Source organism: Bacillus marasmi (genome assembly GCF_902168435.1).
GTDB lineage: Bacteria > Bacillota > Bacilli > Bacillales > Cytobacillaceae > Bacillus_BU > Bacillus_BU marasmi.
The window spans coordinates 346,029-403,699 of record NZ_LR656165.1 but is presented as its reverse complement, the minus strand read 5'-3'; the positions used below and the strand labels follow the sequence as shown (position 1 = coordinate 403,699).

The window sequence follows — 57,671 nt, the reverse complement described above, 5'->3', positions numbered from 1 at the left end:
AAAAACGGGCATTTCTCACCCCGACTAGACCAGCTATCATATTTGAAAATGAAACACTAACTTTTCATGATACATACATAAAAGCAGTGAAAATGACACATAAATTAACCTCGATCTCGATTAAGCAGGGGGATTATGTAGGCGTATTGCTAAAAAATCACCCAGATACTGTCATTATTTTTCACGCATTGCAAATGCTCGGAGCAACAGCTGTTATCCTTAACAACAGACTCACTGTTGAGGAATTAGCTTGGCAGCTTGAGGATTCCCGCTGCACAAGCTTAATTAGTGAAGAGGGATTCACAAATGCTCTTGAAATGCTTCAAGCCAAGCAACCGTCCTATACAATTTGGACGAAGCAGCAGCTACATGAATTAGAAGCATCCCAAAATAACGATTCCACCACAATTCGCGAAGAATACAATCTAGACGAGGTATGCTCAATCATGTACACCTCTGGCACGACTGGTTTTCCGAAGGGTGTTATGCAAACATATGGCAATCATTGGTGGAGTGCGATTGGGTCGGTTTTAAATTTAGGTTTAACTGAAAAGGATGTATGGCTCTGTAATGTTCCTCTTTTTCACATTAGTGGCTATTCAATCCTAATTCGTAGCGTTATATATGGGATGCCGATTGTGCTTCATGACGGTTTTAACGAAAGCAAGGTAATAGAGGACATTAGGACTCATCGGGTCACGATTATGTCCGTTGTTGCGGCGGTACTCACTAGAATTATTAAGGAACTTGGTAATGTGAAGCTTTCGGATCAATTTCGCTGCATGCTTCTAGGTGGTGGTCCTGCGTCGCTATCACTGTTGAATAGTTGTGCGAGCATCGGTATTCCCGTTTTCCAAACATATGGTATGACGGAAACGGCTTCGCAAATTGTAACGCTTTCACCAGAAGACAGTATGCGTAAGCTTGGTTCAGCAGGAAAGCCGTTGTTTCCGGCACAAATCAAAATACTCAACAGAGACGGACAGGACCAACCGCCTCATACTGAAGGGGAAATTGTGGTCAAAGGGCCAAATGTTACGAAGGGCTATTTGTATCGTGAGAGGGAAAATACGGAAAAAATTCAAGCTGGCTGGCTTCATACCGGCGATATCGGATATTTAGATGAAGAGGGATTTCTATATGTGCTTGACCGGCGCGCGGATTTAATTATTTCCGGTGGTGAAAATATATACCCCGCTGAAATTGAAGGGGTGTTGCTTTCCAATGAGAAGGTTGCAGAAGCGGGCGTAGTTGGTATTGATGATGAACGATGGGGCCAAGTTCCGGTTGCCTTTGTTGTCATTGAGCCTGGAAAAGCAATAGAGGAAGCTGAACTGCTGGAATTTTGTCAGCAAAGACTGGCTAAATATAAAGTGCCCAAGAAAATCTATTTTACAGATTCATTGCCGCGTAACGCTTCAAATAAGTTATTGAGACGAAATCTCCGCGATGAGCTAGAACGAGGAGGGGAGAGTAAGCATAATGAACATTCATAGCATATCGCTGTACGTCATCTCCAAATCACTCAAATTCCCCTTTGCGACGCATTTGGAGACGGTGGTTAACCGTGAATCGATTATCGTTGAGCTGACTGACAGTGACGGTTTGCAGGGCTATGGTGAAGTGGTTGCCTTTTCCTCCCCTTGGTACACCGAGGAAACGGTAAAGACCGCTTACCATATGCTGAAGGACTTTTTCATTCCTCTTTTAAAAAATAACCCAGTACAGCATCCTGAACAGGTGACGCCGCTTCTAAACAAATACAGACGAAACGAAATGGCTAAAGCTGGGTTAGAGACGGCATATTGGGATTTATATGCTAAAAGAAAACAAGTGTCGTTGTCCTCGTTGTTAGGGGGCACAAAAACAGAAATCCCTTCGGGAGTGGTCGTTGCGACGAGTTCGCTTGCGGAAGCGTATCGCCAAATTGAAGGATATTTAGAGGATGGCTACAAAAGGATAAAGATAAAAATTAGCCCCGGCTCTGATGTCGAAATGATAGAGCCAATCAGGAAACGCTATCCGAGCTTAGCAATCATGGCAGATGCCAATTCTGCTTATACGCTCGAGGATGTATCGCGTTTACAAGCGCTAGATTCGTTTGGTCTGCTGATGATTGAACAGCCGTTAGCACATGATGATATTATTCAGCACGCCAAGCTCCAGCAACAAATCAAGACGCCGATATGCTTGGATGAAAGCATTGTTACGTATGAGGATGCGCGAAATGCGATTGAACTTGGGAGCTGCAAGGTACTCAACTTAAAGATTGGCCGGGTAGGTGGTTTGCGAACTGCTAAAGCAATCCATGACTTGGCGGTGGACAAGGGAATTCAAGTTTGGGTTGGTGGTATGGTGGAATATGGAGTTTCTAGGGCACATAATATTGCTTTAGCTTCACTGCCGGGCTTTACAATTCCAGGAGATATTTCTGCTTCAAGTCGTTATTGGGAAGAGGATATAACGCTGCCAGAGGTTGTTGTTGAAAATGGTCACATCAAAGTGCCAACAGGTGCTGGTATTGGTTTTACAATAAATGAAAAAAGCCTTACGGAGTCGACTCTTTATAGGGAAACAATCTTTTTTTAACAAGGACCAGGCATTAAACCTGGTCCTATTTAAGTCAAGCTTCGGTGGCTTTACGCATGGGGAAAGGCGAGCCACCTTTGCTCTACGTTTGTACCAAAAGCACAGAGGATCAACGTTTATTATATCGAAAGTTCGTCATTCGGAATAAACGTTTTACAATTGGTGCCTGAGCTATTGGCAGCCATTTCACTGCCCTCGTTCACAACATAAATCTGCTCAGCAGCGCATCTATTTCCTTCTTTCCAGAATTGACAGTTGCTTACATCGCATAATACGTCTTGAGCCATCCAATATCACTCCTTGTCTTAAGGGTACAACACTATAATTTGAAAAAACGCTCAGTCCTATCCATGTAAAAATGAGGCCAACTTACCAAAAAATTTAACACAGTAAAGCGATGGGGGACTGTCCCCCATCGCTTTACTGTAGTGCAGTTTTGAGTGTTTTGATGTTTTGTTCCATGATGGTGATGTAGTTGTCTTTGTTGTCGATGTTTTCTTGTGTTAAGGTTGATAGGTTGTGCAAGGTAAGCGGCTTTGCGCCTACTTCCTTTTCAACAACATCCGCTAATTTAGAGGAAACGTTTTGTTCAAACAGCATGTACTTGATATTATGTTCTTTCGCTTTTTCAATAATTTCTTCGAGCTTTTTCTGTGATGGTTCATTTGTAGTTGATAATCCAGAAATGCTGATTTGTTCGATGCCATATCGTTTTTCCCAGTATCCATAAGCAGAATGGGATACGAGAATTTCTTTACGTTTTGCAGATGAAACTGTATCAGCCATTTTTTGATCGATTTTATCTAATTCGTCAGCAAGCTCTTGATAATTTTTCTCGAAAGTATCCTTTTGGTCTGGCATTTTCTCCACTAAATGATCCTTAATCGTTTTGGCTAGTTCTTTTGAATAAATTGGATCAATCCAAACATGTGGATCAACTGAATGACTATGACCATTTTCTTTCTCATCCTCATGAGCATCCTCTTCCTCACGTGCTTCCTCATCATTGTGCTCTTCGGACTCTTCAAGCTCAAGGCTCTCGGCTGTTGCAACCATTTCAACATCCTCATTTTTTAATGTATCCTTGGCTTTCTCAACAAATCCCTCTAAGCCTAAACCAATGAAAAAGAATAAATCTGCATCAACGAGCTTCATCATGTCCTTTTGTGTTGGTTCAAATGTATGTTCATCAGCACCTGGCGGATAAATGGTATTAACGTCTACGTATTCTCCGCCAATTTGCTCAGTGAAAAATTGCAATGGATAGACAGTTGTGAAAACGGTAAGCTTGTCAGAAGCACCGTTGGAAGCCTCTTCCTGTTTTTTTCCGCATCCAACTAAAAATAAACTAATGGATAATAAAACTGACATCATTACTAATAAAGATTTTTTCAATTGTAAATCATCCTTCCCCAGACAAGGAGACCATTATTCATAAAGAATTTGGTTAGCTTGCCAATAGCTCTTTAAATTGCTAGATTACTATGAATTATCTGTTGTAATTCGTAACCGTTACGATTTGTCTTTTTGTATCTTACAAAATTTATGCAAAAATTGCAACATTAAAATTTGTCCTATTGTTAAAAAGTGAGTATTCTATTATTATGGACAAAATACGACAAATATTAGGGGAGAAATAAAGGAATGAAATTACTAGATGAAATTTTAAACTATAATGAGGAATTTGTTACAGAAAAGAAGTATGAAGCGTACATTACAACAAAATTCCCTAATAAGCATATGGTGATTTTGACATGTATGGACACAAGACTTCTGGAATTACTTCCAAAAGCATTAAACCTAGGTAATGGTGATGTAAAAATTGTTAAAGACGCAGGCGCGCTCCTAACACACCCATTTGGAAGCGTAATGCGTAGTATTTTAGTGGCAATATATGAATTGCAAGCTGAGGAAGTTTTAGTAATTGGTCACTATGATTGCGGGATGGCAGGCTTAAAAGCTGACCCAATCATCGAGAAAATGAAGGCCCGCGGCGTTAAAGAGGAAACGATTAATACTTTGTCCTATTCTGGAATAGATGTTAAAAATTGGCTAAAAGGCTTTGATAATGTTCGCGATAGTGTTACTCATAGCGTGAATGTAATTCGAAACCATCCGCTTCTACCAAAAGAAGTTTCAGTTCATGGTCTTGTCATTGATCCAACAACTGGTAAGCTTGATTTGATTGAAAACGGTTATGAGGTTTCTGAAACAGAATAATAACAATTAATGATGGTGTTTTTTATGCTTTGAGGGCCATTCCTCAGGTACAAAATCCAGGCCGCCCGGGTGCAACGGGTGGCATTTTAATATCCGCTTAATCGTTAACCATCCTCCACGAATTGCGCCAAACCGTTTTATAGCCTCTAAACCATAATGTGAGCATGTCGGGTAAAAGCGACAAGTAGGTGGTTTGATGGGTGATATGACTATTTGGTAAAAACGAATTATTTTCATAAAAATTTTCGCAAACATTTTGGGCATCCTTTCAAATAACATTAATTTAAATAAACGGTAGCATAATTTTCCTGATTCGTCTAAAATTGTGATTGCGGGATGCAATCAATCAAATATGAAGGAGTGTTAACATGCCATCAGTAGAAAGCTTTGATTTAGACCATAATGCTGTTGTTGCGCCATACGTAAGACACTGCGGTGTTCATAAAGTGGGTAGCGACGGTGTTGTAAATAAATTTGATATTCGTTTTTGTCAGCCGAACAAACAAGCAATGAAGCCAGATGCGATTCATACATTGGAGCACTTACTTGCTTTTAATATCCGAAAGCACTCAGAGAAATATGATCATTTCGATATTATCGATATTTCACCAATGGGTTGTCAAACTGGGTATTACTTAGTTGTAAGTGGAGAACCAACTGTTGAGGAAATTATCGACCTGCTTGAGGATACGATGAAGGAAGCGGTAGAAATTACTGAAATTCCTGCAGCTAACGAAAAACAATGCGGTCAGGCTAAGCTTCATGATTTAGAAGGAGCAAAGAAATTAATGCGTTTCTGGCTCGATCACGATAAAAACAATTTAAAAGAAATATTCGCATAAAAAAGCAGAAGCGCCTAGGTGCTGAAACAAAAAGAGGGACTGCCGTTATAGGTCAGTCCCTGCTTTTTTGGAATCATCGTTATTTTCATCTATTTGTGGAAGTTCATCAATTGTATGTTTATAGTTATATGCTTTCCCCGTCGTTAACACTGCTAATAATAATACAACAACTACAATAATAACCGAAATAATCATTACTACTGTCAAAATTATTCCCCCCTTACTCTTCATTATTTTATCATAAAATTATCACTTTTGAGATAGTTTATATATTTAAAAAGTCATGAGTTATTTCACATACCACCGGGCATAATAGTCTCGGGAGGTTGATAACATGTCAACAGACGTAATTCAGGCGGTGAATAAGCAAATTGCCAATTGGACTGTACTTTACGTGAAGCTCCATAATTATCATTGGTATGTAAAGGGACAGAACTTCTTTACGCTACATGAAAAGTTTGAGGAATTTTATGATGAAGCAGCAGGTTATATTGATGAATTAGCAGAGAGAATTTTAGCCGTTGGTGGGAGTCCGATTGGTTCGATTAAACAATGCTTGGAACTCGCATCAATTCAAGAGTCAGAGGGTGGAGAAGATGCATCGACGATGGTGAAAAACATTCACACCGACTTTGGCACAATAATGAATGAAAACAAGCAAGTTATCGAGCTAGCTGAGAAAGCGGATGATCAAGGAACCGCAGATGTTTTCCTTGATATGCAAACTAATCTCCGCAAAACAATGTGGATGCTTCAAGCCTTTTTAGGTTAGCAAAGAAAGTCCAGAATAAAATAAAGAAGCTGGCAGCTACTGCCAGCTTTATGTATTGGTTAATGAATATTTCGCGAAACGATTGTTTGTGGACGGTGTTGGCCGTATTCCTGTTGCGCAAATTTTTCACGCAGACTTTCAATCAAATAAACGCCAATCACGTTATGTAGCTCTTGGGTTGATAATTCCTGAATAAGGTGTAACAGGTCATCACGACTCATTTCCTCTAAAATAGCAAAGGCAAGCATATCAATATCTTCATCGTCTCCAGAAAGCTTGTCACGGTATAATTCAAACAGTTCATCCACTAATTTCATTTCTACACCTCCATTTCTTTTATGGTAGTAATCATTTTATGTTGGCCTTACTTATTAAATCCCACTTAAGGTAGGATTTATTCGTCCCTGAATATTTTATATTTTCAGTTTACCCCAAAACTACACCGAAGTGTTAGTTAAGTAACTTAAAAATATGAAAGATTATCCTTTTTATAGAAAAATCAGTACTTTAGAACGAATAAATAAAGCGTTTCTGTGGGAAACGATAAAGAGCAGAGTAAAAGGGGATGACAAGATGGATCAAACAAAAAAGCCCTACTATATCACCATTTCTACTGGACAAATTATGAAAACGGCGACGGATTCGCCGTGGGACTTTAAAATTGAAGCCAATGATGATGAAATTACAAAGCTGCGAGAGTACTTTGACCAAAACTATTCAACTGATTGGCAAAGTTTTGCTAGGGCTCATGTACCTTATGTGCAATATCATTACGATCGTGAAAACGATGCCTATGACGACACACTGCAGCAGATTTATAAAATGATATATGAGCTTGGTGACGATGTAGCGAAACAGCATATCCGTTCAATTGGCATACTACCTGATTTGCAGTAAAGTAATCAAATTTCCCCGTAGCGCTGACCTATTGTAAAATAGGAGGAGATAGACAAGAGCGGGGGGACCGGATGTGGAACAATTTTTAGATGAGCATGGCTGTACGGTACAGCTGGCCTTCAAGCAACACTCTTTCGAACAAAGTAGCGGACATGTCATTGTGATTTGCTCTTATAGTGATAAATGGTTACTAACTTCCCATAAGGAGCGGGGCTGGGAATTTCCCGGTGGTAAAATTGAAAAAGGGGAGACACCCGAGCAAGCTGCGGTACGTGAGGTATTTGAGGAAACTGGCGGGGTGCTAGAAAACTTTTTCCCACTCGGTGAATACCAAGTAAGCAACGGAAATAGCAAATTTGTAAAAACTATTTTTTATGGAAAAATAAAGAAATTGGTCAAAAAAGATGATTACTTAGAGACCAATGGGCCTGTGTTTGAAATGGGAAATATACTTGAAGAACGGTTTCAAGCAAAATATAGCTTTATTATGAAGGATGATGTGATTAAAAAAAGTCTCGAGTATCTAGAGACTTTGAAATCCGAAATGCATTCTTCTCGTTAAGGCAATATGAAAAGAGGCAGGGACATAAGTATTTCAGCTAAACATAAAACCGAACTATCATGTGAAATTCTAACTTAGAATTTCCTAATAGTTCGATTTTTTAATTCTTTTTCTATAGAGCTACCCTGAAATAAATGTGGATTGGATCACACATTAAGTGCAGTTTTTTTGCTTGAGGGTTTGTTAACCCGAATGTTGATTTCCTTGTGTTTGAAAATAAGCGGAAGAATTACGCTTATTTTGGAAAAGACCCATATTTCCCTTATAATAACGGGAGTTTTTCCGCTTATTTCATAAAAATCAATTGATTTTGTCGTTTGGGGAGTCGTTAAGCGGAAAATCTACCCTTATTTCAGCTCATTTAGCCCCCCTTACATACAATAAGGGGAAATTCTACTCTTATTTAGATTCTCATACCTACATGAAAATCAACACTGAACTTTAATATATTCCTCCATAAAAATCATTCGGTTTTAATAGCGAACGATTTAGTTCCGTCCTAGTTTCTTTCAGTTATTTAAAAGCATAGAATTAATTCTCACCATCTTTAATAATTTTCTTCTCAAGTAGAGCGACGAGTTGATACATAATGGTGGCAAATACAGCAATGACGAGTAAGGACAGGAGGACAAGCGTAAAATTAAACACTTGAAAACCGTAAATTATCATGTAGCCGAGTCCTCTTGAGGAAACAAGAAATTCTCCGACGATAACCCCGACCCACGATAGCCCAACATTTACCTTTAAGGTTGAAATAATCGTTGGAAAGGAAGCAGGGAGGATGGCTTCCTTAAAGCTTTGAAATCTAGATGCCCCTAACGTATGCAGTACTTTCAAATAGTTTGGATCGACTTCCTTGAAGGAGGTATAAACCACTATTGTCGTAATTATAACTGAGATAATCGTTCCCATGGCAATAATCGAACCGAGTCCGGGTCCAAGGGCGACGATTAAAATCGGACCAAGAGCTACCTTTGGCATCGCGTTGAGTATAACTAAGTACGGATCAAGTATTCTTGAAAGAATCGGTGACCACCATAGGAGAGAGGCAAGTAAAGTGCCGAGCAAAGTTCCGAGAATAAAGCCAAGTACGGTTTCAGTTAAGGTAACACCTAAATGAGTCAGCAACGAACCATCGACGATTTTTTCAATAAATAAACGATAGACCTTCGTTGGTGAACTGAAGATTAGTGGATCAATCCAGTTTTGGCGACTGGCGATTTCCCATAATGCAAAAAAAGCTAGGAAAATTAATGACTGGAATAAACGAACCCATTGCTTTTCACGCTTCAAGGTATGGAGATAGCTTTCATGGAGGAGATGAATATCAGGCTTTTGTTGATTCAAGGGACTCCAACTCCTTCCATATAGTTTGAAACAGCTCAGAGAAGGATGGATGATTTCTTACTTGGAAGGGGTCGAGATTTCGGAATTCTTCTGGAACGAAGAAGGCCTTATGGACTCTTCCTGGTCGGGCGGAAAATAAATAAATACAATCGCTCATCGCGATGGCTTCACCAATATCATGGGTAACGAGGATTGCTGTTTTATTAAAGCTGGTTAACGCCAGTGATACGAGGTTTTCAAGTTTCAGTTTTGTCTGATAATCTAGGGCTGAAAATGGCTCATCAAGCATTAATAGCTTTGGTTCAGTTGCCAAAGTTCTAACTAAAGCGACGCGCTGCCTCATTCCACCAGAAAGCTGCTTCGGTAGTTGATTTTCTAAACCGATTAGGCCCATTTGTTCAAGGAGATCAAAGGCATAAAGCTTGGTTTCTATATTTAGGCGCTTGGTCAGCTTTAAGCCAAGTAAAATATTTTCTTCAATTGTCTTCCAAGGAAATAAATAGTCTTGTTGGAGCATATAGCCTATTTGGCTTCCATCCGTTTTAATTGGTTTATCCTCAATCGTGACCACTCCGCTTGTAGGCTTAATTAATCCTGCGATGATGGATAGCAATGTTGTTTTCCCACAACCGCTTGGGCCAAGGAAGGAGACAAAATCTCCCTCCTTAACTTCTAGCGATACATCGGAGAGGGCGTTTGTGCTTGAGGTTTTTGTGAAATAGGTGTGATGAATATTTTTAATTTTTAAAAATGACATATTCAAGCCCTCCAGAAGATAAGGTTATTCCTTCGTGACACTTTCGGCAATTTCCGTGTTAACCAATGTATCATGATCGACTTCTTTTGGTAGTTCACCAGCTTCATCCATAATGTTTTGCAGGTTATTCCATTCCTTTTCATCCAAAATCGGGTCGGTTGCAAATGAGCCTTGCTTTTGATAACGTTCCACGGCCGTTTCCAGGATATCGAGGTCAATGTCCGGGAAGAACGTTTGGATTGATTGAGCAATTTCCTCGGCAGAGTGAGTGTCAACCCACTGCTGTGCCTTATAAATAGCACGGGTGAATTTTTCAACCGTTTCCTTGTTCTCTGATATATAACTTTCCTTGGCCATGAAGGTCGTATAAGGCACGTGACCGGATTCTTCACCAAATGAAGCAACAATATAACCCTTGCCTTCTTTTTCAAAAAGGCTTGCAGTAGGTTCAAACAATTGCACGAAATCGCCTGTACCGGAGGCGAAAGCATTAGCTATATTTGCGAAGTCGACATTTTGAATTAAGTTCAGGTCATTGAATGGGTCAATACCAAACTTTTTAAGGACAAATTCACCGACCATTTGCGGCATACCGCCTTTGCGCTGACCTAAAAATGTCGTGCCAATCAGCATATCCCATGTAAAGTTTTCGATGTTTGCTCTGGCAACAAGGAAGGTACCGTCTGTCTGGGTGAGTTGCGCAAAATTTATGACCGGGTCGTTTGAGCCTTGCGCATAGACGTAAATACTCGTTTCTGAGCCAACTAGAGCAATATCGGCTCCGTCAGACAATAGGGTTGTCATCGTTTTATCGCCACCGGCAGTTGTCGTTAATTCAACCTTAAGCCCTTCTTCTTCAAAGAAGCCCTCGGTAATTGCTACATATTGCGGAGCGTAGAATAAGGAGCGGGTAACTTCGGCGACTCTAACCTTCACCAGCTCATCGCCCTTGTTTTGATTGGTGCAGGCTATGACTGGTATCATAAGAATAGCAATGAGAAAGATAGCGAAACCTATTTTAAATTTGCTTTTCATCACGTGACCCTCCTAAGCTTGTAAAATTTGACTATGGTAAGGACATTATTGATTTTGCACCTTGTTAATTAGAGCGGAAGGCACGAAGACTTCTACGGGAGTACGTGGCAGGGGAGACCCCATAGGCGAAAAGCGCCAAGGAGGCTTACCGCTACCGCCCGTGGAAAGCGAAGTGCCTGGAGCGGAAATTAACATTCCTGTTTTGTGAGTGCAAAATCTAAATGGTGAATAACTTTAGGATAGTTTATGAAAAATAAAAAAATGTGTGTTTGCCTATATTGTTTTGGTTTTGTATCATGAAGCGCGTGAGTGGGTCGTAGTTTTGGCGGACACAATGGACCTTATTTAAGAGAAATTCGCCAATTATTTGATTTAATCGGACACAGGATGCGTTATTTCCATAAAAAGCAATGAATCATGCCTATTTTTAACCGATTAAGGGCTCTGGTGTCCGTTCGGTAAATAAAATCAATCCATATTGTTAAAATAGCGGCCCTGATGTCCGCAAAAATCTATTAGAGGGCACGGCACTGATTGATGTCCGCAAAAATGATCTATAAGGGGGCAGAGAATGAAACATGAAGGAAGACCGTAAAATAGTCTCAAGATGGAGATATCCATCTCCAAATCCACAAGTATCACTAACGCTAATTACATACATATCTCAAGGCTTAACCGTAAAAGGTTTACTAGCGGAGCCTAATGGAAGGGAAGCTTTAGACGGCTTTTTATATTTACGAGGGGGAATCAAAAACGTCGGGAAAGTTAGACCAGCGCGCATTGCCCAATTTGCTGCTGAAGGCTTTATCGTATTTGCACCGTTTTATCGCGGAAATCAGGGCGGTGAAGGCAACGAGGATTTTGGTGGAGAGGATCGCAATGATGCGTTTGCTGGTTTTTCACTGCTCCAGAGCCATCCGCGCGTCAAGCAAGTCCATATTTTTGGTTTTTCACGCGGGGGTATTATGGCCTTGCAAAGTGCTATTCAATTTCCGAGTGCTGCATCCCTTGTGACTTGGGGTGGGGTGAGTGATATGGAACTAACCTACCGGGAACGGGAGGATTTGCGAAAGATGCTAAAGCGGGTGATTGGCGGGACACCAGATAAATATCCTGAGCGTTATCGCGATAGAACGCCATTGTATGAACTCCAGCACATTGAAGCACCAGTATTAATCATTCATGGCTGGAACGATTCAAATGTCTCAGTCGAGCATGCGAAGCGATTAGAACGTGGATTAAACGCTCTAAATAAGAAGGTGGAAGCGTGGTATTTCAAAGAGTTTACCCATTACTTTCCGCCAGCAGTAAACCGGCAGGTCGTAAAAGATTTGTGTAATTGGATGAAAGCGCAGCGTTAATCATGATAAAATAAGGTAATAAGATGCAAAGGAGAGATTGTATGGGAATGCCGCTAGAATTAAATACTTTGATTGTGACAAAGGGACGAGAGCATCGATTAGATGAAAACAATTTCTCATTAGTAAAAGAAGGCTATAGACTCTATCCAATTGATATTCCAGTAGAAGTGAAAAAGACATTGGATAGTGAGATAAACGGTACAGCCTTAATTAAAAAGGTTGAATGGGAAAATAGCCAAACAAAGATAACGTATGAACTTGTCGCATTACATACGACAAACTAAAAGTGGAAGCAGCATGTGTCTTTTGGCACATAGATGCTTTCGCAACAATAAATAAAGGCTGCTTAGGTTTATCCTAAGCAGCCTTTCGTATTAATTCCCCTTTAGTTCCGTTCATTTCCCCATAAAAATTGCATTCCATCCCCATGGGCATGCAATAAGCATAGCTTAGCGTGCAACCGGTGCACCTTTTACGCTGATTTCTTGAGAAACAGTTCCGAACTTCTTGAAGTTCTCATGGAACTTACCTGCTAATTCAGTCGCTTTTGCAACATAAGCAGCTTTGTCAGCCCAAGTTTTGCTTGGTTGAAGAACTTCATCAGGTACACCTGGTACATGAGAAGGAATATCTAAACCAAAGATTTCATCTTTTTCAGTTTCGATGTGGTTTAATTCACCGTTAAGTGCAGCTTGAACCATAGCACGAGTATAAGAAAGCTTCATACGTGAACCAACTCCGTACTCTCCGCCAGTCCAACCAGTATTCACTAGGAATACATTTGCATTGTGCTCATCGATTTTTTCTCCTAACATTTCCGCATAACGAGTAGCTGGAAGTGGAAGGAATGGTGAACCAAAGCATGTTGAGAATGTTGCTTCAGGGCTAGTAACGCCTCTTTCAGTACCAGCAAGCTTAGAAGTATAACCACTTAAGAAATGGTACATAGCTTGTTCTTTAGTAAGCTTAGAGATTGGAGGTAATACCCCAAACGCATCAGCAGTTAAGAAAATAATTGTGTTAGGATGACCGGCAACACTTGGATCCACGATATTAGAAATTGCTTGTAATGGATAAGCTGCACGAGTATTTTCAGTTAAAGATGTATCACAGTAATCTGCAATGCGGCTTTCTTCGTCAAGGATGACGTTTTCAAGCACAGCTCCGAAACGGATTGCATCGAAAATTTGTGGTTCTTTTTCACGAGTTAAGTCAGCGCATTTTGCATAGCAGCCGCCTTCGATGTTGAATACACCGTTTGCTGACCAGCCATGTTCATCGTCACCGATTAATTTACGGTTTGGATCTGCTGATAAAGTTGTTTTACCAGTACCAGATAAACCGAAGAATAATGCTACATCACCTTCAGCACCAACGTTTGAAGAGCAGTGCATTGGCATAATTTCAGCTTCAGGAAGCATGTAGTTCATTACGGAGAAGATAGACTTTTTGATTTCTCCGGCATACTCAGTTCCACCGATTAGCACAGTTCTGCGCTCGAATGAAATGATGATGAAAGTTTCTGATTTAGTGCCATCAACAGCTGGATCAGCTTTGAAGTTTGGTGCACAAATAACAGAGAATGGATTTTCATGATCTGCAAGCTCGCCTTCTTGAGGACGAATGAATAATTGATGTGAGAAAAGATTGTGCCAAGCATATTCATTGATAACTTGGATTGGTAAACGATGTTTTTTGTCAGCGCCAGCATAGCCGCGGAATACAAATACGTCGTCTTGTTGTTGTAAAAATTTGATTACCTTATTGTAAAGATTTGAAAATGCTTCTTCAGAGATCGGTTGGTTTACTGGACCCCAATCGATTTTTTCTTTTGATGATGCTTCTTCAACGATATACTTGTCTTTAGGAGAACGACCGGTATATTTTCCAGTTGTAGCGCGAACAGCTCCAGTTGAGGAAATAATTCCTTCTTTGCGCTCTAATACTTTTTCTACTAATTGTGGTACAGAAAGTTGATTGCGGATGTTTCCGCCTTTTAACAATTCATTAAGTTCATTGGAAATACTTACAGAGTTCATCTGATAAATACCATCCTTTATCAAATATTTTTGAGTGTATAAATAGTATAACACAATTGAATGATTAATCTATACTATTATGAATATTTTTATTAATTAAAATTAAAGTTACAACGTTTAAGGATATAATTATGGTAGAAAAATAAGTTAAATTGTCAATAAGGATAACCTAAATAGGAAGTAGTGGTTTTAATTGAAAATACAGTAAATTGCAGGAGTTCATTGATTTATCGGTTATTGGTTAATAATTGGTGAACAATTCTAAAACATTATTGACATCATTTAAGACGTTCGGTATGATTCTACCTTGAACGGATACTCTCTTATCCCGAGCTGGTGGAGGGACAGGCCCTATGAAACCCAGCAACCTGCTAAGAAAAAAATCGGCTAAAAAAATTTAGCTTTATGATTTTTTTCTAGAAAAGGTGCTAACCTGACGCAAGGTTCAACCTTGAACGATAAGAGTGAAAGGCGCAAATTGATTCTCAAACCTTTCCTCAATTAGTAGGGAAGGTTTTTTTATTTGTACCTTTTGAAAAAAGCGAGTGTCGTTTTTATACCTATTCAGGATAAAAACCCCATGTTTATTTCATACTACTTAGGGAATGAGTACCGTATCAACACTGAGGTTAATAATAGGACACGATACATAATTCTAGACTAACCTCGCTTTATTTCTATATATAAGGAGGAAATCAGATGTCAACAAAACGTCGTTTGTTTACTTCTGAATCGGTAACAGAAGGTCATCCAGATAAGATTTGCGACCAAATTTCTGATGCGATTTTAGACGCTATTTTAGCAAAGGATGCCAATGCACGTGTTGCAGCAGAGACTTCAGTTACGACTGGATTAGTACTTGTTGCAGGGGAGATTACAACTTCTACTTATGTAGACATTCCTAAACTTGTACGTCAAACCATTAAAAACATTGGGTATACTCGGGCAAAGTATGGATTTGATTCGGAAACTTGTGCCGTGTTAACTTCTATTGATGAACAGTCACCGGATATTGCAATGGGTGTTGATCAGGCTCTTGAAGCAAGAGAAGGTCAGATGACTGATGATGAAATTGAAGCAATCGGTGCTGGTGACCAAGGCTTGATGTTCGGGTTTGCATGTAATGAAACGAAAGAACTTATGCCTCTACCAATCTCATTAGCACATAAACTCGCACGTCGTCTAACTGAGGTTCGCAAGGAGGATGTTCTTCCATATCTTCGTCCAGACGGAAAAACACAGGTGACTGTTGAATATGATGAAAATGACAAACCAGTACGCATTGATACGATTGTTATTTCCACTCAACATCATCCTGAAATTACGTTGGAGCAAATTCAACGCAATATTAGAGAACATGTTATTAATCCAGTGGTTCCTAAGGAACTTATTGATGAAAATACAAAATATTTCATTAACCCAACTGGCCGTTTTGTTATTGGCGGTCCACAGGGTGATGCAGGCTTAACAGGTCGTAAGATTATTGTTGATACCTACGGTGGCTACGCTCGTCACGGCGGTGGTGCATTCTCTGGTAAGGATCCGACTAAAGTTGACCGTTCTGCTGCTTATGCTGCTCGTTATGTAGCGAAAAACCTTGTCGCTGCTGGACTTGCAGAAAAAGTTGAGGTTCAGCTAGCATATGCAATCGGGGTAGCGCAGCCGGTATCAATCGCGGTTGATACATTCGGTACGGGGAAAGTGGATGAGGACTTATTAGTAGAACTTGTTCGCAAAAACTTTGACCTCCGTCCAGCAGGAATTATCAAAATGCTTGATTTACGTCGTCCTATCTACAAGCAAACGGCTGCATACGGTCACTTCGGCCGTACAGACATCGAGCTTCCATGGGAACGCACTGATAAAGCAGAAACATTAAAAGAGCAAGCTAATCAATAATAAAACCAAAAAAGGATGTCCACTAATTAGTATTTGCTAATTACTGGATATCCTTTTTGATTTTTCAATTTAAGAAATAAAGATTGATGCCAAAAAAATTGAAACCGTGGAAAAATGGGAATCAAAGAGCAACATTGATGCCCAAAAATCTGAAACCACGAAAAAATGGGAATCAAAGAGCAACATTGATGCCCAAAAATTTGAAACCACAAAAAAATGGGAATCAAAGCGCAACATTGAAGCCCAAAAATCTGTGGCCGCGAAAAAATGGGAATCAAAGCGCCTAATTGATGCCTAAAAATCTAAAGCTATGAAAAAATGGGAATCAAAGCGCAACATTGATGCCCAAAAATCTGTGGCCGCGAAAAAATGGGAATCAAAGCGCCTAATTGATGCCTAAAAATCTGAAGCCACAAAAAAATGGGAATCAAAGCGCCTGATTGATGCCCAAAAATTTGAAACCACAAAAAAATGGGAATCAAAGCGCAAGATTGATGCCCAAAAATCTGAAACAACGAAAAAATGGGAATCAAAGCGTGTGATTGATGCCCAAAAATCTGAAACCGCGAAAAAATGGGAATCAAAGAGCAAGATTGATGCCCGAAAATCTGAAACCACGAAAAAATGGGAATCAAAGCGCCTAATTGATGCCCAAAAATCTAAAGCCACGAAAAAATGGGAATCAAAGCGCCTAATTGATGCCCAAAAATTTGAAACCGCGAAAAAATGGGAATCAAAGCGCAAGATTGATGCCCATCCCTGAAAAGAAGTTAATAAAATCGTCAAATAGAGGCCTAATCATTTCCCGTTTTTGAGATGAACGTATAGTCCTGTTTTTTATTTGGTTCGAATATGGTAAGATAAAACGTATGAATTTGGCAATAAGTGATTCATAACTATAATAATGAGTTCCCAACTAGGGATGCGATTAGAACGGAGAAGGTGAACGTACATAATGTGTGGTTTTATTGGTTGTGTACACGAAAAAACACAAGAATATCGGGATGACCAAAAGCAGCTATTTCAAAACATGAATAACATCATCACGCATCGTGGCCCCGATGATGACGGCTATTTCTATGACGAACATATTCAATTCGGTTTCCGCCGCTTAAGCATTATTGATATCGAATGCGGTCATCAGCCGCTTACTTATGAAAATGAACGTTACTGGATTATCTTTAACGGAGAAGTATATAACTATGTTGAGCTTCGCGAAGAGCTGATTAAAGCAGGGCTTGAGTTTGCTACACATTCAGATACAGAAGTTATCATTGCTCTTTATAGTCATTTAAAAGAAAAAGCAGTTGAACGTCTTCGCGGTATGTTTGCGTTTGTCATTTGGGACAAGCAGGAGCAAACGCTTTATGGCGCAAGAGACCCATTTGGAATTAAGCCTTTCTTCTATCACGAAACAAAAGAACAAACTTATTTTGCTTCGGAAAAGAAAAGCATATTATTAGCGCTTGAAAAAGAAACATTAAACCATGAAAGCATTCAGCAATACTTAACATATCAATTTGTTCCAGAACCATATACGATGACTGAAGGTATTTATAAACTCGAGCCTGGTCATTATTTTACAAAAAAAATTGGCGAACCTATGAAAATTTCGCGTTATTGGCGTGCGGCTTTCAAACCAGTTCATAAATCTGAAGCAGATTTTGTTAAAGAAATCCGCGATGTGATGTATGATTCGGTTAAAATCCATATGCGCAGTGACGTGCCAGTAGGTTCTTTCCTATCAGGTGGGATTGATTCCTCCATTATTGCTTCGATTGCAAAAGAGTTCCATCCAGGAATTAAAACTTTCTCGGTGGGATTTGAGCATAACGGTTTTAGTGAAATCGATGTTGCAAAGGAAACGGCTGAAAAGCTTGGTGTTGAGAACATCAGCTATATTATTACACCTGAAGAGTATATTAATGAGCTTCCGAAAATTATGTGGCATACAGATGATCCGCTTGCGGACCCAGCTTGCGTTCCGCTTTATTTCGTTGCCCGAGAAGCGCGCAAGCATGTAACGGTTGTTCTATCTGGTGAAGGTGCGGATGAACTTTTCGGTGGCTATAATATTTATCGTGAACCTCAGGACTTGGAAGTGTTTAATAAAATCCCGGCTATTGGTAAATCGCTACTTAAAGGAATTGCGCACATCATGCCTGAAGGAATGAAGGGTAAAAGCTTTATCGAGCGTGGTATTACGCCGATGGAGGAACGCTATATCGGTAATGCGAAGATGTTCACTGAAGAGGAAAAACGTCAAATTCTTCATGTATTTAATGATTCAGTTGATTACCGCGATATCACGAAGCCGCTTTATCAGGAAAGTAGAGGCTATGATCCGGTTGATCAAATGCAATTTATCGATATCCATACTTGGATGCGCGGCGATATATTATTAAAGGCTGATAAAATGACGATGGCACATTCGTTGGAGCTACGGGTGCCATTCCTTGATAAGGCAGTGTTTGATGTCGCTTCGAAAATTCCAACTAGCCTAAAGACAGCGAACGGGACAACGAAATATATTTTACGTAAGGCGGTTGAAGGGGTTGTACCGGATCACGTTTTAACACGTAAGAAGCTTGGCTTCCCTGTTCCGATTCGTCATTGGTTAAAAGCTGAAATGAACGATTGGGCTAAAAAGACGATTAAAGAAAGTAACACCGATCATATCATCAATAAATCGTATGTATTAAACCTATTAGAAGATCATTGTCAAGGAAAGGCCGACAACAGCCGGAAAATTTGGACGGTACTGATGTTTATGGTTTGGCATGATGTCTATATTGAAAAAAAGTACAATTTTGAGCAAGACTTATTAAAGCAAACGGCATTACAAAGATAAACAAATACGAAGAGGCTGACTTTTGCGGATTGGAAAATTCTCCGCGAGTCAGCCTCTTTTCTTTAAATAACTTGGTATAGACAATTAACTAAAGCTATAATAAGAAGTAAAATCAATATGGGAATAACTCGATTTAGTGTAGGGGAACCTATATACACTACTATTATTTCTGGTGATTATCCTGAACGGATTTGTAATACTGGGCTTTTTCAGCATATTCTCGGGAGATTCTTTCCTTGTCGGCGATATCGTCATCGTTTAGTTCGCGAATGACTTTAGCGGGTCTTCCGAAAGCAAGTGTATTTGGCGGGATTTTTTTTCCTTGTGGTACGAGACTACCAGCGCCAATAAATGCACCTTCGCCGATTTCAGCATTATCAAGAACGATAGAGCCCATGCCGATTAGCGCTTTTTTTCGAATCACACAGCTATGCAGGATGACTTGATGTCCAACGGTTACTTCATCCTCAAGGATAAGTGGGTTATTTGGACTTTGATGAAGCACAGAGTTGTCCTGAATATTGACTTTTTTACCAATAATCGTTGGAGCGACATCGCCGCGGATCACGGTATTGTACCATACGCTAGATTCTTCGCCGATTTCAACATCGCCTGTAATGGTTACATAGTCCGCAATAAAGGCGGAATCGGCAATTTTAGGGTGAATTCCCTTAAATGGATAAATCATAAATTACTCTCCTTTTTCGACTGTTTATATTAAATTTAGCCAAATCATTGGGCAGTTTGTCAAAGGTTTTTACTTGAATATTCAAAAAAATGTCGATTGACATAGAGGGTAAAGGGTATTTTTTGTTAAAACGGAGGATATATATATGTGGAAATGGGAAGCAGAGGGAGAAGCAAAGGCAGTCATCGTGATGATTCACGGAGCTATGGAGCATCACCGTCGCTACGGGTGGCTCATTCAAATGTGGCGTTCTTCTGGATTTCATGTCATCATGGGAGACCTGCCTGGACAGGGGATGACGACCAGGTCAAGAAGAGGTCATATTGAATTGTTTGACGATTATATAATAGAGGTAAAGGATTGGATTCAAGCCGCCTATCAATTTGAGCTACCGGTATTTATACTTGGACACAGTATGGGAGGCTTGATTGCCGTGCGCTTGCTTCAGGAGGAACACTTGAAGGTTGCTGGGGTGATTCTTTCCTCGCCTTGCTTCGGACTGGTGAACTATCCTCCAAAATGGTTAAATGCTCTGGGGGTTGCCATGAACGTCATCTATCCCGAACTGAGGATGAATTCAGGTATCACAGTTGAACTCGCCACAAGAAATCAGGATGTTCGCGACGCGGATTTAAACGATACCTTATACGTCACAAAGGTGTCAGTCCGTTGGTATCGGGAGCTCGTCGAGGCGATGAAGCTCGCATATACGAATATCAAAAAATTGCCCGATGTCCCAATGCTGGTGATGCAGGGGGGCGATGATAAAATTGTTAACAAGCAAAGTGTACGTGAATGGTTTAATCAGGTGCCGCTTTCAGAAAAGCGGTTTAAGGAATGGAATCAATGCTATCATGAAATCTTTAACGAGCCTGAGCGTGAGGATGTTTTTGAATATGCGAAGGATTTTGTTAATAGTCAGTTAAAAGTGATTGGCTATTATATAAAGGAGGACATTGATGAGGTCAATGAAGATTCCAACACAGCCAATCAGCTTGATGTCTAAAGTCTACTGGAGAGTTTTTCCGATGGTTCAGCAGCAATTGAATTATTGGAAAAAACGAGCCGAGGAAATTCCGAATCCAGAGCTTCGTAAGCAAGCATTGGCCAGCATTGAATCCAAAACATTTCATTGCCAAGGTGGAGCGATTTTTTCACTGCTAGCGTCACGTAATCGCGATAAAGCCATTCGTTTTATCGTCGCATACCAAACAATTAGTGATTATTTAGATAATCTTTGTGATCGAAGTACATCGCTTGACCCGTTGGATTTTGCTGCGTTACATGAATCAATGAAGGATGCACTTATGTTAAATCCGGAGCCTAGAAACTATTATCGTTATCGAAGCGACCAAGATGATGGCGGTTATTTGGAAGAATTAGCTGCTGTGTGTCGAAGTATTTTACAGGAATTAGCTCATTATGAAAAAATCAAAAATTATTTACTGGAGCTATGTGAGTACTATTGTGATTTGCAAATTCATAAGCATGTTGAGGTCGCAGAACGAATTCCGCGCCTTAAGAATTGGTTTCAGCGCTATCAAAACTATGTTCCGAATATGGAATGGTATGAATTTTCTGCTTGTACCGGCTCAACGCTAGGAATTTTTTGTTTAATTTCCTACGGACTGCGCGATGATTTTGAATCATCTCATGCGGAAAAAATTCGCAATGGCTATTTTCCATACATTCAAGGCCTGCATATTTTGCTCGATTATTTTATTGACCAAGAAGAAGATCGCGAAGGTGGCGATTTAAATTTTTGTTTTTACTATGAAAATAATCAAAGCTTGTTTAATCGATTAAAGCATTTCTTGCTGGAAGCTGACAGGCACACTGTAAAGCTTCCGAATCAACGGTTTCATCAGTTAATTAATCGCGGCTTGCTCGGCATGTATTTATCTGATGAAAAGGTTTCAAAGCAAAAAGGGGTTCAAAAGTTGGCGAAAGAGATTATCCGAGCCGGTGGGGGAGTAAGTTATTTCTTCTACGTTAATGGCTTGATTTTTCGAAGGGTTGAAAAATGGAAACCAACAGCAATACTAAGGTCCTTTATGTGAAAAAGGCTTATGCGTGGGTGTATCCCATTAGCATAAGCCTATTTTATTGTCTAGCTCAGGCGCCTTGCGCTTTTCTTATCTTTTTTCAATGGCAATAATAAACGGAGGATTGTTCACTTGGTTAATGAATTGGTATTGCAACACGTGGGCTTGCTGTTGATCAATCCCTTTCACGTATTGAAGCAATTCATCCCGTTCTAGCGCACCTTCTTCGTGCCCTTGATATATCACAAGGACGATAATCCCTTCAGGAGCCATGATGTCAAGCAGCTGTTCAACGGCAGCAATTGTTGTAGCCGCGGTCGTCACTATCGATTTATCTCCACCAGGTAAATAGCCAAGATTAAAAATCGCCCCACGAACCTGGCCGTGATAATGTGGTGGAATAGATTGAAGAGTTTCTTCGTGACCTTTATGAAACAGCATCACTCGTTCATGGAGGTTACTCTCTTGTAATCGAGCGGTGGTAGCCTCAAGCGCTTCCTTTTGGATATCGAATCCAAACACCATTCCTGTATCACCGACGAGCTCAGCTAAAAATTTTGTGTCATGTCCGTTGCCAAGCGTTCCATCGACGGCGATGTCACCGTGACCAACTGCTTGTTCCAATAGATGACGGGCAAAGGGTAATATCCGTTCAAGCTTCATTTCGTTACTCTCCCTTAATTCTTTCCTTATCGGTAAAGAAAGTAAGTAATTCTGAATTAAGATTATTGTCTAGCGCAAGCGGCCTAGGGGCTCGGGGTCACAAGTTTGTCTAGTGAAAGTGGCTAGGAGCTGAGTACATAAGCCAAATCCCTCCAGAGATTATCATCTCTTGCGTGATTCGTCTTACGCACGTCGCTCCTGAACGAGCCACTTTCACTTTTCCTACAATCCCTTCCGGAAATCAGGATTTCCTGCAGGGCGGACCTTTCCTGTCGCCCCTGAGCAAGGCGCTTCCGCTTTTATTGATAAAATTTACCTTGCCAGCTGTTGCGGCGTAGCAATTCGGTATCAATGGCATTTAATACTTCCCACTTATTGACGCTCCACATTGGTCCAATCATTAAATCAATCGGTCCATCTCCAGTAATGCGGTGGATGATCATTTCTGGGGGTAAAATTTCTAATTGATCACATACTAATTTCACATAATCATCGAATGTTAGAAATTCAAGCATCCCTTTTTCGTATTGCTTGACCATCGGTGTTCCTTTTAGTAAATGGAGCAGGTGAATTTTAATTCCTTGCACATCTAGATTAGCTACAGCTTGTGCCGTTTCCATCATCATTTGTGGTGTTTCAAGTGGCAGACCATTAATGATGTGGCTGCAAACACGAATCCCGTGCTTTCGGAGTTTATTTACCCCTTCAACATATGTCTGGAAATCATGGGCTCGATTGATGAGTAGTGCTGTTCGTTCATGAACAGTTTGCAACCCGATTTCAACCCATAAGTACGTTCTTTTATTCAAATCAGCCAAATATTCCACAACATCGTCAGGTAAGCAATCAGGTCTTGTAGCAATTGAAAGCCCGACAACACCTTCCTGTTGTAAAACCTTTTCGAATTTTTCCTTCAATACCTCAACCGGAGCATGGGTGTTTGTAAAGGCTTGAAAATAGGCCATGTATTTGCCGTCTTTCCACTTTTCGTGCATTTTTGTTTTAATTTTTGCAAATTGAACATCGAGGTCTTCGGCACGATTGCCGGCATAATCACCTGAGCCCGCCGCGCTACAGAAGGTGCAGCCGCCATGGGCTACAGTGCCATCCCGATTAGGACAATCGAAGCCACCATCAAGGGCGATTTTAAAAACCTTATGTCCGAAGGTTTGCCGTAAATGGTAATTCCATGTATGGTAACGTTTAGCGTCCGTTGCATATGGAAAGGGGTTTGTCTGAATCATTTCAGATTCCTCCTTTATTAAACTTGCTTTGTTCGAATTGATTCAAAAAAGATTGTATCACGAAGAACGAGAGTTATCCAAGCCGTTGTTTGAATTGGAAGGAATTGAACGCTTTCTTTCGTGTTAGGATATCGATTTGTGAACAAAATAATTAAAGAAGCAATTGCTTCGTGAGGATAATAAAAGGGGGAAAGCCAATGGCTACTCGTCAATCAATGGATGAATTTATTCATAAATGTGAAGAAGTCATTAAATATGCAGAGGACCAATACAGTGTAGCAAGCAAGCAAAATCATTATCATAACGACAGCTATACTGATGCCATGCAAAGACTAGAGGGAGCTTATAATGAATTGGCTGATATGGCAAGAAGCGCCAATGGGCAGCAACGTGACGAGCTCCATCGGATGAGGCTGCAAATTCAACAGCTTCAAAATTCAATGACCTTACTCGATCATTTTGGGGAGTGAAAAAAGAATGAAAAAGCGTTCTAAACAAAATAACCCAGAACAAAAAACACGAAATGGTATAAATAATCAGGATCTAGAGCTTGGAACTGACTACGACCCCGTTAAGGAATCAAAGAAAAAATACGAAAAATCCGGTGGGCAACCCGTAAAATCAAAATTCCACCCCGAACCGAAGCAATCACGATAGGAACTGTTAACGGCCTCATCTAAATGGTGAGGCTTTTATTGTGGAATGGGCCATATCTATTTCAATCATGAGTTCAAAACGGACCAAGGAATTTGAAGAAATGACCTCATGAGCCATCCATGAGTTCAAAACATGCCGAGAAAATTGAAGAAATGACCCCATGAGCCTTTCATGAGTTCAAAACGTGCCGAGAAATTTGAAGAAATGACCTCATGAGCCTTTCATGAGTTCAAAACGTGCCGAGAAATTTGAAAAAATGACCTCATGAGCCTTTCATGAGTTCAAAACGGACCAAGAAATTTGAAGAAATGAACTCATGAGCCTTTCATGAGTTCAAAACGGACCAAGAAATTTGAAGAAATGACCTCATGAGCCTTCCATGAGTTCAAAATACAGCAATTAAAATTGATAAGTGAATTGGATGAGTGAATAGATATGAGCCCAACGAAACGACAACTCAGAAAACACTACAACAACAGTGTTAATTCGTGTTCACAAAGTAGTAACGAACTTGAAAAAAATGTGTGAAGTACGTCACAGATGGAGAACTTGAAAAATCGTTAAATAAGGTAGAACTAAAAAACAGTTCACTGTTTGAACCAAGTAAAAATAATGATGGACAAGAACATAATCATTAAATAAATGACCGACAACGTCTGTTCAGAAAGGAAGACAACGATGCGAAAACAAAAGGTTGCTTTATTAGTTATAACCTGTTTAATGCTCATTCTCCCAAACATTGCTTTTGCCAATACAAACGAACCAGTACTAAAAATGGAAGAGCTCTCGATTCAAGTGATGCCAGAGTATTCCTTCCATCCAGAAGATAAAAAGATGGATCAATCGCCGCTATTAGTAGGATTACATGGAACATTGATCAATAACAGCGACAAGCCACAAAAAGGACAAATTGAAATTCCGCTACCACTAAAAGCGAAGGATTTCAAAATTGGTTATGTAGCGGATTATAACCGTGATCAAACCAATATGTATGAAATTGAATACGAAATTGATAAAAACAAAGGCACAATTGCCTGGACAACAACTGAAGAGGTTCAACCAGGTGAGCTATATAAATTTGTAATCGAGTATTACACAAACGACATTAAGGTTAACAAAGACAATCATACGTTGAGCTACAAATTTGAAAGCTTTGCTGACATTGGAATGGTTCGCGTTTTATTCTTAGAGCCATTAAAGACGGAGAGCTTTAGCCTAACTCCAGCTGCGGAATCTCATCAAGAAAATGGTTATGGAATGAACATGTTTATGTACCAGTACCAGGGAATGAAGCCTGGTGATGTGAAGGAATACACCTTAAAGTATGATCGCACTGAAACGAAAACGACTATGGATATTATGAACGAAATGGGTAACCAGACGGCAGCTAAAGGTGTTGCGAAGGATAATGAAACACTTCCGATTGGGATTATTATCGGCGTGATTAGTGGCGTTTGCATCGTGATTGCCGCTGCGATCATCATTATCCTCAAAAAAAGAGGGAACCAAACCAAAAAAGATGCAAAAAACAAAAAGCAAAAACAAACTGTTGATGTAGGACAAGCTGACCTTGATAAAAAGAAAAAGCGTCTTAGAAGTATGCTTCTCGAAGGCAGCATTACAGAAGAAGAATATCAAGAACTGCTGCAAAAGCTGGCGAAATAGTAGCCAATACTCATTGCAAGCATTACTTGGAGCATCCCGAATCTGTCCAGTCCACTTCATAACTCAGTTAGATTTACTCTAAAACGACAGGCAGGTGCCAAGTATGTATATATTAGGAAATCTTTCATTATATCTTGGAATGATCATCTCCTTATATGCTTTAATCGCCAATTTTATTGGAATAAAAAAGCAGAGTCCAAAATGGTTAGATAGTGCCAAGGCAGGAGTATTGTCGGTTACCTTTGTAGCGAGTATCGCAGCATTCCTGCTCCTTTATCTACTCGGAACAAGCCAGTTTCAATATAAATATGTTGCAGCCTACACAAATCTTGAACTACCAATGATTTATAAGCTAACGGCGTTTTGGGCTGGTAATGCAGGATCATTATTACTGTGGGTTTTCCTTCTCGCAGTCTATGCCGGAATGGTTGTATTAACAAAGAAAAAGAACGATATGATCCCATATGTATCAAGCATCTTAATGCTAAACATTCTTTTCTTCTTTATCGTCTTGATCTTCAGTGTGAATCCGTTTGAGATGACCGATAAAATTCCACCAGATGGCAAGGGGTTAAACCCAATGCTGCAAAATCCAGGCATGGTTCTTCATCCGGTGACGCTTTACTTAGGTTATGTTGGGCTTGCCGTACCATTTGCATACGGAATTGCTGCCTTAATCATGAAGCGAATGGATGCCGAGTGGATTAAATTAACGAGACGCTGGACCTTAACAGCATGGTTATTCCTAACGCTTGGTAATATCATCGGTGGCTGGTGGGCTTACTTAGAGCTTGGCTGGGGTGGATATTGGGCCTGGGATCCGGTTGAAAATGCCTCCTTCTTACCATGGCTAACAGCCTCGGCGTTCTTGCACTCAGTTATGATACAAGAGCGAAAAAACATGCTGCGTACATGGAACATCAGCTTGATTGTCATTTCGTACTTATTAACTCTGTTTGGAACCTTCTTAGTACGAAGCGGAATTTTAACCAGTGTGCATGCCTTTAGTGATACAAACCTTGGAACATACTTTATCATCTTCTTATCGTTTATGACCTTGCTATCTCTGTATATCGTCATGAGCCGATACCAGTTGATAAAAAGGGAAAGCAGCCCGTTCCAGTCTTATTTTTCAAAGGAAAGCAGCTTTTTGCTGAATAACTTAATTCTGATAGTTGCAGCCTTTGCGGTGTTATGGGGCACGATGTACCCGCTTATTTCAGAAGCGGTAACAGGTACAAAGGTCAACGTTGGCGCTCCTTATTTTAATAAGGTGATGGCTCCGATATTATTGGGTCTAATCATTCTGATGGCGATTTGTCCACTTATCGCTTGGCAAAAAGCAGCATTAGACCGATTCCTAAAAAATATGCTTGCACCACTTGTTGCATCTGTACTATTTGCGTTAGGACTTGTCGTTTACGGGATAAGTGGAGCGTTCGCGATTATCGGCCTATCCTCTTGCGTGTTTATGATTCTCACACATATTCAGGAATTTTACCGAGGCGTTCGGGCACGGAAAAAGGCAACAAAAGAAGGACTTTTCACAGCAATCATTCGCTTGACGTTTAAGAATCAACGGCGCTATGGCGGCTATTTAGTCCACATCGGAATTGCGATTTTAGCAGTTGGAGTCATTTCCTCACATGCATACTCCGATGAAGTGTTGAAAACTATTAATAAAGGAGAAAGCTTCAAAATCGGTGAATATGAGCTTCTTTTCAACGGTCTATCCGAGAATTCCGATAGGGGTAATGATATTGTTCATGCCGATTTATCAGTGAAATATCAAGGGAAATCGATCGGAAAAATCAAACCTGAAAAGATTTTCTTTGCCAACTGGGAAGAACCATCAACAGAGGTAGAAATCAAAACGAATTGGAAAGAGGATTTATACCTCGTATTAAGTTCCTGGGAAAGCCGTGACAAAGCAACATTTTTAGTAAAAGTAAATCCATTTGTCAGCTGGATTTGGGCTGGCGGAATCATCATGGTATTTGGAATCGCGGTGGCCTTAATCGGAGGAAAAACAACCCTCCATCGCTTAAACCTCAAGCCAGTAAAGCAGGCGGAAGGGGCGTGATGACTTGAAGCAAAAAATCTTAATCGTAACTTTACTCATGTTCATAAGTATACCGACGCTCGTGTTTGCAGCATACAGTGTTAATTCTGATGAATTTCACTGGGTAATCGATCAATTGGACATGCAAGGTCATGCTGACCATGAGCTTTCAACCTGCAGTGTGAAAAAGGTTTATTACGAAGAAGTAGTCGATATGCTGAATGACGGTCAATCACAAGAGGCGATCATTCAATCCTATGTCGATGAATATGGGCAAGCAGCCTTAAGGACACCCGGAAGTGATTTAACAGGGCTATTAGCATGGCTCATGCCAGCAATAGGATTGGTTGTAGGGGTAACCATAATCGTCATCTGGGTCCGAAAGCTAACTTTGAAAACAACGAAAAAGCCTGACGAACAATTGATATGGCAAAGCGATACTGATCGGGAAATCTTTGAGCGAACAATGGATGAAGAACGACGCAAATTCTTTTAGTGGAAAGCTTTACACATCCGATATGAATTCAAAGCCCGATGATCGCGAAGGAGGGACATCATGACAGACTACGTATATTTGATTGTTGGTTCCATGGTTGCGATGATTTGCTTTTATTTTATGGCTGCTCCCTTCTTTAAGCGGGAGGTAGCGATTAGCCAGTCATTAATTGATCAGGAACAGGAAATGTCAATTGAATTAATCTATGCAGCTGTAAACGAATTGGAAATGGACTATTTAATGAAAAAAATTACCCAAGCTGACTTTCAGGAAATGAAACAGCGCTATCAAATCATGGCTGCTGAATATTTAAGCATGGAAGAAAAGCAGGTTCGTAATGAATTAGTCGAAGCCCCTTATCTTGATGAGGATATCATACTTGAGCTTCAAGAAATTCGGAAAAAGAAAGGCAGGCATGCCGGATGACACAATTACCTCCATTTCATCCAGAGTGGTTGATTAGATTTTGGTTTAATACACCAGGCTTGCAACTGTTGAATCCGCATTGGGTGCTCATCATATTAGCACTTGTCGGCATTGCTCTGTTCTTTATAAAACGCAGTAAGACTGCTGATATCGCTCCAGTGAGGAATCAGGAGGAAGAGCAGTTTCAGCATTTGTTAACAAGAAAACAAATCATCGAAAGAAAGATTGCAGAACTAGAAAATCAAAAGCTAGTTGGCGAGTTGACTGCTGAAAAGTATGAAATAAAGCTGGGTGAATATAAAAAGCATTTGGATAAGGTGAATCTTGATTTAGCTTATTACACCTAAAAGGTGGTGTTGGTTTTGAAAAAGAAATTGATGCAATTGATGGTAGTGCTCATTGCGGCAATCTTCATTGGTTTGCTTTTAAAAGGTTTAAATGGAAAGGCATCCACAGCAGAAGTTGGCAATATAGCTCCAGATTTTACCTTGAAGGATACATCTGGTAATGAAGTCAAACTGTCTGATTTTAAAGGCGAAATGGTTGTTCTGAATTACTTTACAACCTGGTGTGATCCGTGCATTGAGGAAGCACCTGAGTTAGAAGCATTTGGTACTGAATATCACGATGCCAAATTATTGATTTTAGCAAAAGGCGAAACTAGTAAACGCGTAAACAAATATATTAACGAAAATGGTTCGAAGCTAACATACTTGCTTGATACGAAAGAGGAAGCCGCAAAGTCCTACAATGTGGTTGGTCAGCCAGAAACGATTATTATCGATGAAAAAGGAATCATACGCGAGCGGTTCTCTGGACCGACGACGAAAAAGAAATTAATAGAGATGATAGAAAAGCTTCAATAACTTTGGTTAGAGCACCTTTTAAGTGTTTTAATAGATATTTTTTAAATTTCTGGGGAGGTGAAAAACATGTTGAAAAAGTTGCTGGCAATTGATAAACGCTTGCTGCTGGTTATTGGTTTGTTTGTTGGGATTATCGCGTCGGTGGTCACTGCGAAAACATTAGCGTATACAGATTCTGCGGAGTTTTGTAAGAGCTGTCATATCATGAACAATGTTTATGATTCATTCGTAGATTCTACTCATGCTGAATTAGCGTGTGCTGATTGCCACTTACCACACGATTCCTTAGTTAGTAAATATACATTCAAAGCTAAATCAGGGATTGGACACGTTTACTTTAATAGTTTAGGGGAATCAAAAATCCCAGAGGTCCTACATCCAACTCAAGGTTCAGAGGAAGCGATCAATTCAAACTGCGTGAGTTGCCATTCAAGCACTTTAGATAATGTTTCTCATGATGTAAAAGAAAGCTGTATTAAGTGTCATCAATCAGTACCGCATGGAAAAGGCTTTAAAACAGAAGATTTCTACAAAGCACCAAAACCGGGAGAGTTATTAGAAGATAAGGGAGGTTCTATAAACAATGGCTAGGAAACTACATTGGGTCTATATCAGCCTAGTCGCTGTCATTATGCTAATTGCTGGCTGCTCAGGGGCTGAAAATACAAAGAATGCTGAAGAGTTAAAAACTGGCTTAGCAAAAGATGAAATTAGTAATGAGGCGTTTAAGGATTTATTCCCGCTTCAATATGACAGCTACAAAAAGAACGAAAAAATGGAAGATACAAAATTCGGTGGTTCTGAAAAACGAAGCAAGTATGAAGAAGATAAAGAGCCATTACTACCAGTCCTATTTAATGGATATGGATTTGCGACTGAATATAATGAAGAGCGTGGCCATATTTATGCAAACGAAGATATTCGTGCGATCGCTCGTATTAATGATAAATCAGTAGGTTCATGTTTAACATGTAAATCTACAGCAGTTCCACATATGATTGAAGAAATGGGCGATGATTACTGGGGAGGAAACTTCAACAGTGAAATTTGGCCTAAAGCAGAAAGCATGGGTCACTCACCAATCGGATGTTCTGACTGCCATGACCCTGAAACAATGGATTTACGTGTAACACGTCCTAGCTTTACAAAAGCTATGGAATCAGCAGGCTATGATCTATCAAACCCTACAAAGAATGACATGCGTAACTATGTATGTGGTCAGTGTCACGTAGAGTACTACTTCGACGCTACAAATAGTGAAGTAACATATCCTTGGGATAATGGATTTAAACCTGAAGACATGTATGAATACTATGAAACTACTGCTAAAGCAGAAGGCTTTGAAAAAGACTGGATTCACAACGTTTCTGGTACACCAACATTAAAATCTCAGCATCCAGAGTTTGAAACACATATGTCAGGTCCACACGGTAAAGCTGGCGTAACTTGCGCAGACTGTCATATGCCTTACGAGCGTGCAGACGGCAAGAAGAAAATTAGCTCTCACTATTGGACTTCACCACTTAAGACAATGGATACTTCTTGCGGAACATGTCATACAAACCGCGATCTTGAAGAATTAAAAGCAACAGTTGAAGAAATTCAAGAAACAAACGTTTCTGCTTTACATGAAGCACAAGACATTTCAACAGAAGCACACTACTATGTAAATAAAATGATTATTTCTGGAGTAAGTGCAGATAAGATTAAAGAAGCACAAAATCATGTTCGTAAAGGTCAATGGTTCTGGGATATTATTGCGGCGGAAAACTCTGCTGGATTCCACAATCCACAAGGATCTATGGATTCTTTAAAGACATCAATCACTGAATCAAATAAAGCAATCAAGATTGCAACAGAAGAGTTAGTGAAAAAAGGTGTTAGCCTTGAAGAATTAGATGGAGAAATTGAAAAAGCAAAACAGGCTGTCTTTGGCGAAACTGATCATAAGAAAAAGAAAGATCATGCAATTAATTCTTACTTCCCAGGTCAACAGCCTGCTGCAGCACCAGCTGCAAAAAAATAATATCGTTATCGAAAACACTAGGTAATGGCGGTTACCTGGTGTTTTCTTATGAGAAAAGCAGAAGCTCCTTGGAGCTTGTGCTAGACACTTCATATGCAGTAATTGTGACAAATTCATGACGTTTCGTCAATGGAAAAAGTCACTGATTAACTGAAGATTATGACGGTAAGAAAAGCTATTGCCAAGCACAATGAAAAGGAATAATATTATTTTAATATAAAAACATTGACGTTCAGCGTAAGCATTTTTGTGCTTGCGCTTTTCATATGAAGGGGAAATAGTTATGCCACGCGCAGTTTGGTTGTTAGTAATCGGGATGGCGGTTAATGTCACGGGTGCTTCATTTTTATGGCCGTTAAACTCGATATATATTCATGAACATTTAGATAAGTCCTTAACAGTGGCAGGCATTGTTTTAATGTTAAATTCGGGAGCAAGTGTCATCGGTAATTTGCTCGGTGGTCGACTATTCGATCGCCTCGGCGGGTACCGCTCGATTTTATCAGGAATTGTGTTAACTTTAATAGCTCTTATCGGTTTGACCTTTTGGAATACCTGGCCTCATTATGTTATTTTTCTAACGATTATCGGTTTTGGCACAGGGATGATTTTTCCTTCGATGTACGCGATGGCGGGATCTGTCTGGAAGGAAGGTGGCAGAAGGGCTTTTAACGCGATTTACGTGGCTTCAAATTTAGGAGTCGCTGTTGGTTCTGCTTTTGGTGGAATGGTGGCGGCCATTTCATTTCAGTGGATTTTCATTGCCAACGCTGTCTTGTATGTAGTGTTTCTAGTAATAGCCGTGTTTGGCTATAAAGGGATGGATCGTCCGCAAGCTGTTTCTGAAGTGAAAGAGGCTCGTACAACCTCAATTCGCAATGTTAATCCGAAGTTAACGGCATTACTCATTCTATGCTTCGGATACCTGCTCTGCTGGATTGGTTACAGTCAATGGCAAGCAACTGTTGCTCCATATACTCAAGAAATGGGAATCAGCTTAAGACAATATAGCTATTTATGGACGATTAATGGGGCGTTAATTGTATTAGGTCAACCATTATTGAACAGACTGGTGATAGTGTTTGCGAAAACAGTAAAGTCACAAATCGTGATTGGCACGATTATTTTTGCCTTAGCCTTTTGGATTGCATCCGAAGCAAGCAACTTTTCGGGATTTGCCATCGCAATGGTAATCATGACAATTGGAGAAATGCTCGTATGGCCAGCCGTGCCGACGATTGCAGACAAATTGGCACCTCCTGGTAGGGAAGGATTTTTTCAGGGAATCGCCAATAGTGCTGCAACAGGTGGAAGAATGCTTGGTCCTATTATCGGTGGAATGCTAGTTGATTTTTATGATATGCATACACTTTTTATTGTGATGATGGGGTTATTTTTACTTTCATTAATTAGTACTTTTGTTTTTGATAGAAAAATTATTAAGAATACCGAAATCTCCGTGAAAGCATCTTAATAATCATTATTTTTCTGGAAAAATAAAGACTGTGTGGCGCACGTATCCTGGTGCCCAGCATACAATATGTAGTACCTTTTTAGATGCTAGCTTGACAAGACTTGCATGTGAAAGGGAAATTTTATACAATAGCGTTATAGTTTGATTAAAGACATGGACAAGGAGTAGTAATGCTAGTAAGCCTGCTTTAGAGAGTTGACGTTTGGTGCAAGTCAATCAGGCCCTTCATGAACTCGCCTTCGAGTCGCAGGTGTGAAAGATTAGTAGTACTTGCCGTTCTCCGCGTTAAGGATGTATGAAGTGAGTGTGTATACACTAATGTGGGTGGTACCGCGGGAGATATAATCAGACCTCTCGTCCCTATTTTGGGATGAGGGGTTTTTTTGTAATTTGATATAGTATTTGTTGACTATTTGAGTTACAAGAGGTTGATTGGTGTGAAGCGCCTGGAGAGGAAATCAACCGGCAAATTAAAACAGCAAAAATAAAAAAACTATACATATAGAAAATAGGAGGAAAAAACCTATGAGTTTCAATCATCAGGAGATTGAAAAAAAATGGCAAACGTATTGGGAAGAAAATAAAACGTTTAAAACAAGCGAAGAAAAGGGAAAACGCAAATTCTATGCGTTAGACATGTTCCCATATCCTTCAGGAGCAGGCTTACATGTTGGACACCCAGAAGGCTATACCGCAACAGACATTCTTTCAAGACTAAAACGCATGCAAGGCTATAACGTATTGCACCCAATGGGCTGGGATGCGTTTGGTCTACCTGCCGAGCAATATGCACTTGACACAGGCAATGACCCTGCTGAATTTACAAAGCAAAATATTGATAATTTCCGTCGCCAAATCAAGGCACTAGGATTTTCCTATGATTGGGACCGTGAAGTCAACACAACTGATCCAAACTATTATAAATGGACACAATGGATCTTCTTACAATTGTATAAGCGCGGCTTAGCCTATATTGATGAAGTTGCTGTAAACTGGTGCCCAGCACTTGGAACTGTTTTAGCAAATGAAGAAGTTATTGATGGAAAAAGCGAACGTGGTGGTCATCCAGTTGAACGCCGTCCGATGAAGCAGTGGATGCTTCGCATTACCGCTTATGCAGATCGTTTGTTAGAGGATCTTGAAGAGGTTGATTGGCCTGAAAGCATTAAAGAAATGCAACGCAATTGGATTGGCCGTTCAGAAGGAGCCGAAGTAACATTTGGAATCGATGGACACAGTGAATCCTTCACCGTGTTCACAACTCGTCCAGATACTCTGTTTGGTGCAACATACTGTGTGCTTGCTCCAGAGCATCCATTAGTAAGTGAAATTACGACTGCAGAACAACGCGACGCGGTTGCAGCCTATTTAGATAAAATTAAGAGCAAGAGTGACTTAGAACGAACTGATCTAGCAAAAGAAAAAACAGGTGTGTTCACAGGAGCTTATGCAGTGAATCCAGTCAATGACGCGAAAATGCCAATCTGGATTGCTGATTATGTCTTGATGAGCTATGGCAGCGGTGCGATTATGGCCGTTCCAGCTCATGACGAACGAGATTATGAGTTTGCTAAAGTGTTCGAGCTGCCAATTATCGAAGTTTTAGCTGGTGGCGATGTAACGGAAGAGGCCTTTACTGGCGATGGTCCACATGTTAATTCTGGATTCTTAGATGGAATGAACAAGACTGACGGTATTGCTGCCATGATCGCTTGGTTAGAGGAAAAAGGTATCGGTACAAAGAAGGTAACTTACCGCTTGCGCGACTGGTTATTCAGCCGTCAGCGTTATTGGGGCGAACCAATTCCTATCATCCATTGGGAAGATGGCACCATGTCAGCTGTTCCAGAGGAAGAGCTACCATTAGTGCTACCTAAAACAACTGAAATCAAGCCATCCGGAACAGGCGAATCACCACTTGCGATTATCTCTGATTGGGTGAACGTTGTCGACCCTGAAACAGGGAAAAAAGGTCGTCGTGAAACGAACACGATGCCACAATGGGCTGGTAGCTGTTGGTACTATTTGCGCTATATCGATCCAAACAATCAAGATGCGTTAGCCTCGGCTGAAAAATTAAACGAATGGCTGCCTGTTGATATTTATATCGGTGGAGCGGAGCATGCCGTGCTTCACTTATTGTATGCTCGTTTCTGGCACAAATTCCTATATGATATCGGTGTGGTACCTACAAAGGAACCATTCCAAAAGCTATTTAACCAAGGAATGATTCTTGGTGAAAATAACGAAAAAATGAGTAAATCAAAAGGTAATGTCGTCAATCCAGACGATATCGTCACAAGCCACGGTGCGGATACATTACGTTTATACGAAATGTTCATGGGTCCACTTGATGCTTCCATTGCTTGGTCGACAAATGGCCTAGACGGTTCTCGTCGTTTCTTAGATCGAATTTGGCGCTTGTTTATTGAGGACAATGGTGACCTAAGTGCAAAAATCGTCCAAAGTGAAGACGCTACTCTAGAAAAGGTTTACCATCAAACTGTTAAGAAGGTAACTGAGGACTACGAAGGTCTTCGCTTCAATACAGCTATTTCACAAATGATGGTATTTATTAATGAGGCATATAAAGCTGAAGTTTTACCAAAACATTTCGCTGAAGGCTTTGTTAAAATGCTAGCGCCGATTGCGCCACACGTTTCTGAAGAGCTTTGGGAAAAACTTGGTCATGAAAGAACACTTTCTTACGAAGGCTGGCCAGCATATGACGAAGCAAAGCTTGTTGATGACGAAGTGGAAATTGTCGTTCAAATTAACGGTAAAGTAAAAGCAAAATTATTCGTGCCTTCAGACGCAACTCGTGAGGCATTAGAAGAAATTGCGATGCACGATGACAAGGTGAAAGAACAAATCGATGGCAAAACGGTTCGTAAAGTCATCGCCGTACCAGGCAAATTAGTTAATATTGTTGCAAATTAACATGTAAAATAAAGGGGTTCATAACTTTAGTTATGATATTTAGGGCGGATGATGGCTCAAATCATCCGCCTTTTATAGAAAGGAAGTTTGGGGATGGAAGGATTAAATATTATTACACCAGAAGAATTGCAGGAAAAAATCGAAGCGGGCGAACAATTAGAAATCGTTGACGTTCGTGAAGATGAAGAGGTTGCCCAAGGAATGATTCCAGGCGCAAAGCACATTAAGATGGGCGATATTGCGATGAATTTGGATCATTTCGAGGATGACAAGGAATATATCCTTGTTTGTCGTTCAAGCCGTCGCAGCGAAAGTGTTGGCTGGTTCCTCCATGACCATGGCGTAAAGGTACGCAACATGGTCGGCGGAATGCTTGAGTGGAAAGGCGAAGTTGTACTCTAGATTAATTGCACGAAAATCCCGGTCCATTTTGTGGTGGATCGGGATTTTTTTTGTGGGTGGGCTCGTATTTGTTGGAGGGTAGCTTGTTTGCGTGTCGGCTCTTGTATCTGGTAGTGGGTAGCTTGTTTTTCGTGTCGGCTCTTGTGCCGATTTATGTCGAAAATCGGATAAATGCCTATAAACGTCGGATAAACCTTTGAATTCGTCGGATAAATGCCAAGAAACATCGGATAAATGCCTCCAAACGTCGGATAAATGACTATTTTTGGCAAATAAAATAAATTCACCACCAATCAGTCTTTATTTTTCCAAAAGGAAATGTTAAATTTTCCGAAAATTGTCAATAATAGTGCTAAAACTCGGAGGGAGACTGTCGTGATACAAGTTAAGGTATTCGATTACGAGCACGAAAAGGATTTAGAGGATGATATGAATAAGTTTCTCGAGGATCTCGACGAAAAAAAGCTGGTCGACATCAAGTACAATGTCGCAGCCTACCAAGAGGATGAGGACGAACAAATTTATTGCTTCTCAGCAATGGTAATTTATCGGGCATAGTTCCATTGAAAGGCATATATACCTTTTTTTAGTTAGTTTTTAGTGCCCTCAAATTGATTGCCGAACAAAAATAGGGTACATAGAACGGCTAAGTACCCTCAAATTGTTGATTAACCAAAAATAGGGTACATAGACCACGCCTAAGTGCCCTCAAATTGTTGGTCAACCAAAAATAGGGTACATAGAACATGCCTAAGTACCCTCAAATTGCTGGTCAACCAAAAATAGGGTACATAGAACGGCAAAGTACCCTCAAATTGCTGGTCAACCAAAAATAGGGTACATAGAACGGCTATGTACCCTCAAATTGCTGGTTAACCAAAAATAGGGTACATAGACCACGCCTAAGTGCCCTCAAATTGTTGGTCAACCAAAAATAGGGTACATAGACCACGTCTAAGTGCCCTCAAATTGTTGGTCAACCAAAAATAGGGTACATAGAACACCTAAGTACCCTCAAATTGTTGATTAACCAAAAATAGGGTACATAGACCACGCCTAAGTGCCCTCAAATTGATCGCCCAACCAAAATTAGGGTACATAGAACGGCTAAGTACCCTCAAATTGTTGGTCAACCAAAAATAGGGTACATAGACCACGCCTAAGTGCCCTCAAATTGATCGCCCAACCAAAAATAGGGTACATAGAACGGCAAAGTGCCCTCAAATTGTTGGTCAACCAAAAATAGGGTACATAGACCATGCCTAAGTGCCCTCAAATTGTTGGTCAACCAAAATTAGGGTACATAGAACGCCTAAGTACCCTCAAATTGTTGGTCAACAAAAAAGAGGGTGCATAGAAGGGCTAAGTACCCTCAAATTGATTTCCTACCAAAAATAGGGCAAATAACCAACGCCTAAGTACCCTCAAATAGCTTTTTATCCAAAAATAGGTCACTTATTACCACAAGAAAGCGGAAAGTAATCCAGTGTTTACTCTGCCTGCCATCCAGAAGAAGCGGCAAATTTCCCAGCGTTCAAACCTGCTAGTCGGCCAGTTACTAGCGCGGAGGTTATATTGTAGCCGCCGGTATAGCCATGAATGTCGAGGATTTCACCGCAAAAATAGAGACCGTTCATTTTACGTGAAGCCATCGTTTGTGGCTCGATTTCTTTAACTGACACGCCACCGCCGGTAACGAATGCTTTTTCGAGCGGAAGGGTTCCGTTCACGCGAAATTGAAAATGTTTGCAGCTTGCGACGAAGCTACGAATCTTATCATGCGGAATTGTCGCACCCACACCAAGCGGATCAAGCTCATTTTGCTCTAGTAAAAACATTAAATAACGTTCTGGTAAAATGCCCTTTAAGCTATTTTTTAATGCTTTTTTCGGCTCTGATTTCACTATTTTCATCACATCTTGAAACAACATTTCTTCATTACGATCCGGCACAGCGTCAAGGCTCATCACCACTTCACCAAGACCAGTTTTTTTCATTTCTTTAACAACGTATTGACTGCAGCGGAGGACGGCGGGGCCGCTAACCCCGAAATGAGTGAAAATCATATCCATTTTGTGTGTAATCAGCGGTTTTCCTTTCGCATTCAATACACTTAAAGCAATCTCTCGCAATGACAAGCCCTGCAATGTCTTACTTTTAATAAAAGGTTCAGCTGAGGTTAAGGGAACCTCAGTTGGATAAAGTTCGGTAATCGTGTGACCAGCTTTCTTTGCCCAGGCGTAGCCATCGCCAGTCGAGCCGGTATGTGGGACTGATTTTCCACCAACAGCAATGACCACTGCCCGAGCCTCAACGACTTCACCATTATGCAATACCACTGATGCGACGCCACCGTCATCATACTCAACAGTCTTAACCGGGCAATTCGTCCACCGTTTGACTCCGAGTTCATCTAGGCGACGAATCAGGGCATCGACAACGGACTGGGCGGAATCGTTAACCGGGAACATGCGGCCGTGATCTTCTTCCTTTAGCTCAACTCCAAGCTTTTCAAAAAATGAAATGATATCCTCATTGCTAAAAATAGAAAGGGCACTATGTAAAAATCGACCATTGCCTGGAATGTGCTTAATTATTTCTGCAACGGGAAGTCTGTTCGTGACATTGCAGCGTCCTCCTCCGGAAATGGCCAGCTTGCGACCAAGCTTATCGCCTTTATCGACAAGGAGCACTTGCCGGCCTTGTTCAGCTGCGGCGATTCCCGCCATCAATCCGGAAGGGCCTCCACCAATTACAATTACATCAAATAGCATTTGTTTTCACCAACCATAAATTAATCTTTTTATATATGAAAAAATACTAAAAAACACCGTAGTCTTCGACAACTTATGATAAAATACAAAATTAGAGTGATTTTTTCTGTCAAGAATAATAGTAAAATTGATTACTGTCTAGCTCAGGCGCACCTGCAACCATTGTCCTAACTGGATTCTGGCGCTACAGCTTCTCGGTGTAAAGAGGGATTATATGTCGTCAAAGCTTTTAAGAGGAACGTTTATTCTCACATTAGGTACGATAATATCAAAGGTGTTAGGCTTATTTTATGTTATCCCGTTTTATGCGATTGTTGGTTATCAGGGCGCAATCCTGTACCAATATTCCTACGTACCATATACCATTTTCATCAGCATTGCAACTGCAGGGGTTCCGCTTGCGGTTTCTAAATTTATCGCGAAATACAATGCACTTGAGGAATATGCCGTTGGGCGTAAACTATTTAAATCTGGTTTAGTGGTCATGTTAACGACTGGAATTGTGGCTTTTTTAGTGTTATATTTTTCAGCCCCGATGCTGGCTGATATGGTCATTGAGGATAAGGATCAAGTATCGAGTACAAAGGATGTCATTACAGTTATTCGGGCGGTTAGCTTTGCGTTAATTGTCGTTCCGTTTATGAGCTTGATTCGTGGTTTTTTCCAAGGACATCAATCAATGGGGCCATCGGCCGTTTCGACAGTTGTTGAGCAAATCGTGCGGATTGCCTTTGTATTAGCGGGGGCTTTTGTTGTAATACATATTATGGATGGCAGTCTTGTAACTGCTGTCAGTGTTGCGACATTCGCAGCATTTATTGGCGCCATCGGTAGTTTATTCGTTTTATTTTGGTATTGGTTTAAAAGAAAGCCATTTTTGGATGAATTGCTACTACAAGATAAAGGAACAGTTCAAATTTCACTGCCGCAAATTTATAAAGAGGTACTCATCTACGCTGCACCATTTGTATTTGTTGGGATTGCTAATCCGTTGTTTCAATTAATTGACCAATTAACGTTTAACAAAGCAATGGTTGCAATTGGACTAGCGAAAGAAACAGAGTTTGCCCTAAGCGTCTTGAACTTCGAATCGCATAAATTGGTGATCATACCAGTTTCCTTAGCGACAGCATTCTCATTAACGCTTGTTCCAAGTGTAACGAAGGCGTTCGTGGAAAAGAATCGCAAGGAATTATTCCGTCAGTTAAATCAAACCTTCCAGGTGATGCTATTTTTAACGCTGCCGGCAGTTGTCGGTTTGTCGCTGTTAGCCGAACCTGTTTATACCGTCTTTTATGAGCACAAGGAATTAGGAACAGAAGTTCTTCGCGCTTATGCACCAGTAGCGATACTGTTTGCGTTATATTCAGTTACAGCAGCGATACTACAGGGGATTAATGAACAGCGCTTTACGATCTTGAGCCTTTTGGTCGGCCTTTTGGTAAAATTAAGCTTAAATATCCCGTTAATTAAGCTGTTTGAAACAAACGGAGCAGTCATGGCAACTGCATTAGGCTATAGTGCGGCAATCTTGATTAATTTGTTTGTGATTAAAAAGTTTGCTCGCTATCCATTTCGTTTTGTTGTACGCAGATCATTGTTGATTGTTGCGTTCACGCTTGCGATGCTAGTAGGCGCATTCCTTACATTTAAACTATCTTTATTATTTTTATCACCGGACTCCAAGTTCCAATCGTTAGTGATTATTGGACTAACAGCATTGGTGGGTGCGGGGATTTATATTTATTTAGCTTATCGGTCTAAGCTTGTCTACTTATTGTTTGGTCAAAGAGCTCATTCTGTGAAAAGAAAGCTAAGATTACCTTTTTAAGATTTTTTAAAATAAGAATGATTTCCACTTCAGGCACGTGCGGTTCATGGGGCTAACTGGGAGCCTCCTCGGCGCTTTGCGCCTGTGGGGTCTCCCATGCCAGCTACTCCCATAGGAGTCTACGTGCCTGCAGTGAAGATCAACGCGGTAAAAATTAGCACTGTCCATTAACACGGTCTTATATAAATAAAGATTAATTTTCGCCCCAAAATAATAATGCCCCATTTAATCCGTTGGTTGATGGATTAAATGGGGCATGCTGTCTAAGTGTAAGCCTTAATAATAATAGCCGTGGTGTGGAAGCTGTGGTGGATATTGCACTGGTACTTGTTGTGGTTGTTGTTGATCTTCTCTAATTCCTAATCGGCGCTCAATTCTGTCAAGACGACGATCTAATTGATTCAATTGTCTTTCAAGCTGGTCAACACGGCGGTCCAGTCTGTCAAGGCGACGGTCAACGTTTCCGGGGCCACCACCAGGAAAGCCACCAGGGAACGGGAATTGTTGTTGTCTGTAATCCATCATATAATCATCTCCATGTATTTATTGGGTAAACATGATAACAGTCTATGTGGTATGAATGGTTTGGTATAGGCGATTGCCTAAGTAATTTTTAGAATGTAAGGAGGGATAAGATGAGAATTGATAAAATGTTAGCTAACCTAGGTTTTGGAAGTCGAAAAGAAGTCAAGCAATTACTGAAATCTGGTGCTGTTAAAATCAACGATGGCGTCATTAAAGATGCCAAGCAGCATGTCGACACTGACAATGATATAGTGACGCTGAATGGAGAAGTGATCGAATATCGCCAATACATTTATTTAATGATGAACAAGCCACCTGGGGTGATTTCAGCGACAGAAGATACCCGAGACGAAACGGTAATTGATTTATTGGAAATGAATGATGCGGTTTATGAGCCGTTTCCGGTTGGACGTCTGGACAAGGATACGGAAGGATTGCTGTTGTTAACGAATGATGGGCAATTGGCACACCAGCTGCTTTCACCGAAAAAACATGTTCCGAAAATGTATTATGCGGTGATTGACGGTGTTGTAACAGAGGAAGATGTAGAAGCCTTTAAAAAAGGTGTCACGCTGGATGATGGCTATTTTACAAAGCCTGGGGAATTAAGCATTCTGAAAAGCGGCATTCGATCTGAAATTGAATTGACGATTACTGAAGGGAAATTTCATCAGGTGAAGCGGATGTTTCAGGCAGTTGGAAAGCGTGTTGTTTATTTAAAAAGAATGACGATGGGGCCTTTAAAGCTTGATGAAGAGCTCGAACTGGGAGAATATCGCGAATTGACCGAGGACGAAATTGAACAACTCATAACCTTTAAACCAGAATAAAAGAAATCGCCCAAATGGACGATTTCTATTTTTTGTAAATTATTTGTCTTTTTAGTTAATAGTTTGTCAACGCATCGCGGTGTTTCCGCAATTAATTATGAAGATATCTTTACCTTTTTATGAGTTGTTGTCCATCTGCCGCGGCTGGGACTTTCTACTAGGTCATTGTAAGCCAAAACATTTAAATCTCTTTGAATCGTGCGAGGCGTAATTCCAAATTCCTCAACTAGATCCTGTGTCGATACGGTCCCATTTTTCTTAATAAACATATAGATGGATTTGATACGGTTTAGCATCCGGTTAGTCGAAGGTTTCAAAAAACCACTCCCTATCCTTTTTTCAAACCCGTGGCAAATACCTGCATCCGACTGGCTCATGAAGTATGACTTCAACATATGTAGTTTTCCCTCTGCAGACAACTCCTTTACTTTCCTTATTGGCATATCTACGATGTCGATGATTCTAATATAATTGTACCCCTGTTTTTTCAAAATTTCTACTTAATCAACATGATTTTAACAAAATATTAATCTTTTGTGTTTATTCGGACAAATTCTCCTTTCTTATTCATGGGCTAAATAGAACAGTTTTTTGAAATAGAGCAGAGTCTAGCTTCAGCGCCTAGCGCCTAGTGGCCTTCACCATCCTTCCCTACGATAAGTCAACATCGATTCGTCACTCACGTGCTCATCGTGTTTCCTTTATCTCAGTCAGGATAGCTCCAGTCCTGTCGTGAGCTGAACGAGGCGCTTACGCTTTATTATTACTATACAATATGGTAGGAAATGGAGTAAATATGCCAAAGACAGAAAATTTTAAATTTTTTATTAATTATTATTAATAGCATAAAGGATTTGTGAGAGATTAGCAAACGAAACGTTTTTATGAAAGGAATCTGTGTATAATGATGTATAGTGGATGTATAAAATGAAGGAGGAATCAACTTTTGCAGCATATTGACTGGAGTAAACAAGTAGAATCAAGAAAACATATGGTTATTGAAGATACTCAAAAATTTCTACATATAAAAAGCGTGTTAGACGAAGACGATGCATCAGCTGATGCTCCATTAGGTAAAGGTGTTAAAGAAGCACTCGAATTTATGCTTCAAAAGGGTGAAGCAGACGGTTTTACGATAAAAAATGTTGGGAATTTAGCTGGTCATATTGAATTTGGTGAAGGAAGCGAACTTGTCGGAATTCTTTGTCATGTCGATGTGGTTCCTGAAGGAGATGGCTGGAGTAGTGACCCGTATGGGGCTGAGATTCGCGATGGGAAAATATTTGCCCGTGGTGCGATAGACGATAAAGGACCGACCATCGCTGCCTATTACGCTATGAAAATCGTGAAGGAATTAGGGGTGCCGATGAATCGTCGTGTTAGGATGATTATTGGAACGGATGAAGAAAGTAACTGGCGCTGTGTTGAGCATTATTTTAAGCATGAAGAAATGCCAACAATGGGATTTGCACCAGATGCTGATTTTCCGATTATCCATGCTGAAAAAGGAATTGCCGATTTTGATTTAGTGCAGTCACCTCTTGCCGAACAAAATAATGACTTTCAAGTAGAAGTCCTCACATTCCAGTCAGGAAAAAGATACAATATGGTGCCCGATTTTGCCAAAGCAGAGCTCGATGCATTAAAAGATCAAACAGATATTATTCAGTGTTTTAATAACTATATTAGAGATAATGACTTATCAGGAAGACAATACGTTGATGGTGGCAGGCTTGTCTTAGAGCTGGAAGGGGTTTCAGCACATGGAATGGAACCTAACAAAGGGAAAAATGCCGGCATATTTTTAGCGAAATTTCTCGTTAAGTTAAAACTAAACGCTCAAGCTCAACAGTATTTTCAATTTGTGACAAGCTATTTTGGGAATGATTCACGCGGCAGGGCATTAGGGGTACAATTCCGCGATGATGTCTCAGGTGAGTTGACCATCAATGTTGGTAAGCTCCACTATACAAAAGAAAGTGGGGGAGTGCTAGGTTTAAATCTACGTTATCCAGTTACGCAAAAAATTGAGGATACGAAGGAAAAATTGGAATTATTTTTGCAGAATAAAGGCTTTGTCATCGACAATTTTACTAATTCAAACCCACATTATGTTGAAGCGAGCGACCCCCTAATTAGAACGCTTCAGAAGGTGTATGAGGAACAAACAGGTCAAGAGGCTGAGCTTCTTGCAATTGGTGGCGGCACATATGCGCGCTCATTAAAATCTGGTGTTGCGTTTGGACCGCTGTTTCCGGGAAGGGAAGATATCGCTCATCAGCGTGATGAATATATCGTAATTGATGATTTATTAAAGGCAACCGCTATTTATGCCCAAGCGATTTATGAACTTGCATGTGTAACTGATCAGAAGGAGTGAGTCAGCATGAATATTGTGATGGTGAACGGTCAATTTGTGGAACGGAACGAAGCAAAGGTTGATATCGAGGATAGAGGCTATCAATTTGGAGATGGCATTTATGAAGTGATTCGTGTTTACAATGGCAAAATGTTTGCAGCAAGCGAGCATTTAGAACGCTTAGTTGAATGTGCGGGAAAAATCAAGCTTACCTTGCCGTTTTCGAATACCGATATTCAAACGATGCTCCAGACTTTGATCGAAAAGAATGCTCTTACGACTGGAATTGTTTATTTGCAAAGTTCCAGGGGTGTAGCGGTTCGAAATCACGCATTCCCAACAACAGATACGGTGGCTTCCTTTATCGCCTATACGAAGGAATTACCGCGCCCCCTTCACAATATCACGAACGGTGTTAAGGCAGCATTAGTCGAGGATGAGCGCTGGCTTAAGTGTGATATTAAGAGTTTGAATTTATTAGGAAATATTTTAGCAAAACAGGAGGCAGCTGAATTGGGCTGCTTTGAAGCGATTCTGCATCGGGGTGAAACGGTAACCGAGGGTAGCTCCTCGAATATTTCAATTGTGAAAGATGGCGTTGTCTATACTCATCAGGCAGATAAGTATATTTTGAACGGAATTACGCGTCAGCAGATGCTGGCATTGTGTGGAGTCCATTCAATTGCCTTTGAAGAGAAAAGCTTTACGGTCGAGGAGCTACTGAATGCGGATGAGGTCTTTATGACAAGCACTACAGCTGAGGTAACCCCAATCATCGAGATCGCTGGGCGGAAGATTGGAACAGGTGCGCCTGGTAGCATCTCAATTAAATTGCAGCAGCTGTTAGCTTCAGAGATTGCGCGGCAATGTGGGCGGATTTATTTGGAAATTGATAGATAAGTGCCCTTTTTTCAGTGTTCAGAGCAAAACAGGGCACTTATAAGTGTTCTAAGTTACCTGTTTTCAGAGTTCAGAGCAAAAGAGGGCACTTATAAGTGTTCTAAGTTACCTATATTCAGAAACCAATGTAAAAGAGGGCACTTATAATGGCTCTAAGTTACCTATATTCAGAAACCAATGTAAAAGAGGGCACTTATAATCTTTCTAAGTGTCCTTTATTCCAAAATCAAACCAAAAAGCGTCACGTAAAAAGGTGTATGCCTCTGTCCACATAGCAAAATATATCCAATTCTAATGAAGGAGCACCGCACAAATGAGACAACAACAAACCCAAACACACTATTTCTATGCGCTCAAGCTTCCGAATGAAGTAAAACAAAAGCTAAACGAATACTGTCAAAGTATTCAGAGTGAATTTCCGTTTTCTCGTTGGGTTCACAAGGAGGATTATCACATCACACTTGCCTTTTTGGGACATGCCCCACAAGACAAGCTCGAGACTACGAAAATGTTAATCAAAGCGGCAATAAGTGAATTTAAGGCATTTCCATTAACGATTCAATCGCTTGGAACCTTTGGACGTAGCGATGCACCGCGCATCTTTTGGGCAGGGATAGAACCAGCACCGAGCTTAGTTGACGTACGCGCTGCTGTTTTTTCGGCTTGTGAGCAAGCTGGCTTTAAGCTGGAAACGAGACCGTTCCATCCTCACATTACCATGGCGCGAAAATGGCAAGGGGATGCCTCTTTTCCGCTTTCAACTGCAGAGCTAGAAAAGTATTTTACGACCCCCATAAGCTTTCAAGCTCAAGAAATTGTCCTTTATCAAACTCATTTGGACAAATCTCCGAAATACGAGGCTGTCGCTATATTTCCACTGTAGTAAATAAATGCTAATGAAACTTGAAAATAAACCGACAAAAGACACATCGGGAGATAAAAGAAACGATATATATACTATAAGAGGTTGGTTTGATGAATACATTTCATTTTATTGTGAATCCACAAGCAAAAAATGGTTATGGGCTGCGGATTTGGGATGAGGTTAAAGCTGAACTGATACAAAGAAACATTGAGTATCAGGTGTATTTTACACAATTTTCTGGTCATGCGAGTGAGATTGCTAACGAGATTGCAAAGGTAAGTACTGGCGAAGAAGTTGTCGTGGCAGTTGGTGGGGACGGGACGATACATGAGGTAATAAACGGAATCCTTCATTATTCGAGTACCATTTTAGGTATTATCCCATGCGGTTCTGGAAATGACTTTGCTAGGGGTTTTCAGCTTTCTGAAGAGCCAGTGCTTGCTTTAAGGCATATAATCGAGCATCACAAGCAGAGGCGAGAATATATAGATGTTGGAAAAATAACAATGAACGGAAAAACGGAAATATTCTTTGCCAATAATATGGGTGCTGGCTTTGACGCTGAGGTGGCGTCAGCTGCAAATAAATCAAAGTTTAAATCGCTATTAAATCGATTTTCGTTAGGATCGCTTGTGTACGGAATGTTTCTAATTAAAAATTTATTTACTTTTCAGTGTCGTAGAGTTGATTTAATCGTCGATGACAAGCCATATTCATTCCCAGGGACATGGTTCATAACCGTAGCCAATCAGCCTTTTTATGGTGGCGGTATGATTATTGCTCCCGATGCGGATGCAACTGATGGCAAATTCAATATTGTAGTCGTCAATAACTTGGCGAAATTGAAGCTTTTAGCTGTATTTGTTAGCGTTTTCTGGGGCGGGCATGTGAAGTTTAAAGAAGTGACGATTCTATCTGGAAAAAGAATTACAATTTCCGCGGCACATTCATTGTTGGTTCATGCGGATGGTGAGATTTGTGGAGAAACGCCTCTTAAGCTTGAGTTGCTTCCTAAAGCCTTGCCTGTTATTGCTACGTCAAAGCAAATTATGAAGAAGTAAAGAGGAATTAAAGGAGTTGAATTTTGATGGGTCCGGATGATCGCTTATTTTCCGCATATTTGGATGAAATGCATGTGATCACAATTCTTCTCCCTAAATCGTATCATAATGGTATTTCGCACTATTTTTATCTTATTGAGGATGGTGTTAGACAGGAGCTAACGATATCAGAAATCATTAGTCTTGGCACAAATATCAAGTATGTATGTAGGATTAAGAATGATGTTCGATTTGGTGAAGTTTCATGGGTGGTGGATGAGCATGATGGTATTACCGATTTACAAATTGGCTCGGTGATTCGTACTCCGGAGTTTGATGAGCGCTTTTACTATGATGGAAATGATTTAGGTGTCATTTTTTCATCAAGTAAAATTAGTCTGAAGCTGTGGGCACCAACGGCAACTGCAGTTAGGGTAAAGCTAGTGTCACCCGATCAACTGACTTCTGAAGAATATTTACTGAATCGTAATAAAAAGGGTGTTTGGTTTATTGAGAGAAAAGGTGATTATGAGCTTTATCATTATTCTTTTCATATTTGTATTAATCAAAGCTGGCGTGAGGTGATTGACCCGTATGCGGTCAGTGTTACAGCTAATGGAAAAATGGGCGTTATAGTTGACCTTGAAAAAACGAGAATTTCTAAGCCGGAGCTACCAAGTTTGCCCCAGGCAACAGATGCGATTATTTATGAAACTCATATTCGCGATTTTACGATTCATCCCGCTAGTGGTGTCGTACAAAAGGGATTGTATTTAGGAGCGCAGGAGTCTGAAACTTGTGGGAAAGACGGAAGCCCAACCTGCTTAAAGTACGTAAAGGAATTGGGAATTACCCATATCGAATTTCTTCCATTTAATGATTTTGAAGGTGTAGATGAGTTGGGTGATAGGCAGGAATATAATTGGGGCTATAACCCTGTAAATTTTAATGTTCCTGAAGGTAGTTATTCAAGTGACCCAACTGACCCTTATGCCCGGATTATCGAGCTTAAACGTATGATACAGTCGATTCAGTCACAAGGTCTGCGCGTAATTATGGATGTGGTCTATAACCATGTTTATATTAGGGAGCTTTCTTCGTTTGAAAAAATACTACCTGGATATTATTTTCGCCATGACCATCACGGCATGCCATCAAATGGAACGGGCGTCGGCAATGATGTGGCTTCAGAGCGGTTGATGGTTCGGAAGTTCATTTTAGATTCGATAAAATTTTGGATGAAAGAATATCACATTGATGGATTTCGCTTTGATTTAATGGGGATTATCGATGTTGAAACGATGAACAAGGTACGCGCGCTGGTCGATGAAGTTGATGATACAGCGATTATTCTTGGTGAGGGCTGGGACTTAAATACACCGATTTCAGCCGATGAAAAAGCAAATATTCGCAATCAGAAGAAACTGCCGCGAATCGCGCAATTTAATGATTGGTTTCGTGATTCAATTAAGGGTAGTACCTTTAATCTTTATGACAGAGGCTATTGCTTCGGAAACGATTATTATCACGAGGCGGCCATGCAGGTAATGGCTGGAAGCATCGGTATTGAAAAGCCTTCACAAGGTATTTTTACTGAACCAAATCAAACGGTAAATTACGTCGAGTCCCACGATAATCATACACTTTGGGATAAGCTTTCCTGTTGTCTTCAAGATGGTGAAGCGACCGCGATCCAAAAACGGCATCGCCTAGCAACAGCGATGGTGCTCTTAGCCCAAGGAATCCCATTTCTTCACAGTGGCCAAGAGTTTTTTCGGACAAAAAATGGAGTAGGCAATAGCTATCGCTCACCTAATGATATTAATTGGCTTGATTGGGAAAAGAAAATTGTTCATCAAGGCAATATTGATTATCTTAAAGGGTTGATAATGATTCGTAAATCACATGGAGCGTTCCGGCTGCCGAATGCAAAGGAAATTCGACATCATGCTTCGTTTCTTCCCCTCGCAAAGCCAGTAATAGGTTATTTTTTAAGAGATGTTGGTCAGTATGGTCTTTGGGATCATATTGTCGTTTTGATAAATCCCACAAATGACTGTATCGCCATTCAGCTTCCAATCGTTGGGGATTGGCATATTCTCGCAAATGGTACGGCATCAAGCGAAGTTCCAATTGGAGAAACAAGCCATATTCGTTATTTTATTGAACCAATTAGTGTTGCGGTTTTGGTAAAATGAAAAAAATGGTAATAAAGCTTTTGTTCTAAAAAGTCTTGACCAGAAAAGCAAATAGGAGATAATATTATTAAGATTGCATTTGTCAATTTTAATCGATTTTTGGAAAACTATCTTACGTTTATATAATATTTTTTGAGCTTAGCGCCCAATCCTGATAGAGCGAAGGTACATCATGATATGTAATGAGTCGTTCTATATGGATAAAATTGGGCGCTAGACTTTTTATTATTGTGAATTAATGAAGGTGAACAACTTTGGAGCATTTATTAGGGATTGAGTGGGAAATTGTCCCAGCAGGAGGAGCAACTGGTAAGGCTTTTTTTGCACAATATGAAGACCAAAAGCTCTTTTTAAAGCGAAATTCTTCCCCTTTTCTTGCCGTGTTATCAGCTGAGGGCTTAGTCCCAAAGCTCGTTTGGACAAAACGACTGGAAACGGGCGATGTGATTACAGCACAGCAATGGTTAAACGGAAGGGAATTATCTCCGCCCGAAATGAACGATGAGAAAGTAGCAAAGCTGCTACGAAAAATTCATCTTTCTGAACCATTGTTAGGAATGTTGAGCAGATTGGGGATTAAACCGATATTAGCTCCCTCATTTCTACACATGGTGCAACAAGGACTGGACACGGATTTAATGCAAATTCAGTCTGTAAAAAAATCAGCAGAATTCCTAGCTAAGGAAGTTAATAATATTAAGAGCGAAAAACTGGTCGTTTGCCATGGCGATGTAAACCACAACAACTGGCTGCTGAGTGAAAACAACCAGTTGTACTTAATTGACTGGGATGGAGCGATGATTGGCGACCCAGCAATGGATTTAGGTTTACTGCTGTATTGGTATATTCCAGAGGGCGACTGGTCGGCATGGCTGAAGCTCTACGGAATTGATGCAACAGAAGACTTAATGCTAAGGATGAAGTGGTATGTAATTGCCCATACCTTAGCCTCGATTCATTGGCATAAAAAGCAAAGCCGTTTTCCAGAAATGAAGCGTTGGATCGATTATTTGGATAAAATCCTTTAAGAAAACTGATTAATATCGCTGACCCACGCTGATAAGGATTGTTGATTTGCTTCAATATGCTGATTAATATTTTCAGCATGAATACCGTTTTGACTATACTCGTGGATCTTTTGTAAGACGGATTTTACATTTTGATTAATGTTGGAATTCTCCATTAATGATTCAACTAAACGTTCTAGTTGTTCACATTCAGAGACGGAGCCGCAGCAATCGGTTTCGTGATTCTTCAAAATATCTTTTAATAAATTCACCTGATCTTGGTCACTTAATGGCATGATAATCGTTCCTTTCTCGAGGAGGAGTTCACTCTTAATGTGTGGATTCCTTTTTTAGTTTATTCATGGGCTTCACTAATTCAATAGAGATAAGAAAGGAACGGATTTGAAGGAAATATTTTATCTTGCAACGAATCAGATGCCATGCTATTGTTTGAACGTATATATTTATTAGGAGTGTCACAAATGAGATTAAGAAATAAACCATGGGCAAATGATAAATTAGCGCAATATCCCCAATATGTTATCTCTTCCCCGGAAAACTTAAAAGGGAAATGGAATAGCGTATTTGATACTGAACAGCCTTTGCATATTGAAATCGGTACAGGCAGAGGTAGATTTATTACAGGAATGGCACAGGCGAATCCGCATATCAATTATCTTGGTATTGAGCTTATGCCGAGTGTCATCGTGACTGCGCTTGATCGCGTAATTGAAGCAGAAGTGCCAAATCTGAAGCTGTTAAATGCTAATGCAGCAGATTTAACCGAGTTTTTCGCAAAAGGTGAAGTTGAACGAGTTTACTTGAACTTCTCTGATCCATGGCCAAAAAATCGCCATGAAAAGCGACGTTTGACTTATAAAACCTTCTTAAAGCAATATGAAGATATTTTAATTGATCAAGGTGAAATCCATTTTAAAACGGATAATCAAGGTTTATTTGAGTATTCGCTAACTAGCTTTTCGGAATACGGATTATTATTAAAATGGGTCAGCCTCGATTTACACCAAAGTGATTTCGAAGGCAATATCATGACAGAATATGAAGAAAAGTTCTCACAAAAAGGTAATCGAATTTACCGTTCAGAAGTACAGTATCGCTAAAAAAAGGGCAAACTATACGATTCGATTGTAAGAATCGGTATAGTTTGCCCTTTTTAGTTTGAAAAATACTATAGTACTACGACGTTAGTTATGTTATTGGTAATCTAAATAGCTTTTATGGATAAAATGGTTCCTGTTGTGGCATCAGCAATAAATTCATATTGTGTGGGACCATCTTGATTCATTTTGGAAATACCACCTTTATAAACGACATAGCTGAGGTGGTTTTTCTCGTACGGTTCTGCCTTCATATGAATCCACGAGCCGCTGATAGGTCCATTTTCCTTAAATGCCGCCTTCACTTGCTGAAGTATTTTCTCGGGTGAAATCTTTTTTGGTTGATCCTTTGTAACTAAATAGGATGCCAATAATCCGCCGGCTAGACCTGAACTAACCCCAATTAAAAATGTTTTCCAATTCAAAACATCCACCTCCTTGAAAAAGATACCATTTCTTACGAATACATTTATCATAACAGAAGGTATGAAGAGTTCATAATATTAATACCATGGTTGACTATTGATTTAGAAATCCAGATGGCTATTGGTGGATTGACTTTAAAAATTTCGGTAAGATGAACATATATTTAAAAAAGTAGCCCAAGACTCACTAAAAAGGAGCAAGAATAAATGAATGAACAGACATTAAGCCTTTTTAAAACATTAACCGAACTTCCGGGAACAGCTGGTAATGAACATGCTGTTCGCGCATTTATGAGAGAACAGATTGGTAAATATACCGATGAAATAGTTCAAGACAAGCTCGGAAGTATTTTTGGAGTAAAAAGAGGGAATGAAGCAGGCCCAACGATTATGGTTGCTGGACATATGGATGAAGTGGGCTTTATGGTTACGCAAATCACTGATAATGGAATGATCCGCTTTCAGCCGCTTGGTGGCTGGTGGAGTCAGGTGTTGTTAGCACAACGTGTAAATATCATGACAGCAAATGGACCAGTAATCGGTGTGATTGGCTCAATCCCGCCTCATCTATTAGATGATTCGACGAAAAATAAACCGATGGAAATAAAAAATATGCTAATAGATATCGGTGCTGATAATAAAGAGGATGCGATTAAAATTGGCATTAAACCAGGTCAGCAAATCACGCCAATCTGTCCGTTTACACAAATGGCTAATCCGAAAAAACTGCTTGCAAAAGCATGGGATAACCGCTACGGCTGTGGCTTGGCAATAGAGCTTCTCCAGGAAACGCATGGAGAAACTCTTCCAAACACGCTTTATGTGGGGGCAACCGTGCAGGAAGAGGTTGGACTTCGTGGTGCGCAAACAGCAGCAAATTTAATCAAGCCAGATTTATTTTTTGCGCTTGATGCAAGCCCTGCTAATGATATGACTGGAGATAAAAAGGAATTTGGACAATTAGGCAAAGGCGTTTTACTGCGCATTCTGGACCGTTCGATGGTCACTCATCGCGGAATGAGAGAGTTTGTTTTAGATACTGCTGAATCCAATGACATCCCTTATCAATATTTTGTTTCGCAGGGTGGTACCGATGCAGGTCGAGTACATACAGCTAATGAAGGGATTCCAAGTGCAGTTATTGGAATTTGCTCACGTTACATACACACCCATGCTTCCATTATCCATGTTGATGATTATGCAGCCGCTAAGGAGCTATTACTGAAGCTAGTACGTTCATGTGATCAAGCAACAGTCGATAGTATTCGAAGCAATCAATAATGGAGGGCTTATGAAGATTATTATTGGTTCCAAAAATCTTGCAAAAATCGAAGCGGTAAAGCAAGCCTTTACATCGGGGCATTTTGAATATAGCGCCATTGATGCTCCGTCCGGAGTGAACGAGCAGCCGTTTTCTGACGAAGAAACAATTATTGGTGCAATCAATCGGGCTACTTATGCACTTGGTCAAGAAGAGGGACAAATCGGTATAGGGCTCGAGGGTGGTGTCCAAGAGACCTCATTCGGCTTATTCCTTTGTAATTGGGGAGCGCTTGTAACGGATCAGGATGAACGTCCAATCATTGCCGGAGGAGCTAGAATTCTCCTTCCAGAGCAGGTGGCCTCAGCACTAAGGGAAGGCAAAGAGCTTGGTCCTGTTATGGATCAATTTACGAGAAAGGAAAATATTCGCAGCAAGGAAGGTGCGGTTGGCATTTTTACAGCAGGGATGATTGATCGGGCTGCGATGTTTACCCATGTTACAAAGCTATTATATGGACAGTATCTTTATCGTCAAACTGGAAAATCAAGCTAGAAAAATGTATATTCTTTGACAATTGCTCGCATATGGTAAAAAAATGGCGTTTAATCGCTTGTCTTTGCTTAACGATTAAAGTTATGATATATAAAGTGAAAAAATCGTTAAGCAAGGAGTGTTTATCATGACAAGACTCTTAAAAGGGGCCTTGCTGTTAATTATGTCAGTTGTTCTGTTAAGCGCTTGTTCTGCTAATGTCGAGGACGCTTATAAAGCTACTGATGAAAAAATATCTGACGCTTTTAACAGTACACCAAAAAAGGTTAATAATAAAAATAAAGATGTGCATTTTTATGCGCCGTTTGGCTTTGAAATAAAAGAAAAAAAGCAAAACAATGTTCTACTGAAAAATGGTTCGAAAACATATATTCTTTTTTATAATCAGCATGAAGGAACAGATAGTGAAGTTGTGTACAACGCAACTTTAAGTGACAAGAAATTTGATTATAAGAAAACCTATCAAAAAGGTGATAAGTTTGGCTATTGTTTAATCCGCGATCTTGGTGAAGACATGCAGGAATTAACTGTTGGCATAGGCGGGGTTAAGCTTACAACAGAAACAAAGACGAAAAGCATGAAAAACGATGCAGAATACATGATGCAAATTGTTAACTCTGTAAAAATGGAAAAAGACAAACCAGCAGAATCATAGAAGCTGGGACATAGGTATTTCAGCTAAACAAAAAAACGAACTATGCTCCGAAATTCTAACTTTGAATTTCCTGATAGTTCGATTTTTTTTATCCATTTTTACCTATGTGGGTCTGTTAACCAGAATGTTCATTTCCTTGTGTTTGAAAATAAGCGGAAGAATTCCTCTTAAATTGGGAAATATGGGTATTTTCCTAAAAATAAAGGGAGTTTTTCCGCTTATTTCATAAAAATCACCGGATTTTGTCTTTTTGGGAGTAGTTAAGCGGAAATCCTCCTCTTATTTCAGCTCGATTATCCCCCCTACATACAATAACGGGAAATTCTCCGTTTATCTCTGTCGAAATGCTCCGGTCCATACGTCGCTATCCGTGTACTTGCGCTTTTGTTCTGATCTGAAAGGTACATTGAACGAATTAATTGCATCGATTATGCCCTCCTGTTATCATCAATTTATTAAGGTAACTAAACAGTTATCTGGGAAAGATAAACTTGAGGTGAATAACGTTATGAAAAAATTAGAGTCTTATCAGCAATTTAGTGAGCTTCGCGATAACGGAAAGCACATTTTCTTATTTTCAGCAGATTGGTGCAAGGATTGCAAGGTGATAGAGCCGATTCTACCAGAAGTTGAAGCAAAATTCGTAGATTATACCTTTATCCATATAGACCGTGATCAATTTATCGATCTTTGTGCTGAAATGGATGTCTTCGGCATTCCTAGCTTTATCGCATATGAAAATGGAACAGAGCTTGGTCGCTTTGTAAGCAAGGATAGAAAAACGCAAGAGGAAATTGAAGCCTTTATTACTGGGCTGAAATAACATGGATACAAAAAAGCTTAGAAAAGAGCTTGAAAATCGTTTAAAGCATCCGAGCCGGCAGTTCATTTTTGAACGTGAAAAGGATCAGCTAAGAATTGAAAACATCCGTACCGGACAGGGAATTACCGTTGAACTGCCTGGTATTGTAGCCAAGTGGCACGAACAAAAGGATAAAGCAATCGATGAAGTTGTTTACTTTGTTGAGGAAGGCCTGCGGGCAATGGGGAACTCGGTCTCACTTACTGACAATGAACAAAAAATTTTCCCAGTGATTAGATCGACATCATTTCCAACTACGTCAAAGGATGATGTCACTTTTGTCTTTGATGAGCACACGGCAGAGACAAGAATTTATTATGCTTTGGATTTAGGAAACTCTTATCGGTTAATCGATGAGCAGCTTCTTCTTGAAGCAGCATGGTCGGTAGAACGAGTTCGCGAAATCGCACTATTTAATGTAAGGACGCTTCAGGTTCCCCTTAAGGAAGATGAAGTGGCTGGGAACAAGTTTTATTTTATCAGATCAAATGATGGCTATGATGCGAGTAGAATCTTGAATCAATCCTTTTTAAAGGAAATGGAGGATAGGATTACTGGGACGATGGCTGTGGCTGTACCGCATCAAGACGTCTTAATCATTGCCGATATTCAAAATGATACAGGTTATGATGTTTTGGCCCATATGACGATGAGCTTTTTTGCGAGTGGTCGGGTTCCTATTACTGCTTTATCATTTATATACGAAGCGGGCGAGCTTGAGCCGATTTTTATCATGGCGAAAAATAAAAAGAAATAAACGGAGTCCCATTGGGTGCTCCGTTTATTTTTTAATTTAGCTCGTTTTTTACGATATACCTGTTAAAATAGAAATGATGCTTTATTGTAAATGAACAGGAAATTTTGAGATAAGCGCCCGATATAGATTAATTTACTAGAAATGCAGAAAGAGATGATCAGCTTTGGATTGGTTTAAAAAAATACTTCATGTTTTTAAAGAGGACACTGACGAGCATAAGCAAGAAAAAGAGGAGAAGCAGCAGGTTTTACGGAGAAAGCTTGACAAGCAACAAGAAGGACCGAAGGATGTTAATGGAAGAATCGCTTATCAATATCCGAAAGGTGCTAATCAAACACCACTTGTTCGAGATGTTCTTAAGAAAAAAGAGAATCGGCCGCCACGTCAAATTAACACTCAACATCAAATTAAGAAAGAAACGCTTGGTCAAGAAAGCCGTGTAGACAGTCTTGAGTCTTTAAGGCGCTTTCGACCACGTCAGGAGAAAATAAAACAAGCTGAGGAGATCGTGAAGCCTGTTCCTGAAGTTGAAACAGAACAGCTGCAGGAGAAAGCAAAAGCAAAAGCTAAAGCTAAAGAAAAAGCAAAAACAGAGCGAATCCGCTATGGTCCATTTCGACCTACCGAAATCCCTTCACCGATTTATGGTTATGAAAGACCACAGTCGCGGCAAAACAAGATTATTGAACATGAATTAACTGGATTTTTTGATCACATCCCGACTAGACAGGAAGAAGAAATAGCTGCCAGTCTTGAAACGGTGGAGCCAGCACCGACCAGTGAAGTAAACACCGAAGAGAGTGTCAAGCCTTTCGTAGAGGAGCTTCAAGCAGAAGAAGTTAAGCTTAATGAACTAGAAGCACAAATCGAAGAAGCACAACCTA

The 57,671-nt window shown here is 40.2% G+C and carries 60 protein-coding genes, 1 riboswitch and 1 other annotated feature (2 of these 62 cut by a window edge); of the genes, 43 read left to right on the top strand and 17 right to left on the bottom strand.

Translation table 11 applies throughout. The features are described from left to right. Positions 1-1,496, top strand: partial view of an o-succinylbenzoate--CoA ligase gene (locus tag FXW34_RS04115; protein ID WP_147532707.1) — the 3' portion only. 28 nt of this gene lie to the left of the window's left edge; the window shows 1,496 of its 1,524 coding nt (coding positions 29-1,524); its start codon lies beyond the left edge, outside the window; it ends in the stop codon at positions 1,494-1,496. Beyond that, on the top strand, positions 1,483-2,589 hold the full coding sequence (gene menC, locus FXW34_RS04110; RefSeq protein ID WP_147532706.1) for an o-succinylbenzoate synthase: 1,107 nt from the start codon (positions 1,483-1,485) through the stop codon (positions 2,587-2,589). The genes FXW34_RS04115 and menC overlap by 14 nt, the downstream gene beginning before the upstream one ends. Before the next feature lie 119 nt (positions 2,590-2,708). On the opposite strand, the gene FXW34_RS04105 is transcribed toward menC, so the two are convergent. Both FXW34_RS04105 and FXW34_RS04100 read right to left on the bottom strand, forming a co-directional pair. After that, on the bottom strand, positions 2,709-2,876 hold the full coding sequence (locus FXW34_RS04105) for a DUF1540 domain-containing protein (protein WP_147532705.1): 168 nt from the start codon (positions 2,874-2,876) through the stop codon (positions 2,709-2,711). Positions 2,877-3,009: 133 nt separating this feature from the next. Next, positions 3,010-3,963 (bottom strand): metal ABC transporter solute-binding protein, Zn/Mn family, encoded by a 954-nt coding sequence (locus tag FXW34_RS04100; protein ID WP_147532735.1) that lies wholly within the window; start codon positions 3,961-3,963, stop codon positions 3,010-3,012. Between the two features lie 270 nt (positions 3,964-4,233). Between FXW34_RS04100 and FXW34_RS04095 the strand changes: the two genes are divergently transcribed. Next, positions 4,234-4,809: a beta-class carbonic anhydrase gene (locus tag FXW34_RS04095; RefSeq protein WP_147532704.1), complete on the top strand. Its 576-nt coding sequence runs from the start codon at positions 4,234-4,236 to the stop codon at positions 4,807-4,809. A 6-nt stretch (positions 4,810-4,815) separates the two neighbouring features. On the opposite strand, the gene yidD is transcribed toward FXW34_RS04095, so the two are convergent. After that, positions 4,816-5,064 (bottom strand): membrane protein insertion efficiency factor YidD, encoded by a 249-nt coding sequence (gene yidD / locus FXW34_RS04090; protein ID WP_147532703.1) that lies wholly within the window; start codon positions 5,062-5,064, stop codon positions 4,816-4,818. A 113-nt stretch (positions 5,065-5,177) separates the two neighbouring features. On the opposite strand from yidD, the gene FXW34_RS04085 reads away from it, so the two are divergent. Next, positions 5,178-5,651, top strand: coding sequence for an S-ribosylhomocysteine lyase (locus FXW34_RS04085; protein WP_147532702.1), 474 nt, complete (start codon positions 5,178-5,180; stop codon positions 5,649-5,651). Positions 5,652-5,696: 45 nt separating this feature from the next. Here FXW34_RS04085 and ytzI read toward each other — a convergent pair whose 3' ends face one another. Beyond that, positions 5,697-5,858 carry a YtzI protein gene (gene ytzI, locus FXW34_RS04080; RefSeq protein ID WP_147532701.1) on the bottom strand — a complete coding sequence of 54 codons (162 nt, stop codon included), beginning with the start codon at positions 5,856-5,858 and terminating at the stop codon, positions 5,697-5,699. Positions 5,859-5,985: 127 nt separating this feature from the next. On the opposite strand from ytzI, the gene FXW34_RS04075 reads away from it, so the two are divergent. Beyond that, positions 5,986-6,423 carry a Dps family protein gene (locus FXW34_RS04075; protein ID WP_147532700.1) on the top strand — a complete coding sequence of 146 codons (438 nt, stop codon included), beginning with the start codon at positions 5,986-5,988 and terminating at the stop codon, positions 6,421-6,423. A 59-nt stretch (positions 6,424-6,482) separates the two neighbouring features. Here FXW34_RS04075 and FXW34_RS04070 read toward each other — a convergent pair whose 3' ends face one another. After that, positions 6,483-6,740, bottom strand: coding sequence for a DUF6154 family protein (locus FXW34_RS04070; RefSeq protein WP_147532699.1), 258 nt, complete (start codon positions 6,738-6,740; stop codon positions 6,483-6,485). A gap of 256 nt (positions 6,741-6,996) precedes the next feature. On the opposite strand from FXW34_RS04070, the gene FXW34_RS04065 reads away from it, so the two are divergent. Together FXW34_RS04065 and ytkD are read left to right on the top strand one after the other, a co-directional pair. Then, positions 6,997-7,320: a hydrolase gene (locus FXW34_RS04065; RefSeq protein WP_147532698.1), complete on the top strand. Its 324-nt coding sequence runs from the start codon at positions 6,997-6,999 to the stop codon at positions 7,318-7,320. Between the two features lie 73 nt (positions 7,321-7,393). Continuing rightward, positions 7,394-7,882, top strand: a complete 489-nt coding sequence (gene ytkD, locus FXW34_RS04060) for an RNA deprotection pyrophosphohydrolase (RefSeq protein ID WP_147532697.1) — start codon at positions 7,394-7,396, stop codon at positions 7,880-7,882. Positions 7,883-8,413: 531 nt separating this feature from the next. Here the strand turns inward: ytkD and FXW34_RS04055 are convergent. From FXW34_RS04055 to FXW34_RS04045, 3 genes are read right to left on the bottom strand one after another with little or no spacing between them, the layout of a single operon-like run. Further along, on the bottom strand, positions 8,414-9,229 hold the full coding sequence (locus tag FXW34_RS04055) for an ABC transporter permease (RefSeq protein WP_147532696.1): 816 nt from the start codon (positions 9,227-9,229) through the stop codon (positions 8,414-8,416). Continuing rightward, entirely contained in the window at positions 9,210-9,986 is a 777-nt protein-coding gene (locus FXW34_RS04050; protein WP_147532695.1) for an ABC transporter ATP-binding protein, read from the bottom strand. The genes FXW34_RS04055 and FXW34_RS04050 overlap by 20 nt, the downstream gene beginning before the upstream one ends. 24 nt (positions 9,987-10,010) lie before the next feature. Beyond that, on the bottom strand, positions 10,011-11,021 hold the full coding sequence (locus FXW34_RS04045; protein WP_147532694.1) for an ABC transporter substrate-binding protein: 1,011 nt from the start codon (positions 11,019-11,021) through the stop codon (positions 10,011-10,013). Between the two features lie 578 nt (positions 11,022-11,599). Between FXW34_RS04045 and FXW34_RS04040 the strand changes: the two genes are divergently transcribed. Together FXW34_RS04040 and FXW34_RS04035 are read left to right on the top strand one after the other, a co-directional pair. After that, complete coding sequence (locus FXW34_RS04040; protein ID WP_147532693.1) at positions 11,600-12,382, top strand: alpha/beta hydrolase family protein; 783 nt, start codon at positions 11,600-11,602, stop codon at positions 12,380-12,382. A 41-nt stretch (positions 12,383-12,423) separates the two neighbouring features. Beyond that, a complete protein-coding gene (locus FXW34_RS04035) occupies positions 12,424-12,666 on the top strand; it encodes a DUF2584 domain-containing protein (RefSeq protein WP_147532692.1) in 243 nt (80 codons plus the stop codon). Positions 12,667-12,831: 165 nt separating this feature from the next. Here the strand turns inward: FXW34_RS04035 and pckA are convergent, their stop codons facing one another. Next, positions 12,832-14,421 (bottom strand): phosphoenolpyruvate carboxykinase (ATP), encoded by a 1,590-nt coding sequence (pckA, locus tag FXW34_RS04030; RefSeq protein WP_147532691.1) that lies wholly within the window; start codon positions 14,419-14,421, stop codon positions 12,832-12,834. Positions 14,422-14,741: 320 nt separating this feature from the next. Further along, a riboswitch (SAM riboswitch) is annotated at positions 14,742-14,886 on the top strand. Positions 14,887-15,120: 234 nt separating this feature from the next. On the opposite strand from pckA, the gene metK reads away from it, so the two are divergent. The 3 genes from metK (at position 15,121) to asnB (ending at position 19,171) form a co-directional block, all read left to right on the top strand. Further along, complete coding sequence (metK, locus tag FXW34_RS04025) at positions 15,121-16,320, top strand: methionine adenosyltransferase (RefSeq protein WP_147532690.1); 1,200 nt, start codon at positions 15,121-15,123, stop codon at positions 16,318-16,320. Positions 16,321-16,858: 538 nt separating this feature from the next. Further along, positions 16,859-17,083, top strand: coding sequence for a hypothetical protein (locus FXW34_RS04020; RefSeq protein WP_147532689.1), 225 nt, complete (start codon positions 16,859-16,861; stop codon positions 17,081-17,083). A 192-nt stretch (positions 17,084-17,275) separates the two neighbouring features. Then, positions 17,276-19,171 (top strand): asparagine synthase (glutamine-hydrolyzing), encoded by a 1,896-nt coding sequence (gene asnB / locus FXW34_RS04015; RefSeq protein ID WP_147532688.1) that lies wholly within the window; start codon positions 17,276-17,278, stop codon positions 19,169-19,171. Positions 19,172-19,334: 163 nt separating this feature from the next. Here the strand turns inward: asnB and FXW34_RS04010 are convergent, their stop codons facing one another. Then, on the bottom strand, positions 19,335-19,859 hold the full coding sequence (locus FXW34_RS04010; protein ID WP_147532687.1) for a gamma carbonic anhydrase: 525 nt from the start codon (positions 19,857-19,859) through the stop codon (positions 19,335-19,337). Positions 19,860-20,004: 145 nt separating this feature from the next. On the opposite strand from FXW34_RS04010, the gene FXW34_RS04005 reads away from it, so the two are divergent. Together FXW34_RS04005 and FXW34_RS04000 are read left to right on the top strand one after the other, a co-directional pair. Then, positions 20,005-20,865: an alpha/beta hydrolase gene (locus tag FXW34_RS04005; RefSeq protein WP_147532686.1), complete on the top strand. Its 861-nt coding sequence runs from the start codon at positions 20,005-20,007 to the stop codon at positions 20,863-20,865. Beyond that, positions 20,828-21,919 (top strand): tetraprenyl-beta-curcumene synthase family protein, encoded by a 1,092-nt coding sequence (locus tag FXW34_RS04000; protein WP_147532734.1) that lies wholly within the window; start codon positions 20,828-20,830, stop codon positions 21,917-21,919. The genes FXW34_RS04005 and FXW34_RS04000 overlap by 38 nt, the downstream gene beginning before the upstream one ends. Before the next feature lie 75 nt (positions 21,920-21,994). Here the strand turns inward: FXW34_RS04000 and mnmM are convergent, their stop codons facing one another. Next, complete coding sequence (gene mnmM, locus FXW34_RS03995; protein ID WP_147532685.1) at positions 21,995-22,567, bottom strand: tRNA 5-(aminomethyl)-2-thiouridylate-methyltransferase MnmM; 573 nt, start codon at positions 22,565-22,567, stop codon at positions 21,995-21,997. A gap of 299 nt (positions 22,568-22,866) precedes the next feature. Next, positions 22,867-23,811 carry a tRNA modification radical SAM protein MnmL/YtqA gene (gene mnmL / locus FXW34_RS03990; RefSeq protein ID WP_147532684.1) on the bottom strand — a complete coding sequence of 315 codons (945 nt, stop codon included), beginning with the start codon at positions 23,809-23,811 and terminating at the stop codon, positions 22,867-22,869. Positions 23,812-24,008: 197 nt separating this feature from the next. Here mnmL and FXW34_RS03985 point away from each other — a divergent pair, with 197 nt between their 5' ends. From FXW34_RS03985 to FXW34_RS03920, 14 genes are all read left to right on the top strand, one after another. Then, complete coding sequence (locus tag FXW34_RS03985) at positions 24,009-24,281, top strand: YtzC family protein (RefSeq protein ID WP_147532683.1); 273 nt, start codon at positions 24,009-24,011, stop codon at positions 24,279-24,281. Positions 24,282-24,288: 7 nt separating this feature from the next. After that, complete coding sequence (locus tag FXW34_RS03980) at positions 24,289-24,468, top strand: glycogen biosynthesis protein GlgD (RefSeq protein ID WP_147532682.1); 180 nt, start codon at positions 24,289-24,291, stop codon at positions 24,466-24,468. 678 nt (positions 24,469-25,146) lie between these two features. Further along, complete coding sequence (locus FXW34_RS03975; RefSeq protein WP_147532681.1) at positions 25,147-26,133, top strand: hypothetical protein; 987 nt, start codon at positions 25,147-25,149, stop codon at positions 26,131-26,133. Between the two features lie 103 nt (positions 26,134-26,236). Continuing rightward, positions 26,237-28,216: a heme lyase CcmF/NrfE family subunit gene (locus tag FXW34_RS03970; protein ID WP_147532680.1), complete on the top strand. Its 1,980-nt coding sequence runs from the start codon at positions 26,237-26,239 to the stop codon at positions 28,214-28,216. A 4-nt stretch (positions 28,217-28,220) separates the two neighbouring features. Next, a complete protein-coding gene (locus FXW34_RS03965; RefSeq protein WP_147532679.1) occupies positions 28,221-28,691 on the top strand; it encodes a cytochrome c-type biogenesis protein CcmH in 471 nt (156 codons plus the stop codon). Between the two features lie 60 nt (positions 28,692-28,751). Next, positions 28,752-29,117, top strand: a complete 366-nt coding sequence (locus tag FXW34_RS03960; protein ID WP_147532678.1) for a hypothetical protein — start codon at positions 28,752-28,754, stop codon at positions 29,115-29,117. Next, positions 29,114-29,464: a hypothetical protein gene (locus tag FXW34_RS03955; RefSeq protein ID WP_147532677.1), complete on the top strand. Its 351-nt coding sequence runs from the start codon at positions 29,114-29,116 to the stop codon at positions 29,462-29,464. Before FXW34_RS03960 ends, FXW34_RS03955 begins: the two co-directional genes overlap by 4 nt. 15 nt (positions 29,465-29,479) lie before the next feature. Next, complete coding sequence (locus FXW34_RS03950) at positions 29,480-29,983, top strand: TlpA family protein disulfide reductase (RefSeq protein WP_147532676.1); 504 nt, start codon at positions 29,480-29,482, stop codon at positions 29,981-29,983. A gap of 66 nt (positions 29,984-30,049) precedes the next feature. Then, a complete protein-coding gene (locus FXW34_RS03945; protein ID WP_147532675.1) occupies positions 30,050-30,574 on the top strand; it encodes a cytochrome c3 family protein in 525 nt (174 codons plus the stop codon). Continuing rightward, the gene (locus tag FXW34_RS03940; RefSeq protein WP_147532674.1) at positions 30,567-32,009 is read left to right on the top strand and encodes an ammonia-forming cytochrome c nitrite reductase subunit c552; all 1,443 of its coding nucleotides are present in this window, start codon (positions 30,567-30,569) and stop codon (positions 32,007-32,009) included. The genes FXW34_RS03945 and FXW34_RS03940 overlap by 8 nt, the downstream gene beginning before the upstream one ends. Positions 32,010-32,292: 283 nt before the next feature. Beyond that, positions 32,293-33,483: an MDR family MFS transporter gene (locus FXW34_RS03935; RefSeq protein ID WP_147532673.1), complete on the top strand. Its 1,191-nt coding sequence runs from the start codon at positions 32,293-32,295 to the stop codon at positions 33,481-33,483. 145 nt (positions 33,484-33,628) lie between these two features. Continuing rightward, positions 33,629-33,848, top strand: a binding site (T-box leader). A gap of 160 nt (positions 33,849-34,008) precedes the next feature. Beyond that, positions 34,009-36,423 carry a leucine--tRNA ligase gene (gene leuS / locus FXW34_RS03930; protein ID WP_147532672.1) on the top strand — a complete coding sequence of 805 codons (2,415 nt, stop codon included), beginning with the start codon at positions 34,009-34,011 and terminating at the stop codon, positions 36,421-36,423. Between the two features lie 93 nt (positions 36,424-36,516). Beyond that, the gene (locus FXW34_RS03925; protein WP_147532671.1) at positions 36,517-36,825 is read left to right on the top strand and encodes a rhodanese-like domain-containing protein; all 309 of its coding nucleotides are present in this window, start codon (positions 36,517-36,519) and stop codon (positions 36,823-36,825) included. 375 nt (positions 36,826-37,200) lie between these two features. Beyond that, positions 37,201-37,383 carry a sporulation protein Cse60 gene (locus FXW34_RS03920; protein WP_147532670.1) on the top strand — a complete coding sequence of 61 codons (183 nt, stop codon included), beginning with the start codon at positions 37,201-37,203 and terminating at the stop codon, positions 37,381-37,383. 932 nt (positions 37,384-38,315) lie between these two features. Here FXW34_RS03920 and FXW34_RS03915 read toward each other — a convergent pair. Next, positions 38,316-39,599, bottom strand: coding sequence for a BaiN/RdsA family NAD(P)/FAD-dependent oxidoreductase (locus FXW34_RS03915; protein WP_147532669.1), 1,284 nt, complete (start codon positions 39,597-39,599; stop codon positions 38,316-38,318). Between the two features lie 214 nt (positions 39,600-39,813). Here FXW34_RS03915 and FXW34_RS03910 point away from each other — a divergent pair, with 214 nt between their 5' ends. Continuing rightward, positions 39,814-41,430, top strand: a complete 1,617-nt coding sequence (locus FXW34_RS03910) for a putative polysaccharide biosynthesis protein (protein ID WP_147532668.1) — start codon at positions 39,814-39,816, stop codon at positions 41,428-41,430. A gap of 276 nt (positions 41,431-41,706) precedes the next feature. Here FXW34_RS03910 and FXW34_RS03905 read toward each other — a convergent pair whose 3' ends face one another. Next, positions 41,707-41,955: a hypothetical protein gene (locus FXW34_RS03905; RefSeq protein ID WP_342780673.1), complete on the bottom strand. Its 249-nt coding sequence runs from the start codon at positions 41,953-41,955 to the stop codon at positions 41,707-41,709. 110 nt (positions 41,956-42,065) lie between these two features. Between FXW34_RS03905 and FXW34_RS03900 the strand changes: the two genes are divergently transcribed. Next, positions 42,066-42,785 (top strand): pseudouridine synthase, encoded by a 720-nt coding sequence (locus tag FXW34_RS03900; protein ID WP_147532667.1) that lies wholly within the window; start codon positions 42,066-42,068, stop codon positions 42,783-42,785. A 95-nt stretch (positions 42,786-42,880) separates the two neighbouring features. Here FXW34_RS03900 and FXW34_RS03895 read toward each other — a convergent pair whose 3' ends face one another. After that, positions 42,881-43,102 carry a DeoR family transcriptional regulator gene (locus FXW34_RS03895; protein ID WP_147532666.1) on the bottom strand — a complete coding sequence of 74 codons (222 nt, stop codon included), beginning with the start codon at positions 43,100-43,102 and terminating at the stop codon, positions 42,881-42,883. 629 nt (positions 43,103-43,731) lie between these two features. Here FXW34_RS03895 and pepV point away from each other — a divergent pair. From pepV to FXW34_RS03865, 6 genes are all read left to right on the top strand, one after another. Beyond that, the gene (gene pepV / locus FXW34_RS03890; protein WP_147532665.1) at positions 43,732-45,165 is read left to right on the top strand and encodes a dipeptidase PepV; all 1,434 of its coding nucleotides are present in this window, start codon (positions 43,732-43,734) and stop codon (positions 45,163-45,165) included. A gap of 6 nt (positions 45,166-45,171) precedes the next feature. Then, positions 45,172-46,044, top strand: a complete 873-nt coding sequence (dat, locus tag FXW34_RS03885; protein ID WP_147532664.1) for a D-amino-acid transaminase — start codon at positions 45,172-45,174, stop codon at positions 46,042-46,044. 313 nt (positions 46,045-46,357) lie between these two features. Continuing rightward, on the top strand, positions 46,358-46,927 hold the full coding sequence (gene thpR / locus FXW34_RS03880; RefSeq protein ID WP_147532663.1) for an RNA 2',3'-cyclic phosphodiesterase: 570 nt from the start codon (positions 46,358-46,360) through the stop codon (positions 46,925-46,927). A gap of 92 nt (positions 46,928-47,019) precedes the next feature. Beyond that, the gene (locus FXW34_RS03875) at positions 47,020-47,970 is read left to right on the top strand and encodes a diacylglycerol/lipid kinase family protein (RefSeq protein ID WP_147532662.1); all 951 of its coding nucleotides are present in this window, start codon (positions 47,020-47,022) and stop codon (positions 47,968-47,970) included. Positions 47,971-47,996: 26 nt separating this feature from the next. Then, the gene (gene pulA, locus FXW34_RS03870) at positions 47,997-50,147 is read left to right on the top strand and encodes a type I pullulanase (RefSeq protein WP_147532661.1); all 2,151 of its coding nucleotides are present in this window, start codon (positions 47,997-47,999) and stop codon (positions 50,145-50,147) included. A gap of 254 nt (positions 50,148-50,401) precedes the next feature. After that, positions 50,402-51,175 (top strand): phosphotransferase family protein, encoded by a 774-nt coding sequence (locus tag FXW34_RS03865; protein ID WP_147532660.1) that lies wholly within the window; start codon positions 50,402-50,404, stop codon positions 51,173-51,175. Here the strand turns inward: FXW34_RS03865 and FXW34_RS03860 are convergent. Next, positions 51,172-51,450 (bottom strand): YtzH-like family protein, encoded by a 279-nt coding sequence (locus FXW34_RS03860; protein WP_147532659.1) that lies wholly within the window; start codon positions 51,448-51,450, stop codon positions 51,172-51,174. The two genes, FXW34_RS03865 and FXW34_RS03860, sit on opposite strands and share 4 nt — an antisense overlap. 186 nt (positions 51,451-51,636) lie before the next feature. Between FXW34_RS03860 and trmB the strand changes: the two genes are divergently transcribed. Then, positions 51,637-52,275 (top strand): tRNA (guanosine(46)-N7)-methyltransferase TrmB, encoded by a 639-nt coding sequence (trmB, locus tag FXW34_RS03855; RefSeq protein ID WP_147532658.1) that lies wholly within the window; start codon positions 51,637-51,639, stop codon positions 52,273-52,275. Positions 52,276-52,379: 104 nt separating this feature from the next. Here trmB and FXW34_RS03850 read toward each other — a convergent pair whose 3' ends face one another. After that, the gene (locus FXW34_RS03850; RefSeq protein ID WP_342780672.1) at positions 52,380-52,706 is read right to left on the bottom strand and encodes a PepSY domain-containing protein; all 327 of its coding nucleotides are present in this window, start codon (positions 52,704-52,706) and stop codon (positions 52,380-52,382) included. A 198-nt stretch (positions 52,707-52,904) separates the two neighbouring features. On the opposite strand from FXW34_RS03850, the gene FXW34_RS03845 reads away from it, so the two are divergent. The 6 genes from FXW34_RS03845 to FXW34_RS23550 form a co-directional block, all read left to right on the top strand. Then, the gene (locus tag FXW34_RS03845; protein WP_147532656.1) at positions 52,905-53,978 is read left to right on the top strand and encodes a M42 family metallopeptidase; all 1,074 of its coding nucleotides are present in this window, start codon (positions 52,905-52,907) and stop codon (positions 53,976-53,978) included. Positions 53,979-53,988: 10 nt separating this feature from the next. Next, positions 53,989-54,513, top strand: a complete 525-nt coding sequence (locus tag FXW34_RS03840; RefSeq protein WP_147532655.1) for a DUF84 family protein — start codon at positions 53,989-53,991, stop codon at positions 54,511-54,513. 127 nt (positions 54,514-54,640) lie between these two features. Beyond that, positions 54,641-55,168: a hypothetical protein gene (locus FXW34_RS03835; RefSeq protein ID WP_147532654.1), complete on the top strand. Its 528-nt coding sequence runs from the start codon at positions 54,641-54,643 to the stop codon at positions 55,166-55,168. A 430-nt stretch (positions 55,169-55,598) separates the two neighbouring features. Continuing rightward, entirely contained in the window at positions 55,599-55,991 is a 393-nt protein-coding gene (locus FXW34_RS03830) for a thioredoxin family protein (RefSeq protein ID WP_222705303.1), read from the top strand. Position 55,992: 1 nt separating this feature from the next. Beyond that, complete coding sequence (locus FXW34_RS03825; RefSeq protein WP_147532652.1) at positions 55,993-56,787, top strand: DUF1444 domain-containing protein; 795 nt, start codon at positions 55,993-55,995, stop codon at positions 56,785-56,787. Between the two features lie 163 nt (positions 56,788-56,950). Further along, on the top strand, positions 56,951-57,671 hold the start of the coding sequence (locus tag FXW34_RS23550; protein WP_147532651.1) for a DNA translocase FtsK. Its footprint extends 2,111 nt past the window's final position; 721 of the gene's 2,832 nt are visible here — the first part of the coding sequence; its start codon is at positions 56,951-56,953; its stop codon lies beyond the right edge, outside the window.

Excerpts from the sequence above, each read along its gene's own strand:
- menC (WP_147532706.1), top strand. The coding sequence starts at position 1,483 with ATGAACATTCATAGCATATCGCTGTACGTCATCTCCAAATCACTCAAA.
- FXW34_RS04105 (WP_147532705.1), bottom strand. The coding sequence starts at position 2,876 with ATGGCTCAAGACGTATTATGCGATGTAAGCAACTGTCAATTCTGGAAA.
- FXW34_RS04100 (WP_147532735.1), bottom strand. The coding sequence starts at position 3,963 with ATGATGTCAGTTTTATTATCCATTAGTTTATTTTTAGTTGGATGCGGA.
- FXW34_RS04095 (WP_147532704.1), top strand. The coding sequence starts at position 4,234 with ATGAAATTACTAGATGAAATTTTAAACTATAATGAGGAATTTGTTACA.
- yidD (WP_147532703.1), bottom strand. The coding sequence starts at position 5,064 with ATGTTTGCGAAAATTTTTATGAAAATAATTCGTTTTTACCAAATAGTC.
- FXW34_RS04085 (WP_147532702.1), top strand. The coding sequence starts at position 5,178 with ATGCCATCAGTAGAAAGCTTTGATTTAGACCATAATGCTGTTGTTGCG.
- FXW34_RS04075 (WP_147532700.1), top strand. The coding sequence starts at position 5,986 with ATGTCAACAGACGTAATTCAGGCGGTGAATAAGCAAATTGCCAATTGG.
- FXW34_RS04070 (WP_147532699.1), bottom strand. The coding sequence starts at position 6,740 with ATGAAATTAGTGGATGAACTGTTTGAATTATACCGTGACAAGCTTTCT.
- FXW34_RS04065 (WP_147532698.1), top strand. The coding sequence starts at position 6,997 with ATGGATCAAACAAAAAAGCCCTACTATATCACCATTTCTACTGGACAA.
- FXW34_RS04050 (WP_147532695.1), bottom strand. The coding sequence starts at position 9,986 with ATGTCATTTTTAAAAATTAAAAATATTCATCACACCTATTTCACAAAA.
- FXW34_RS04045 (WP_147532694.1), bottom strand. The coding sequence starts at position 11,021 with ATGAAAAGCAAATTTAAAATAGGTTTCGCTATCTTTCTCATTGCTATT.
- FXW34_RS04040 (WP_147532693.1), top strand. The coding sequence starts at position 11,600 with ATGAAGGAAGACCGTAAAATAGTCTCAAGATGGAGATATCCATCTCCA.
- FXW34_RS04035 (WP_147532692.1), top strand. The coding sequence starts at position 12,424 with ATGGGAATGCCGCTAGAATTAAATACTTTGATTGTGACAAAGGGACGA.
- pckA (WP_147532691.1), bottom strand. The coding sequence starts at position 14,421 with ATGAACTCTGTAAGTATTTCCAATGAACTTAATGAATTGTTAAAAGGC.
- metK (WP_147532690.1), top strand. The coding sequence starts at position 15,121 with ATGTCAACAAAACGTCGTTTGTTTACTTCTGAATCGGTAACAGAAGGT.
- asnB (WP_147532688.1), top strand. The coding sequence starts at position 17,276 with ATGTGTGGTTTTATTGGTTGTGTACACGAAAAAACACAAGAATATCGG.
- FXW34_RS04010 (WP_147532687.1), bottom strand. The coding sequence starts at position 19,859 with ATGATTTATCCATTTAAGGGAATTCACCCTAAAATTGCCGATTCCGCC.
- FXW34_RS04005 (WP_147532686.1), top strand. The coding sequence starts at position 20,005 with ATGTGGAAATGGGAAGCAGAGGGAGAAGCAAAGGCAGTCATCGTGATG.
- FXW34_RS04000 (WP_147532734.1), top strand. The coding sequence starts at position 20,828 with ATGAAGATTCCAACACAGCCAATCAGCTTGATGTCTAAAGTCTACTGG.
- mnmM (WP_147532685.1), bottom strand. The coding sequence starts at position 22,567 with ATGAAGCTTGAACGGATATTACCCTTTGCCCGTCATCTATTGGAACAA.
- mnmL (WP_147532684.1), bottom strand. The coding sequence starts at position 23,811 with ATGATTCAGACAAACCCCTTTCCATATGCAACGGACGCTAAACGTTAC.
- FXW34_RS03985 (WP_147532683.1), top strand. The coding sequence starts at position 24,009 with ATGGCTACTCGTCAATCAATGGATGAATTTATTCATAAATGTGAAGAA.
- FXW34_RS03980 (WP_147532682.1), top strand. The coding sequence starts at position 24,289 with ATGAAAAAGCGTTCTAAACAAAATAACCCAGAACAAAAAACACGAAAT.
- FXW34_RS03975 (WP_147532681.1), top strand. The coding sequence starts at position 25,147 with ATGCGAAAACAAAAGGTTGCTTTATTAGTTATAACCTGTTTAATGCTC.
- FXW34_RS03970 (WP_147532680.1), top strand. The coding sequence starts at position 26,237 with ATGTATATATTAGGAAATCTTTCATTATATCTTGGAATGATCATCTCC.
- FXW34_RS03960 (WP_147532678.1), top strand. The coding sequence starts at position 28,752 with ATGACAGACTACGTATATTTGATTGTTGGTTCCATGGTTGCGATGATT.
- FXW34_RS03955 (WP_147532677.1), top strand. The coding sequence starts at position 29,114 with ATGACACAATTACCTCCATTTCATCCAGAGTGGTTGATTAGATTTTGG.
- FXW34_RS03945 (WP_147532675.1), top strand. The coding sequence starts at position 30,050 with ATGTTGAAAAAGTTGCTGGCAATTGATAAACGCTTGCTGCTGGTTATT.
- FXW34_RS03940 (WP_147532674.1), top strand. The coding sequence starts at position 30,567 with ATGGCTAGGAAACTACATTGGGTCTATATCAGCCTAGTCGCTGTCATT.
- FXW34_RS03935 (WP_147532673.1), top strand. The coding sequence starts at position 32,293 with ATGCCACGCGCAGTTTGGTTGTTAGTAATCGGGATGGCGGTTAATGTC.
- leuS (WP_147532672.1), top strand. The coding sequence starts at position 34,009 with ATGAGTTTCAATCATCAGGAGATTGAAAAAAAATGGCAAACGTATTGG.
- FXW34_RS03925 (WP_147532671.1), top strand. The coding sequence starts at position 36,517 with ATGGAAGGATTAAATATTATTACACCAGAAGAATTGCAGGAAAAAATC.
- FXW34_RS03915 (WP_147532669.1), bottom strand. The coding sequence starts at position 39,599 with ATGCTATTTGATGTAATTGTAATTGGTGGAGGCCCTTCCGGATTGATG.
- FXW34_RS03910 (WP_147532668.1), top strand. The coding sequence starts at position 39,814 with ATGTCGTCAAAGCTTTTAAGAGGAACGTTTATTCTCACATTAGGTACG.
- FXW34_RS03905 (WP_342780673.1), bottom strand. The coding sequence starts at position 41,955 with ATGATGGATTACAGACAACAACAATTCCCGTTCCCTGGTGGCTTTCCT.
- FXW34_RS03900 (WP_147532667.1), top strand. The coding sequence starts at position 42,066 with ATGAGAATTGATAAAATGTTAGCTAACCTAGGTTTTGGAAGTCGAAAA.
- dat (WP_147532664.1), top strand. The coding sequence starts at position 45,172 with ATGAATATTGTGATGGTGAACGGTCAATTTGTGGAACGGAACGAAGCA.
- thpR (WP_147532663.1), top strand. The coding sequence starts at position 46,358 with ATGAGACAACAACAAACCCAAACACACTATTTCTATGCGCTCAAGCTT.
- FXW34_RS03875 (WP_147532662.1), top strand. The coding sequence starts at position 47,020 with ATGAATACATTTCATTTTATTGTGAATCCACAAGCAAAAAATGGTTAT.
- pulA (WP_147532661.1), top strand. The coding sequence starts at position 47,997 with ATGGGTCCGGATGATCGCTTATTTTCCGCATATTTGGATGAAATGCAT.
- FXW34_RS03860 (WP_147532659.1), bottom strand. The coding sequence starts at position 51,450 with ATGCCATTAAGTGACCAAGATCAGGTGAATTTATTAAAAGATATTTTG.
- trmB (WP_147532658.1), top strand. The coding sequence starts at position 51,637 with ATGAGATTAAGAAATAAACCATGGGCAAATGATAAATTAGCGCAATAT.
- FXW34_RS03845 (WP_147532656.1), top strand. The coding sequence starts at position 52,905 with ATGAATGAACAGACATTAAGCCTTTTTAAAACATTAACCGAACTTCCG.
- FXW34_RS03840 (WP_147532655.1), top strand. The coding sequence starts at position 53,989 with ATGAAGATTATTATTGGTTCCAAAAATCTTGCAAAAATCGAAGCGGTA.
- FXW34_RS03835 (WP_147532654.1), top strand. The coding sequence starts at position 54,641 with ATGACAAGACTCTTAAAAGGGGCCTTGCTGTTAATTATGTCAGTTGTT.
- FXW34_RS03830 (WP_222705303.1), top strand. The coding sequence starts at position 55,599 with ATGCCCTCCTGTTATCATCAATTTATTAAGGTAACTAAACAGTTATCT.
- FXW34_RS03825 (WP_147532652.1), top strand. The coding sequence starts at position 55,993 with ATGGATACAAAAAAGCTTAGAAAAGAGCTTGAAAATCGTTTAAAGCAT.